This window comes from Paenarthrobacter sp. FR1, from assembly GCF_051106045.1.
Taxonomy (GTDB): domain Bacteria; phylum Actinomycetota; class Actinomycetes; order Actinomycetales; family Micrococcaceae; genus Arthrobacter; species Arthrobacter nitroguajacolicus_A.
This window is the reverse complement of sequence record NZ_JBPFSF010000008.1, coordinates 1-54945: the sequence shown is the minus strand read 5'-3', so window position 1 is coordinate 54945 and position 54945 is coordinate 1. Positions and strand designations below refer to the sequence as shown.

At 63.3% G+C, this 54945-nt stretch carries 58 protein-coding genes (1 of these 58 only partly in view); 17 read left to right on the top strand and 41 right to left on the bottom strand.

The genetic code is table 11. The annotated features are described in order from the left end of the window. The 5 genes in view from ACR30Z_RS15720 to ACR30Z_RS15700 are tightly spaced (at most 29 nt apart) and all read right to left on the bottom strand, a layout consistent with a single transcriptional unit that may run on beyond the window. On the bottom strand, positions 1-186 hold the beginning of the coding sequence (locus tag ACR30Z_RS15720) for a carbohydrate ABC transporter permease (RefSeq protein WP_434373459.1). 681 nt of this gene lie to the left of the window's left edge; the window shows 186 of its 867 coding nt (coding positions 1-186); it begins with the start codon at positions 184-186; the stop codon falls past the left edge of the window. Beyond that, positions 183-1139: a carbohydrate ABC transporter permease gene (locus tag ACR30Z_RS15715; protein ID WP_434373458.1), complete on the bottom strand. Its 957-nt coding sequence runs from the start codon at positions 1137-1139 to the stop codon at positions 183-185. The genes ACR30Z_RS15720 and ACR30Z_RS15715 overlap by 4 nt, the downstream gene beginning before the upstream one ends. Positions 1140-1168: 29 nt before the next feature. Beyond that, complete coding sequence (locus ACR30Z_RS15710; RefSeq protein WP_434373457.1) at positions 1169-2455, bottom strand: sugar ABC transporter substrate-binding protein; 1287 nt, start codon at positions 2453-2455, stop codon at positions 1169-1171. Between the two features lie 5 nt (positions 2456-2460). Further along, entirely contained in the window at positions 2461-3807 is a 1347-nt protein-coding gene (locus ACR30Z_RS15705; RefSeq protein ID WP_434373456.1) for a sulfatase family protein, read from the bottom strand. A 2-nt stretch (positions 3808-3809) separates the two neighbouring features. Then, complete coding sequence (locus tag ACR30Z_RS15700; RefSeq protein WP_434373455.1) at positions 3810-4856, bottom strand: hydroxyacid dehydrogenase; 1047 nt, start codon at positions 4854-4856, stop codon at positions 3810-3812. 134 nt (positions 4857-4990) lie between these two features. Here ACR30Z_RS15700 and ACR30Z_RS15695 point away from each other — a divergent pair, with 134 nt between their 5' ends. Beyond that, positions 4991-6127 (top strand): ROK family protein, encoded by a 1137-nt coding sequence (locus ACR30Z_RS15695; protein ID WP_434373454.1) that lies wholly within the window; start codon positions 4991-4993, stop codon positions 6125-6127. Positions 6128-6190: 63 nt separating this feature from the next. Here ACR30Z_RS15695 and ACR30Z_RS15690 read toward each other — a convergent pair whose 3' ends face one another. Then, complete coding sequence (locus tag ACR30Z_RS15690; RefSeq protein WP_434373453.1) at positions 6191-8254, bottom strand: PQQ-binding-like beta-propeller repeat protein; 2064 nt, start codon at positions 8252-8254, stop codon at positions 6191-6193. Positions 8255-8481: 227 nt separating this feature from the next. Beyond that, positions 8482-9414: an NAD-dependent epimerase/dehydratase family protein gene (locus ACR30Z_RS15685; protein ID WP_434373451.1), complete on the bottom strand. Its 933-nt coding sequence runs from the start codon at positions 9412-9414 to the stop codon at positions 8482-8484. A gap of 143 nt (positions 9415-9557) precedes the next feature. Between ACR30Z_RS15685 and ACR30Z_RS15680 the strand changes: the two genes are divergently transcribed. The 8 genes from ACR30Z_RS15680 to ACR30Z_RS15645 all read left to right on the top strand — a co-directional run bounded on the left by ACR30Z_RS15680 (position 9558) and on the right by ACR30Z_RS15645 (position 17042). Further along, positions 9558-10289 (top strand): TetR/AcrR family transcriptional regulator, encoded by a 732-nt coding sequence (locus ACR30Z_RS15680; RefSeq protein WP_434373450.1) that lies wholly within the window; start codon positions 9558-9560, stop codon positions 10287-10289. 17 nt (positions 10290-10306) lie between these two features. Continuing rightward, positions 10307-11095 carry an oxygenase MpaB family protein gene (locus ACR30Z_RS15675; RefSeq protein WP_434373449.1) on the top strand — a complete coding sequence of 263 codons (789 nt, stop codon included), beginning with the start codon at positions 10307-10309 and terminating at the stop codon, positions 11093-11095. Continuing rightward, positions 11088-11978 carry a DUF817 domain-containing protein gene (locus ACR30Z_RS15670; RefSeq protein WP_434373447.1) on the top strand — a complete coding sequence of 297 codons (891 nt, stop codon included), beginning with the start codon at positions 11088-11090 and terminating at the stop codon, positions 11976-11978. The genes ACR30Z_RS15675 and ACR30Z_RS15670 overlap by 8 nt, the downstream gene beginning before the upstream one ends. 316 nt (positions 11979-12294) lie before the next feature. Next, entirely contained in the window at positions 12295-14160 is a 1866-nt protein-coding gene (dnaK, locus tag ACR30Z_RS15665; protein WP_434373446.1) for a molecular chaperone DnaK, read from the top strand. Positions 14161-14162: 2 nt separating this feature from the next. Then, positions 14163-14822: a nucleotide exchange factor GrpE gene (locus tag ACR30Z_RS15660; RefSeq protein WP_144649263.1), complete on the top strand. Its 660-nt coding sequence runs from the start codon at positions 14163-14165 to the stop codon at positions 14820-14822. A gap of 87 nt (positions 14823-14909) precedes the next feature. Next, positions 14910-15896 (top strand): DnaJ C-terminal domain-containing protein, encoded by a 987-nt coding sequence (locus tag ACR30Z_RS15655; protein WP_434373443.1) that lies wholly within the window; start codon positions 14910-14912, stop codon positions 15894-15896. Positions 15897-15906: 10 nt separating this feature from the next. After that, on the top strand, positions 15907-16335 hold the full coding sequence (locus ACR30Z_RS15650) for a heat shock protein transcriptional repressor HspR (RefSeq protein ID WP_434373441.1): 429 nt from the start codon (positions 15907-15909) through the stop codon (positions 16333-16335). Next, positions 16332-17042: an HAD family hydrolase gene (locus ACR30Z_RS15645; RefSeq protein WP_434373439.1), complete on the top strand. Its 711-nt coding sequence runs from the start codon at positions 16332-16334 to the stop codon at positions 17040-17042. Before ACR30Z_RS15650 ends, ACR30Z_RS15645 begins: the two co-directional genes overlap by 4 nt. 7 nt (positions 17043-17049) lie before the next feature. Here ACR30Z_RS15645 and ACR30Z_RS15640 read toward each other — a convergent pair whose 3' ends face one another. Genes ACR30Z_RS15640 through ACR30Z_RS15580 form a run of 13 tightly spaced genes read right to left on the bottom strand, consistent with a single transcriptional unit; the run spans position 17050 to position 29666 of the window. Further along, positions 17050-17964, bottom strand: a complete 915-nt coding sequence (locus ACR30Z_RS15640; RefSeq protein WP_434373438.1) for a MurR/RpiR family transcriptional regulator — start codon at positions 17962-17964, stop codon at positions 17050-17052. A 15-nt stretch (positions 17965-17979) separates the two neighbouring features. After that, on the bottom strand, positions 17980-18936 hold the full coding sequence (locus ACR30Z_RS15635) for a phosphoglycerate dehydrogenase (RefSeq protein ID WP_434373436.1): 957 nt from the start codon (positions 18934-18936) through the stop codon (positions 17980-17982). A 5-nt stretch (positions 18937-18941) separates the two neighbouring features. Beyond that, the gene (locus tag ACR30Z_RS15630) at positions 18942-19568 is read right to left on the bottom strand and encodes a glucose-6-phosphate isomerase (RefSeq protein WP_434373434.1); all 627 of its coding nucleotides are present in this window, start codon (positions 19566-19568) and stop codon (positions 18942-18944) included. Further along, entirely contained in the window at positions 19565-20524 is a 960-nt protein-coding gene (locus tag ACR30Z_RS15625; protein ID WP_434373432.1) for a shikimate dehydrogenase family protein, read from the bottom strand. Before ACR30Z_RS15625 ends, ACR30Z_RS15630 begins: the two co-directional genes overlap by 4 nt. A gap of 35 nt (positions 20525-20559) precedes the next feature. Continuing rightward, positions 20560-22059, bottom strand: coding sequence for a glycerol kinase GlpK (glpK, locus tag ACR30Z_RS15620; protein WP_434373431.1), 1500 nt, complete (start codon positions 22057-22059; stop codon positions 20560-20562). Positions 22060-22103: 44 nt separating this feature from the next. Then, positions 22104-23153 carry a zinc-dependent dehydrogenase gene (locus tag ACR30Z_RS15615; protein ID WP_434373429.1) on the bottom strand — a complete coding sequence of 350 codons (1050 nt, stop codon included), beginning with the start codon at positions 23151-23153 and terminating at the stop codon, positions 22104-22106. Further along, positions 23150-24217 carry a galactitol-1-phosphate 5-dehydrogenase gene (locus ACR30Z_RS15610; RefSeq protein ID WP_434373427.1) on the bottom strand — a complete coding sequence of 356 codons (1068 nt, stop codon included), beginning with the start codon at positions 24215-24217 and terminating at the stop codon, positions 23150-23152. Before ACR30Z_RS15610 ends, ACR30Z_RS15615 begins: the two co-directional genes overlap by 4 nt. Before the next feature lie 6 nt (positions 24218-24223). Beyond that, positions 24224-25063 (bottom strand): SDR family oxidoreductase, encoded by an 840-nt coding sequence (locus ACR30Z_RS15605; protein WP_434373425.1) that lies wholly within the window; start codon positions 25061-25063, stop codon positions 24224-24226. A gap of 46 nt (positions 25064-25109) precedes the next feature. Continuing rightward, positions 25110-25751 (bottom strand): bifunctional 4-hydroxy-2-oxoglutarate aldolase/2-dehydro-3-deoxy-phosphogluconate aldolase, encoded by a 642-nt coding sequence (gene eda / locus ACR30Z_RS15600; protein WP_434373424.1) that lies wholly within the window; start codon positions 25749-25751, stop codon positions 25110-25112. Position 25752: 1 nt separating this feature from the next. Beyond that, positions 25753-26652, bottom strand: a complete 900-nt coding sequence (locus tag ACR30Z_RS15595) for an MBL fold metallo-hydrolase (protein WP_434373423.1) — start codon at positions 26650-26652, stop codon at positions 25753-25755. After that, positions 26649-27491 (bottom strand): ATP-binding cassette domain-containing protein, encoded by an 843-nt coding sequence (locus tag ACR30Z_RS15590; protein WP_434373422.1) that lies wholly within the window; start codon positions 27489-27491, stop codon positions 26649-26651. The genes ACR30Z_RS15595 and ACR30Z_RS15590 overlap by 4 nt, the downstream gene beginning before the upstream one ends. Then, entirely contained in the window at positions 27488-28567 is a 1080-nt protein-coding gene (locus tag ACR30Z_RS15585) for an ABC transporter permease (RefSeq protein ID WP_377664373.1), read from the bottom strand. The genes ACR30Z_RS15590 and ACR30Z_RS15585 overlap by 4 nt, the downstream gene beginning before the upstream one ends. Positions 28568-28613: 46 nt before the next feature. After that, entirely contained in the window at positions 28614-29666 is a 1053-nt protein-coding gene (locus tag ACR30Z_RS15580) for a substrate-binding domain-containing protein (protein ID WP_434373420.1), read from the bottom strand. A 136-nt stretch (positions 29667-29802) separates the two neighbouring features. Between ACR30Z_RS15580 and glmS the strand changes: the two genes are divergently transcribed. Continuing rightward, positions 29803-31704 carry a glutamine--fructose-6-phosphate transaminase (isomerizing) gene (gene glmS / locus ACR30Z_RS15575; RefSeq protein WP_434373419.1) on the top strand — a complete coding sequence of 634 codons (1902 nt, stop codon included), beginning with the start codon at positions 29803-29805 and terminating at the stop codon, positions 31702-31704. An 8-nt stretch (positions 31705-31712) separates the two neighbouring features. Here the strand turns inward: glmS and ACR30Z_RS15570 are convergent, their stop codons facing one another. The 3 genes from ACR30Z_RS15570 to ACR30Z_RS15560 all read right to left on the bottom strand — a co-directional run bounded on the left by ACR30Z_RS15570 (position 31713) and on the right by ACR30Z_RS15560 (position 33777). Then, the gene (locus tag ACR30Z_RS15570; RefSeq protein WP_434373418.1) at positions 31713-32129 is read right to left on the bottom strand and encodes a hypothetical protein; all 417 of its coding nucleotides are present in this window, start codon (positions 32127-32129) and stop codon (positions 31713-31715) included. 175 nt (positions 32130-32304) lie between these two features. Further along, positions 32305-33123, bottom strand: a complete 819-nt coding sequence (locus ACR30Z_RS15565) for an aspartate dehydrogenase domain-containing protein (RefSeq protein ID WP_434373417.1) — start codon at positions 33121-33123, stop codon at positions 32305-32307. A gap of 75 nt (positions 33124-33198) precedes the next feature. Next, positions 33199-33777, bottom strand: a complete 579-nt coding sequence (locus tag ACR30Z_RS15560) for a MarR family winged helix-turn-helix transcriptional regulator (protein ID WP_244296604.1) — start codon at positions 33775-33777, stop codon at positions 33199-33201. A gap of 219 nt (positions 33778-33996) precedes the next feature. On the opposite strand from ACR30Z_RS15560, the gene ACR30Z_RS15555 reads away from it, so the two are divergent. Then, positions 33997-34521 carry a cupin domain-containing protein gene (locus ACR30Z_RS15555; protein WP_144649267.1) on the top strand — a complete coding sequence of 175 codons (525 nt, stop codon included), beginning with the start codon at positions 33997-33999 and terminating at the stop codon, positions 34519-34521. A 132-nt stretch (positions 34522-34653) separates the two neighbouring features. On the opposite strand, the gene ACR30Z_RS15550 is transcribed toward ACR30Z_RS15555, so the two are convergent. From ACR30Z_RS15550 to ACR30Z_RS15485, 14 genes are read right to left on the bottom strand one after another with little or no spacing between them, the layout of a single operon-like run. Then, positions 34654-35763 carry a Rieske 2Fe-2S domain-containing protein gene (locus ACR30Z_RS15550; RefSeq protein ID WP_434373416.1) on the bottom strand — a complete coding sequence of 370 codons (1110 nt, stop codon included), beginning with the start codon at positions 35761-35763 and terminating at the stop codon, positions 34654-34656. 3 nt (positions 35764-35766) lie between these two features. After that, entirely contained in the window at positions 35767-35988 is a 222-nt protein-coding gene (locus ACR30Z_RS15545; RefSeq protein WP_434373415.1) for a recombinase-like helix-turn-helix domain-containing protein, read from the bottom strand. Continuing rightward, the gene (locus tag ACR30Z_RS15540; protein WP_434373414.1) at positions 35981-36523 is read right to left on the bottom strand and encodes an alpha/beta fold hydrolase; all 543 of its coding nucleotides are present in this window, start codon (positions 36521-36523) and stop codon (positions 35981-35983) included. Before ACR30Z_RS15540 ends, ACR30Z_RS15545 begins: the two co-directional genes overlap by 8 nt. After that, positions 36524-38233 (bottom strand): thiamine pyrophosphate-binding protein, encoded by a 1710-nt coding sequence (locus ACR30Z_RS15535; RefSeq protein ID WP_434373412.1) that lies wholly within the window; start codon positions 38231-38233, stop codon positions 36524-36526. Positions 38234-38264: 31 nt separating this feature from the next. Continuing rightward, positions 38265-39101, bottom strand: a complete 837-nt coding sequence (locus ACR30Z_RS15530) for an SDR family oxidoreductase (protein ID WP_434373411.1) — start codon at positions 39099-39101, stop codon at positions 38265-38267. Positions 39102-39151: 50 nt separating this feature from the next. After that, on the bottom strand, positions 39152-39895 hold the full coding sequence (locus ACR30Z_RS15525) for an SDR family oxidoreductase (RefSeq protein ID WP_434373409.1): 744 nt from the start codon (positions 39893-39895) through the stop codon (positions 39152-39154). Next, the gene (locus ACR30Z_RS15520) at positions 39892-40737 is read right to left on the bottom strand and encodes an alpha/beta fold hydrolase (protein WP_434373407.1); all 846 of its coding nucleotides are present in this window, start codon (positions 40735-40737) and stop codon (positions 39892-39894) included. Before ACR30Z_RS15520 ends, ACR30Z_RS15525 begins: the two co-directional genes overlap by 4 nt. Further along, positions 40721-41707 (bottom strand): VOC family protein, encoded by a 987-nt coding sequence (locus tag ACR30Z_RS15515; RefSeq protein ID WP_144649274.1) that lies wholly within the window; start codon positions 41705-41707, stop codon positions 40721-40723. Before ACR30Z_RS15515 ends, ACR30Z_RS15520 begins: the two co-directional genes overlap by 17 nt. A gap of 40 nt (positions 41708-41747) precedes the next feature. Then, positions 41748-42710, bottom strand: a complete 963-nt coding sequence (locus ACR30Z_RS15510) for a PDR/VanB family oxidoreductase (RefSeq protein ID WP_434373405.1) — start codon at positions 42708-42710, stop codon at positions 41748-41750. Positions 42711-42721: 11 nt separating this feature from the next. Next, complete coding sequence (locus ACR30Z_RS15505; protein WP_434373404.1) at positions 42722-44320, bottom strand: aldehyde dehydrogenase; 1599 nt, start codon at positions 44318-44320, stop codon at positions 42722-42724. Between the two features lie 57 nt (positions 44321-44377). Next, complete coding sequence (locus ACR30Z_RS15500; protein ID WP_144649277.1) at positions 44378-45151, bottom strand: ABC transporter ATP-binding protein; 774 nt, start codon at positions 45149-45151, stop codon at positions 44378-44380. Beyond that, on the bottom strand, positions 45144-46010 hold the full coding sequence (locus ACR30Z_RS15495) for an ABC transporter permease (protein ID WP_434373402.1): 867 nt from the start codon (positions 46008-46010) through the stop codon (positions 45144-45146). Before ACR30Z_RS15495 ends, ACR30Z_RS15500 begins: the two co-directional genes overlap by 8 nt. After that, positions 46007-46798 carry an ABC transporter permease gene (locus tag ACR30Z_RS15490; protein WP_434373400.1) on the bottom strand — a complete coding sequence of 264 codons (792 nt, stop codon included), beginning with the start codon at positions 46796-46798 and terminating at the stop codon, positions 46007-46009. Before ACR30Z_RS15490 ends, ACR30Z_RS15495 begins: the two co-directional genes overlap by 4 nt. After that, entirely contained in the window at positions 46795-47721 is a 927-nt protein-coding gene (locus ACR30Z_RS15485; RefSeq protein ID WP_434373398.1) for an ABC transporter substrate-binding protein, read from the bottom strand. Before ACR30Z_RS15485 ends, ACR30Z_RS15490 begins: the two co-directional genes overlap by 4 nt. Positions 47722-48114: 393 nt before the next feature. Here ACR30Z_RS15485 and ACR30Z_RS15480 point away from each other — a divergent pair, with 393 nt between their 5' ends. After that, a complete protein-coding gene (locus ACR30Z_RS15480) occupies positions 48115-48426 on the top strand; it encodes an MFS transporter (RefSeq protein ID WP_434373396.1) in 312 nt (103 codons plus the stop codon). A gap of 209 nt (positions 48427-48635) precedes the next feature. Here the strand turns inward: ACR30Z_RS15480 and ACR30Z_RS15475 are convergent, their stop codons facing one another. Continuing rightward, positions 48636-48800 carry a hypothetical protein gene (locus ACR30Z_RS15475; RefSeq protein ID WP_434373394.1) on the bottom strand — a complete coding sequence of 55 codons (165 nt, stop codon included), beginning with the start codon at positions 48798-48800 and terminating at the stop codon, positions 48636-48638. Between ACR30Z_RS15475 and ACR30Z_RS15470 the strand changes: the two genes are divergently transcribed. Together ACR30Z_RS15470 and ACR30Z_RS15465 are read left to right on the top strand one after the other, a co-directional pair. Next, positions 48787-49056, top strand: a complete 270-nt coding sequence (locus tag ACR30Z_RS15470; RefSeq protein ID WP_434373393.1) for a hypothetical protein — start codon at positions 48787-48789, stop codon at positions 49054-49056. The two genes, ACR30Z_RS15475 and ACR30Z_RS15470, sit on opposite strands and share 14 nt — an antisense overlap. Before the next feature lie 238 nt (positions 49057-49294). Next, entirely contained in the window at positions 49295-49606 is a 312-nt protein-coding gene (locus tag ACR30Z_RS15465) for a DUF3040 domain-containing protein (RefSeq protein ID WP_434373612.1), read from the top strand. A gap of 60 nt (positions 49607-49666) precedes the next feature. Here the strand turns inward: ACR30Z_RS15465 and ACR30Z_RS15460 are convergent, their stop codons facing one another. The 3 genes from ACR30Z_RS15460 to ACR30Z_RS15450 all read right to left on the bottom strand — a co-directional run bounded on the left by ACR30Z_RS15460 (position 49667) and on the right by ACR30Z_RS15450 (position 51497). Beyond that, complete coding sequence (locus tag ACR30Z_RS15460) at positions 49667-50089, bottom strand: hypothetical protein (RefSeq protein ID WP_434373392.1); 423 nt, start codon at positions 50087-50089, stop codon at positions 49667-49669. A gap of 91 nt (positions 50090-50180) precedes the next feature. Further along, entirely contained in the window at positions 50181-50831 is a 651-nt protein-coding gene (locus tag ACR30Z_RS15455) for a CG0192-related protein (RefSeq protein WP_434373391.1), read from the bottom strand. Positions 50832-50861: 30 nt separating this feature from the next. Further along, positions 50862-51497, bottom strand: coding sequence for a TetR/AcrR family transcriptional regulator (locus ACR30Z_RS15450; protein WP_434373390.1), 636 nt, complete (start codon positions 51495-51497; stop codon positions 50862-50864). A gap of 84 nt (positions 51498-51581) precedes the next feature. Here ACR30Z_RS15450 and ACR30Z_RS15445 point away from each other — a divergent pair, with 84 nt between their 5' ends. The 3 genes from ACR30Z_RS15445 (at position 51582) to ACR30Z_RS15435 (ending at position 54802) form a co-directional block, all read left to right on the top strand. Next, a complete protein-coding gene (locus tag ACR30Z_RS15445) occupies positions 51582-52640 on the top strand; it encodes an agmatine deiminase family protein (protein ID WP_144649285.1) in 1059 nt (352 codons plus the stop codon). Continuing rightward, positions 52640-54358 carry an amidase gene (locus ACR30Z_RS15440; RefSeq protein ID WP_144649286.1) on the top strand — a complete coding sequence of 573 codons (1719 nt, stop codon included), beginning with the start codon at positions 52640-52642 and terminating at the stop codon, positions 54356-54358. Before ACR30Z_RS15445 ends, ACR30Z_RS15440 begins: the two co-directional genes overlap by 1 nt. 102 nt (positions 54359-54460) lie before the next feature. After that, positions 54461-54802 (top strand): hypothetical protein, encoded by a 342-nt coding sequence (locus tag ACR30Z_RS15435; protein WP_144649287.1) that lies wholly within the window; start codon positions 54461-54463, stop codon positions 54800-54802. Positions 54803-54945 lie beyond the last annotated feature (143 nt).

Sequence of the window (54945 nt, the reverse complement as noted above, 5' to 3'; positions counted from 1 at the left end):
CGCGTAGGGCAGCGTCGGTGCGTCCTCGGGGGAGAGAGCCAGCACGGCGACGGCAATCAGAGGTGCCACGGTGAACAGCGAGATCACTGCCAACACCCAGGTCAGGGTGCGCTGGCGGCGCTTCTCGGTGCTGCGCCGGGGACTGGGCCGCCGGCCCACAGTTGGGCTGGAAACGGTGGCAGTCACTCGGAGTCCTTACCTTCGAAGAAGCGCTGCTGGATGAGCGACAGGATGAGCACGATGACGAACAGCACCACGCCAATGGCCGAGGCATAGCCGAAGTCGAAGAACTTGAATCCTTCATCGAACAGGAAGTAGATGAGGCTGTGGCTGGCCCGGGCGGGTCCGCCTCCAGTCATGACGTAGATGGTGTCGAAGACCTGGAATCCGACGATCGTCTCGATGACCAGGACAAAGAACACCACGGGCTTCAGCAGGGGCAACGTGACGTACCAGAACGCTTTCCAAGCGCCGGCTCCGTCAATGCGCGCAGCCTCGTGGACTTCGGCCGGTTGTGCTTTGAGCCCGGCCAGGAAGATCAGCATGGAGTAGCCGAAGCCTTTCCACACGGACACCACGGCCAGGGAGAGCAGGACAAGCAGTTGGGGTCCGGAGGTGAACGGGACGGGGCCCATCCCCAGGCCAACCAGTGCGGCATTCAGCGGTCCATCCGTTGAGAAGATCCACGTCCAGATGATGCCGGCCATGACGAATGAGCTGAGGTACGGGATGAACAGCAGGGCCCGGAAAGTTCCGGTGAACCTGACCAGTTTGTCCAGGAGGACGGCGCCGGCCAGCGATACGGCGATGATGAACGGGACGAAGATCGCCACGTACAGGAACGTCACCTTGAGGCTTTGCCAGAAGTTGGGATCAGCAGCCAAGCGTGTGTAGTTGTCTGCGCCCAGGAATTCGAAGTCGCCGTTGAGGCTGTACTCGGTCAGGCTCATGGCGCCGGCCCCGAAGATGGGGAGGAACTTGAAGAGACCGAAAATGACCAGGGTGGGCAGGACGAAGAGGATGCCGGCCAGTGCCTCGCGGCTACGGGCTTTCTTGGCCCCAAAAGGCTTGAGCGGTGGCGCCGTCAGCTCTGGATGTCGGCCGGCCAGCGTGATTCTGGTGCGGGTGTTTACTGACATGGGGTGACCAATCGGTGGTTGGGCTGGACTCAGGATGCCGAGCGCTGCAGGATGCCGCGGGCTTCTTTGGCAGCACGGTCAAGGGCTTCCTTGGCGCTGACGTCGCCGCGGAGGGCCGCCTGGATGTTCGGCGCGAGGGCGCCCATGACCTGGCGTGCAACGGGGGACGGTTCGCCGGGGTTGGCTGACTTCAAGGCCTCTGCCATCGCGACGGAGTCGGCGTCGGTGCCCAGGGCCGCGGCGTCGCTGCGCGTAGGCAGGTTGCCTGCAGCGGCGTTGAGTGCCTTCTGGGACTCAGCCGAGCTCAGGTAGCTCATCACCTTGTAGGCAGCTTCGCGGTTTTCCTTCTTGTTGATGGAGGTCAGTGCGAGCAATCCGGGGTTGCCATACGTCGCTTGGACTTTGCCCTGCAACGGAGCGCCCAGGGCAACATTTTCGGCTCCCAGGGCAGCGCGCATCTGCTTCAGCTCCGGCAGCGATGTCGTGGCACGCATCGCTGCCTTACCGGTGGCGATCGGTGCGCCTTCAACCTTGGGGCCATCCGTGGCGGCATCCGCGGGAAGACCACCGAGCTTCTTGAGGTCGATCAGCAGTTGCAGCGCCGAAACCCCGGCCTCGGAGTCGAACGCGATGTCCTTGGCGTCATCGGTGAAAACCGTTCCGCCTGCCTGCCACAGCAGAGGATAGAAGGACAGGTTCAACGTCTGTTCAGGGCTGCCTGCGTAGTCCATCACGGCGATGCCCTTCTTTGCCAAAACCGGCGCAGCACCGCGGAGGTCGTCCCAGGACTTGGGCAGTGGCAGCCCGGCGTCCGCGAAGATCTTGGTGTTGTACGCCGTGGTGTTGATGTTCTGGAACAGCGGGACGCCGAACACCTCGTCGTCGAACGTTGCCGCGTCCAAGGTGCCCGGGTAGAAGCTGTCCTTGTCCTGTTCAACAGCCTTGTCCACGGGCAGCAGCCCGCGCACGTTGCGGTACGTGGCGGCCTGATCCGGTGTAATAAGGACGACGTCGGGTCCCGAGCCTGCGGCCAGCGCCGCCGAGATCTGGGCATCCCGCTTATCAAACGTCTGGAGTTCGATCGCCAGGTCGATGCCCGGGTTGGCCTTCTCGAAGCTGGCCTCAGTGTCCTGCCAAAACTTTTTGCTGGCCGTCTCGTCCTTGATGACGGGGTACATCCAGAGCGTTACCTTGCCAGTGGCCGGCCCGCCGTCGGACGTTGGGGAACCGGCGGAACCGCAGGCGGTGAGCGTCAAAGCGGCGGTGACGACGACGGCAGTTGCCAAAGCGGTGCGGTGCATCTTGCGTGTGAACATGGTGGCTACTTTCGGGTGAGGGTGGCTTCTTGGATTGCGCTGAGCGCGAGCTCGTGGCGGCTGGCTGCAACGGGTGCGGTCAGGAGGGGATCCCCGCATTCGCGCATCCAGTCGAAGAGGGTTGCGGAGAGATCCCTGAGGATCTCCGATTGCTCCGGACGGCCGGCGATGTTGTCCAGTTCCTCTGGATCCACCGTGAGGTCGTAGAGTTCCAGTGCCGGACTGGTTCCGATGGTTGGCCCGCCAAGGTCTGCAGGCAGGCTGCGGTGAATCCAGGATTGTGTGGGATCCATGGCGCGGGGTGCGTTGGAGAAGTTGACGATCAGCTTGTGCGTGGATGTCCGCACTGATCGCTTGGGGTCGTAATACGTGTGGTGGCTCAGCTGGCTGAAACAGTGGCTTCGCGGAGCTTCTCCTGCTTCCACGGCCGGCCGCAGGGTGGTCCCGGCGAGGCCGTCCGGAGTTGGGAGTCCTGCCAGGTCCAGCAAGGTGGGCAGGACATCGACGTGACTGACGATGTCCGCCACGCGTCTCCCGGACCACGCCGGATTGCCGGGGTGGCGAAGCATCAGCGCAACGCCCAGTCCGGCGTCGTACAGGGTGCATTTGGCGCGGGGCAGCGCAAGCCCATGGTCGGTGGTGAACAGGACCAGCGTCTGCTCGCGAAGGCCCAGGGAATCCAGTTCGGCGAGGATGCTGCCGACACCTTCGTCCATGTGCTTCACAGCGCCCTGTAGTTCGGCGATTTCCTCGCGGGCGCCGTCGTCGTCCACCAAGTGGGCCGGAACAGAATGCCCCAGGGAGGCGTCCGGGTTCACGCCGTCGGCCAGGAAACCCATTACCCCCGGGCGATCCCTTTCGGAGGGCACCCGGTGCGGCTCCGTGAAGCCGACCTGCAGGTAGAAGGGCCGGTCGCTGCCGGACATGCGACGCAAAGCGTCAGTGGCGCGAGCCACGACGACGTCCCGGGCACCTCCCGTACGGGCGCGGTCGAAACCGAGCCGATCGGCCACGACGTCGTCCGCCAAAACACGCGATTCGTGGTGCACGCCCACCAGCTCGGTTTGGTAGCCGACGGACTTCAGCCTGTGTGCGATGTGGTCCTTCGGTTCTTTGAGATCCCAGCTGAAGGGCTCGTGCGTCAGCCCGAGGACACCGTTGGTCTGGGGATAGGTGCCCGTGAAGAGCGAGGCCCGGGCAGGGCTGCAGTGGGGAGCAGTTGCGAAAGCCTGCTCGAAGAGTGCTGATTCATCGGCCAAGGCGTCCAAGTTGGGGGTGGACACTGTTTCCACGCCATAGCTGCCCAGGAAACGGCCCAGATCGTGGCAATGGATCAGGAGAATGTTCTGCACGGTCAGCCCATCCGTTCGAGGTCGGCGCGGGTGAGGGCGTGTTCCATGGGCTGGCCGCCGATGAAGCGGCGGAGTTCATCAACCACGATCCCGCCGGCCCTGCGCCGCGAGTCGACGGTGGCTCCGCCGAGGTGGGGAGTGAGGAGCACGTTGGGCAGGGAGCGCCAGGGATCGCCTGCAGGCAGGGGTTCTTCGTCGAAGACGTCCAACGCAGCATCAATCCGGCCCGAGTGCACCTCCTTATAGAGGGCTTCCATGTCCACGATGGTGGAACGGGCCGTGTTCACGAACGCGGCCCCGTCCGGGAGCAAGGCGAGTTCGGCAGCACCGATGAGTCCTGCGGTTTCGGGGGTGGCCGGAGCATGGACAGCGACCACATCGCTGTGGGCCATGAGGTCATCCAAAGTGGCGGAGCTGGCCGCGAGGGGATCTCCCGTGGGGATGTACGGATCGAACACGGCTACTTTCGCGCCGAGCGCCCGGCAGGCCTCGATGTAGCGACGGCCCGTCCGTGACGCTCCGACGACGCCGATGCGCGCGCCGGAGATTTCGCGGGCCCTGCTGACGTTGCGGGCGTCCTCCCAGTTGGCGCCTGAGCGAAGGCTGTGATCCAGCTGGTGAACGCGGCGCAGCAGGTTAAGTGTGAAGGTGAGCGAGAGTTCCGCGACCGCCGGTGCCATGGCTGCGCCCGCCTGGGAGATGGGGATGCCGGCGGCCCAGAAGTCTTCACTGACCAGGGCGTGCAGTGATGAGGCGGCGTGGACGACGCACTTAAGGTTCGGAGCCACTGCCAAGTGTTCGGCATCGAGACGGGGGAATCCCCAGGCGGTGATGAACACATCCTTGTCTACGGCAGCGGCGGAGAAGGCACCCAATGACTGGAGTTCGGCAGGGGCGGCTTCGGTGACCTCACCGAGCCCGTCCAGCGCAGCGCGGGTTTCGGGGGAGATGAAGGCCACCCGTTCCGCATCCGGGATGCTCAGCAGGATCTGCAGCCGGGTTGCTGTGGGTGGCGATGATGTCGATGCAACGCCTTTGTTGTTGTTCATGGGACCGAGATTGCCAGTTTCAATATCTTTTGTCAATGACTAAAGTAAGTATCATGGAGAGTGTGAAGGCATCCGGACTGCGGATGCCAGAATGGGGGAGATCCCATGCGACGCGACAACAGGAGCCACCAGCAATGAAGCCACGTGCAGGCAGCAAGGCCCTGATTCGAGAGATCAATGAGGCCTTGGTGCTGGACGTTGTCCGGACACAGGCGCCGGTGTCCCGCGCCAAAATTACGGTCCAAACCGGCTTGAGCGCAGCCAGCGTCACAGGGATTACCGGAAAGCTCATCCAGTCCGGATTGCTGGTTGAAACCGAGATTGCGCCCAGCACGGGTGGCAGGCCCGCACGACTGCTTGAGCTCGGACGCGAAGGTGTTTTCGCGGCGGGGGTAAGGCTGTCCGCTACGGAGGCCCACGCCGTCGTCGTCGATTTGCGCGGTGACGTGGTGGCCACCCACAGCGAGCCGTTGGCGTCCACGGGGCCCGACGAAGCGGCAGCGGCCGTGGCTCGGGCCGTGCGCGCGGCGGCCGGCTCGGTGGAGTCCAGGCTTATTGGGGTGGGTGTTGCCGTTTCCGGCGTGGTTGATCAGGCCAGTGGCTTGGTGCGGCACAGCGGGGCGATGCGCTGGGCAGACATCAAGTTCCAAATGCTCCTTGAAGAAATTTCTGAGCAACCGGTCATCGTTGACAGTTACGTCAATGCCTACGCTCGCGGGCTGCTGTTCGATGACGTTTTCAAAGGCCGGGAGATGCTCATCTTCAGCGTCGGAACCAGCCTGGGTGCCGCCGTCGTGATTGAAGGCCGCATCCAGCGCGGCTTCAACGGTGCGGCGGGGGGCTTCGCCCATTCGCGGGCGATCACCGGACCAGGGCCGGCCAAGCCCTGTCACTGCGGTGCGGACGATTGCTTTGAGACCCGCGGCAGCTTGTGGGGGATGCAGCGTGAGCTGGAGCGGAGCGGCCAGGACCGGGGGATAGACCCCGACGTCGATTCCAGCCTGATTGCCGACGCCGCCATGCACCTGGGCATCGGAATGGCGAACATAGCGAAGGTCATGGGCCCCGAACAAGTAGTGGTTGGCTTTGCGCCGGAGGCGGATCTGGGGACCTTCGCCGAGCAGGCCAAGCGCGCGTTTTTGAATCAGTACAGCCACGCGAATACTCCGTCTCCGTCATTTGATGCAGCCATTGCAGATCCCGTAGCCCTCGCCCGGGGTGCTGCGTGCTCGGTGCTGGCGGGATTGTTTACGGCCAGCCCAACTGGGTAGCAGCAGATGCCGTTTTGAGGGCTCAAAACGGCATCTGCTGCCAATTACATGGGCTTGAAGGGCCTACTTTTCTTTCTTGGGCTTCTTGTCTTGCTTTTCTTTGTCCTTCTTCTCTTTCTTCAGCTTCCCCTCCGGGGACAGGTCATCAATCCGGACCAGGTTGGGGCCTTGAAGCGTATAGAGCAAGCCGTCTTCGTCTGCCGTGATGTGCGGGCCGCTGTACCAGCCACCGTTGATTGCAGCCACCACCACCGTGACCTCGAACGTGGCGGGATCGATGCTGAAGGCCGTGGTGTCGGAGACGCCGTAGACCTTCTCTTCGGTGGCTACCAGGGCGCCGAAGTCCGTGCACACCGCGCTGAGGTCTCCGGTGTGGACCACTTGGCGTGTGGCGAGGTCGATGACGAACAGGCCCGCTGCTTTCCGGGACATGCCAAAGAGGTAGTTGCCATGGATTGCCATAGCTGCGATGCCTTGGGCCTGTCCGGGATCCAGCCGCCACAGCTCCTGGTTGGCCACGGGGTCCCAGGCCACCACAGTGCTCCGGGGGCCGGTTGCGTAGATGTTGTCGCCGCCGAGGTAGGCCACGCCGTCTTTCGTCGCCACAGCGCGAACCATTTGGAGGGCATCGATCGGGTTCACCTTGCTGATCACCTGCGTGGTGGAGGGCTTGTAGGCGGCGAAGCAGCCGCCACCGCCGGTGTCGTTCTGCGCGCCGGCTATGACCAGGCCGTTGACTGCATCCCAGCAGACGTCCAAGGGCCGGTTCTGTCCGGCGGGCAACGCAGCTACCTGGTACGGAAGCTGCCCGGTGGTGGGATCGTAGGCGTAGATGCCCCTGGAGTTGTACTGGCCGGTGTAGAGGATCCCGCCCACGATCAGGGCGTCCTTGGCCTCGCCTGTCGCCCGGAGATAGGACACCTGTTCGGTGGCCAGTTGGTGACGGGCGATGGTTCCGGTGCCGCCCACGTAGACGTCGCCCGCTCCGGCCGCCAAGCCCATGCAAAGCTGCGGTCCGCCCGGCGCCCCGGCCTGCGTGAGGTCATGTTTGACGGCGGTTTTCGCCACGGGGTCCACTTCAATAACGTCGTAAGAGGACACCGTGAGGGCCTTGTTGCCGTAGACATCCAGGCCCCACATGGCACCAACATCTTCCGTGAGGATCTGAGTGATCTTCTTGCTGACCATGTTGTAGGACCACACGCCCGGTTCCTTGACGAAGAAGACGTCGTTGCCCAGCTGCCTGAACATCACTCCGGTCTTGGCGATGATGGTGTATTGGGCGTGGTTGGCAAGGTTGATCAGAACGGATTTTCCTGGCCCCTTGACCCCCACTCCCAGCTGCCCGTTCAGGACGCTGAGGGACGTGACAGAGACGCCCGCGGCTACTTCTGCAGGCAGGATATTGGTGGACGTCTTGGTTGTCCGATCAAACGCGAAGAGGCGTGCCGGGCTGGAGCCGTTGCCGCCGCCCAAGGTGCTGCCGGTGCCGAAGTACACGGTGCTGGCGGTGGCGGCCACTGCCTGGGCAATGGTTGCGCCCGGGTCCGGGATGCCCCAACTTGTCATGGCATTCGTGGTGGGATCGTATTCCCACAGGGAGGGAGCATCGGTGGTTTGCCCGCCGCCGGCGAGGTAGACCTTTCCATCAGGGGCCACGGCCAGTGCGCGGATGTCACGGTCGCCGGTCTCGCCGACGCCGACCGCAGGAACATTGGGTGTGCTGAGGTCCCAGCGGTAGAGGTTCGGCTTTCCATCAATCCCGTCGCGCAGCACGCCTGCGTACACGTAACGCCCGGTGGAGTCAGCAGCCAAGGCCTGGATGCTGTATCCCGAGCCGAGATCTGTCCGGGACGTGATGGTGCCTGTTGGGAGGTGGTATCCGATCACCCGCACCGGGTTCAGATTGCGGGATCCGATGTAGACCGTGTCGCCCACCAGCAGCGAACTCATGAGCGAGAACTGGACTACTGCAGGCCCCAGATCAGTAATCTGCGGGGTACCCGTGCTCTTCTTTTGGGGCGCGGCATGGGCGGCGCCTGAGGACGTTGCTGACAGTGCTACGGCAAGTCCGCCGATGCCCCCGGTCTGCAGCAATTGACGACGATTGATGGCGAATGTGGACATGGAAGATCTCCTCATTGAGTATCCCGTGTGGCATTAATAGTGGGGTGGGTTGGTGCCGTCCGGGACGCTCCGGATACGTCCTGTGCACTTCACTCAGGGTTTCAGCCACGAGCAGGGAAATCCATGATTCGAACATTTTCAGACATCCGAAGGTTTCAGTGAATCGCCCACCCAACTGACTGGCATTAGTGGTTGTTTTCAGCGCTCAGAACAACCACTACTGCCAGTTAGTTGGGTAGCCGGGCAGCGTCCTGCCACCAGGCCACCGCTGCCGCTGCGGCCTCGGGCAGGGGAGTCGGTTCCAGGCCCAGGAGCCGCTGGCTTTCGGTGGAATCCATCACGAACGGGCGCTCGAACTGGTACAGCAATTCGGCAAGCTCGCGCATGTCCATAGAGAATAGGCCCGCCACCCGCAGCACCCATCCGGGCACGGCGCTCACCTTGGGTGCAGTCACGCCGGCGGCCGCCGCGTGCGCTTCGGCTATTTCCCGCTGGGTCACGGCGGCGCCGGTGGGGGCATGCAGCACGCGGTTCCAGAGTTCCGGCTTCTTCGCCGCAGCGATCATGGCGGCTGCGAGGTCCGGTACATAAGTAAAGGAGTGCGGCTGGCGGGTACTCCCTATGACCTGCACCGCCTTGCCTGCCAGGATGGGCGTCACCATGCGCTCGCCGGCATGCGCCATCTTGACTCGCGGCCCAAAGAAGTCGCCCGCCACAACACTTACGGTGTCCGCTGCATGTGCCTGCCGCGCGTTCAACAGCTGGGTTCGGACCCCGCGTTTTCCGCCTGACACTTGGCGCGGTCCAGCCTCCGTCATAACGCGGTCCGGCTCGCTGTACGAGTAGAGGCTTTCAGGAAATACGACGACGGCGCCCGCGGCTGCCGCTGCATCCATCACCACTTGCTCGGCCTGGGGGAGTTCGGCTGCCCAGGCCGCGGCGCGGTACGCCGAACCGTGGATGCAGTGGAACACCGCCTTGGCGCCCTGTACGGCCCGGGAAACCTGGCTGGGATCGGAGGCATCCACCCGCATCCGATCCACCAAATGATGGTCCGGGCCGCTGCCCGAGCGGGTCAGGATGCGGACTTGGTGGCCTTGCTCGGCGAGCTGTTCGGCAATGGTGTAACCCACCGGTCCTGCTCCAGTGACGACGTACATGAGGTCCTTCTTTCGGGAGATAACGCTCTGGATTGAAAGCGAGAGCAGTGCTCTCTCAATTCAGGGTGATCGATTATCCCCTCAAAGTCAAGAGCAATGCTCTCATTTGTTGACAGCGCTCTCTGTTATGGCAAGCTGGGGGCATGACGCCCGCCGAAGCAATCAAGGCCAAGCCCCCAACTCCCCGCGAACGTGCCCGCGCGCAGACCATCGCCGACATCATCCGGCTCGGTCGCGAGCACCTGGCGCTCCATGGCGCAGCAGCCCTTTCCCTGCGTGCAGTAGCGCGGGACCTGGGTGTCGTATCTTCGGCCGTCTACCGGTATGTCGAGAATCGGGATGAGCTTCTCACGCTCCTGCTCATCGACGGGTACAACGAGCTCGGCGACCAAGTGGACACAGCCGTTGACGCCGTACCGGAGGATGATTTCCCCGGACAGTTCAAGGCCCTTGGCGTGGCAGTCCGTGCCTGGGCCCTCCGTGAGCCGGCCAGCTATTCGCTCCTCTTCGGCAGTCCTGTTCCCGGGTATCAGGCTCCGGGCGAGCGCACCACCGTCCCGGGTACCCGTGTGATCTTTCGTCTGGTGGGCATCTTCGATGCCGCCTACCGCGCAGGTGCCCTGGACGCCCACGTGAGTCCCGCCGTCGTGATTCCTCCCGCCCTGGCCGAAGACCTGGCCGCCATCCGCTCGGAGATGAACCTCGCGGCGCCGGACGCTTCGCTCGCACGGGGCGTGCTGGCGTGGACGTCGGTGTTCGGGGCTGTCAGCTTTGAGGTCTTTGGGCAATATGGTCAAGACACTTTTAAAGCCCGCGACCAACTTTTCGAACATCAACTTGGCGTGCTTCAAGGCGTCGTGGGGCTCCAAGGCTAGGGCGCTACAGTATTCAGATGGTTCGTGGACTTGCTGACATCGGTGCTGAGGGCGTCCTGCTCGCCGGTGCGGGGAGGGCGATCCTCCTGCAGATCGCCGATCCCAAAGTGGGTCACGGCGTGGCCGAGCACAGCAACTTCGCGGAGCGCCCCATGGACCGGCTTCGCGCCACCATGACGTACGTGTATGCGGTGGTGTACGGCTCGGAGGAGCAGCTGAAGGCCGTTCGCCGCGCGGTCAACAGGGCGCACGCGCCGGTCCGGCGGAGCCCCGATGCCACCTCCGCGGGCTACAGCGCGTTCGACGCCGAGTCTCAACTATGGGTGGTGGCTACCCTCTACGACACCGCCGTGACTGTTTATGAGCAGGTTCACGGACCGCTCGACGACGAGACTGCCGACCGTATTTACAGCGAGTACGCGCGGATCGGAACGGCTCTGCAGCTTCCGGCGACGATGTGGCCAGTTGATCGGGGCGCGTTCGCGGCGTACTGGGACGCGCATGTCAGCAAACTCCAGCCGGACGCCAAAGCACTGAAGGTAGCGCAGGAACTCCTCTACCCGGCGGCCGGGCCGCAACTCCTCCGTTTGGCCATGCCCTTGGCACGGTTCCTGACTGCGGGTCTGTTGCCGGACCATCTTCGGGAGGGTTTCGGGCTTGACTGGGGGCCGGGGCAGGCGCGCCGGTTCGATCGGACCATGCGGATGGTGGGCAGGGTCTATCCTCGCTTGCCCCAACGGATCCGCCACTGGCCGCGAGACTACTACCTGGGCCAACTCGGGTCTACCAAGGCGGACCATGCGTAACTCCACGTCCGTGGAACAGTCCATCGACGATCTCGCGCACCGCTACCTGGACCGAGCCCCCGGAGGACGCGCCCGGGCGGGACTCACCGAGTTCGTGGTGTTCGGGCTGAAGCAGGCGTGGGCTTGCGTGTTCGGTGCAGCGTTGCTCGCCGTGATCATCGCAGCCCGCCTCTGGTATCCGGACAATGCCGCGTTGGCTCGGAACGACTTCCTGACCATTGCCGCGATCGTCATCCAAGTGCTCATGATCAGCTTCAAGCTGGAGACGCTGCGGGAGTTGCGGGTGATCCTGCTGTTCCATGTGGTGGGAACGGTGATGGAGCTGTTCAAGACGGACGTTGGCTCGTGGGCTTACGAGGCCGAGGGTTTCCTCCGGATCGGCGCGGTTCCCCTGTTCAGTGGGTTCATGTACGCGGCCGTGGGCTCATACATGGTGCGGGTCTTCCGGCTGTTCGATCTCCGCTTCGATCGGTATCCGCGGCGATGGATCACGGCCATTGTTGCGGCGGGGATCTACGTCAACTTCTTCTCGCACCACTACATCCTTGACCTTCGCTGGGTGCTGCTTGCCGCCGTCGTGCTTGTTTACGGGCGGTGCGTGATGCACTTCCGGGTGTTCCGCCGCCGCTTCAAGATGCCGATTCTGGTGTCTTTCCTGCTGGTGGCGCTGTTCATTTGGTTCGCGGAGAACATCGGTACGTGGTCCCGCGCGTGGCTGTATCCGAACCAGTTGGAGGGCTGGCAGGCGGTCTCCATCGACAAGCTCCTGGCATGGTTCCTGCTGATGATCATCTCCGTGGTCCTGGTGGCGTGGGTCTACAAGCCGGAACCGCTCGACGCCGCTGACGCCACCCAAACGGCTGACGCCGCGCATATTCAGTAGTGACACCCGGATATGGGTGCCGCCACTCCGGGTGACTGGCGGAGGGCATTTTGCGTGTCCTGAGGCTTCGTCTGCCAGTTCACCGTAGGCGAAACCACCCCATTTTGCCGCGTGATTCTGCGGGTTTCCGGGCCGTGATTCAGAAAGTTGAGCGTACTAGACTCAACTTTGGATTGACTTAAATCTGAGGCTGAGTACAGTTGAGTGCAGAACGCTCAACTAGCCGATTGTTGAGCAGGCTCCCAGCACGTAAACCGCCCAGCGGACCGTTGCCAGGCGCGATCTCCAACATCGGCCATTGAAAGGAAAACAAGATATGTCACGTGCAGTAGGTATCGACCTCGGAACCACCAACTCCGTGGTCTCTGTTCTCGAAGGTGGCGAGCCCACCGTCATCGCCAACGCAGAAGGCGGCCGCACCACGCCGTCCGTCGTTGCGTTCTCCAAGTCCGGCGAAGTCCTGGTGGGCGAAATCGCCAAGCGCCAGGCCGTCAACAACATCGACCGCACCATCGCTTCCGTCAAGCGCCACATGGGCACCGACTGGAACGTCGCCATCGATGACAAGAAGTACACGCCGCAGGAAATCTCCGCGCGTATCCTCATGAAGCTCAAGAACGACGCCGAGAGCTACTTGGGCGAAGAGGTCACCGACGCTGTGATCACCGTTCCGGCCTACTTCAACGACGCCGAGCGCCAGTCCACCAAGGAAGCCGGTGAAATCGCAGGCCTCAACGTCCTCCGTATTGTCAACGAGCCCACCGCGGCTGCACTGGCTTACGGCTTGGACAAGGGCAAGGAAGACGAACTCATCCTGGTCTTCGACCTCGGTGGCGGAACCTTCGACGTCTCCCTCCTCGAGGTTGGCAAGGACGAAGACAACTTCTCCACCATCCAGGTCCGCGCAACCGCCGGTGACAACCGCCTCGGTGGCGACGACTGGGACAACCGCGTCGTCGAGTGGCTCCTGAGCCAGCTCAAGGTCAAGGGCATCGACCTCTCCAAGGACAAGATCGCCCTCCAGCGTCTCCGTGAAGCTGCAGAGCAGGCCAAGAAGGAACTCTCCTCCTCCACCAGCACCAACATCTCCCTCCAGTACCTGTCCGTCACCCCCGACGGCCCGGTTCACTTGGACGAGCAGCTGACCCGCGCCAAGTTCCAGGACCTCACCAAGGACCTCCTGGACCGCACTAAGAAGCCGTTCCAGGACGTCATCGCAGAAGCCGGCATCAAGGTTTCCGACATCGACCACATCGTCCTCGTCGGTGGCTCCACCCGTATGCCTGCTGTCTCCGAGCTCGTCAAGGAACTCGCTGGCGGCAAGGAGCCCAACAAGGGCGTCAACCCGGACGAAGTTGTGGCCGTTGGTGCCGCACTCCAGGCCGGTGTCCTGAAGGGCGAGCGCAAGGACGTTCTCCTCATCGACGTCACCCCGCTGTCCCTCGGCATCGAAACCAAGGGTGGCGTCATGACGCACCTCATCGAGCGCAACACGGCTATCCCCACCAAGCGTTCCGAGACCTTCACCACCGCTGACGACAACCAGCCGTCCGTGGCCATCCAGGTCTTCCAGGGCGAGCGTGAATTCACCCGCGACAACAAGCCGCTGGGCACGTTCGAACTGACCGGCATCGCTCCGGCACCCCGTGGCGTCCCGCAGGTTGAGGTCACCTTCGACATCGACGCCAACGGCATTGTCCACGTGTCCGCCAAGGACAAGGGCACCGGCAAGGAACAGTCCATGACCATCACCGGTGGCACGGCGCTCTCCAAGGACGACATCGACCGCATGGTCCGTGAAGCCGAAGAGCACGCTGCTGAGGACAAGGCCCGCCGCGAAGCTACGGACACCCGTAACTCCGCAGAGCAGCTCGCCTACTCCGTCGAGAAGCTTATCGCCGACAACGACGACAAGCTGCCCGAGGAAGTCAAGACCGAGGTCAAGGCCGACGTCGACGCCCTCAAGTCCGCGCTGGAAGGCACCGACGACGCCGCTGTGAAGACTGCGTTCGAGAAGCTCCAGGCTTCCCAGACCAAGCTTGGCGAAGCGATCTACTCGCAGGCCGCTGCAGCTGACGCTCCGGGTGCCGGTGCAGAAGGCGCTCCCGCTGGTGACAAGGCTGCCGACGATGAAGACATCGTTGACGCCGAAATCATCGACGAAGACGAAGCGAAGAAGTAGTCATGCCTCACCACGGCAACGAAGCAGAGCACTCAGAAGGCAACGAGCCGCGCAAGCCGGTTATTCGTGACAACCGCAAGGTTGACCCGGAAACCGGGGCGGCCCGTCACCCCGAAGGCGAAGCTGCGGCTCCCACCGAAGGCAATGCCGCTCCCACGGACGGCGACGCCCTCTCCCAGGCTGAGGAAATCCTCAACGGGGTAGAGGTGCCGGCTGAGGAGTCGGTTGCCTCCGGTGCCGCGGCTGAAGCCCAGGCAGCGGAGCTCCGCAACGACCTCCTCCGCCTTCAGGCTGAGTACGTCAACTACCGCAAGCGCGTCGAACGCGACCGCGCCGTAGCAGGAGAGATGGCCGTCATCGGCGTCCTGAACTCGCTGCTCCCGGTGCTGGACGACGTCGACGCCGCACGCCAGCACGGTGACCTCGAAGACGGCCCCTTCGCCGCCATCGCCACCAAGCTGGAAAACGCGCTGAAGACGTACGGACTGGAGCGCATCGCGGACACGGGTGTCGAATTCGACCCCACCATCCACGAAGCACTCATCCAGCAGCCCGGCGAAGACATCGAGGTTGACACGGTCAGCCAGGTGCTGCGCTCCGGATACCGCTCAGGTGAGCGGGTCCTGCGTGCAGCCCAGGTGATCGTGGCTGTCCCGGCTTAGTACCCTTCGAGATGGCAGTTCGTGACAGTGTTTCATTGAAACATTGGGATGAACTGCCATCTCGTTCCCAATCGAAAGGAAACGCTCTTGGCCAGCCAGGACTGGGTTGAAAAGGATTTTTACGCGATCCTTGGTATCGCCAAGGACGCGTCCGACGCGGATATCAAGAAGGCTTACCGCAAGCTAGCCCGGCAGTACCACCCGGATACGAATTCCGGGGATGCTGCTGCGGAGAAGAAGTTCAAGGACATTTCCGAGGCTTACTCGGTGTTGTCGAGTCCTGAGGACCGGCAGCAGTATGACGCCATCCGTGCCATGGGCGGCGCCCGGTTTGCTCCGGGTGCCGGTGCTGGACGCGGCGGTGCTGGAGCCAACGGCGGGTTCGAGGACCTGTTCGGCGGCCTGTTCGGTGGCGGGCCGGGCGCTCGTCAACCTGCGGGCGGCGGAGGTGGCATTCCGCCCGAGTTCGCTGACCTGTTTGGTGGCGGCTTCGGAGGTGCCGGCCAGACCGGGTTCCAGCGGGCACCGCAGAAGGGCTCAGACCGCAATGCGACGACGTCCATCTCCTTCGCCGGCTCCATCAAGGGCACCACGGTGAGCCTGCGTGAAAGCAACGGCAACGTGATCGACGTCAAGATCCCAGCAGGCATCAAGGACGGGCAAAAAGTCCGTCAGCGCGGCAAGGGTAACGTTGGGCCGGCCGGCAATGGCGACCTCATCATCACGGTGAGCGTGAAGCCGCACGACTTCTTCCACCGCGACGGCGACAACATCCGCATCCACGTGCCAGTCACCTTCGCGGAAGCGGCGCTTGGCGCGACGATCGAAGTACCAACCCTCGACGGCGACACCGTCAAGGTTCGCGTCCCGGCCGGAACACCTTCGGGTCGCACCCTCCGGGTCAAGGGCCGAGGCGTGAAGACGTCCAAGGCGACCGGAGACTTGCTGGTGACAATCGACGTCGCGGTTCCTCAGAACCTCAACAAGGAAGCGGAAGAAGCCGTCAAGGCCTTCGCTGCTGCCACCACCGACGCCAACCCGCGTCACGATCTGGCCGCGAAGGCCCGGTTGTAAGGAGGCGGCCATGGGCATCGACGTCAACCAGCCGATCTTTGTCATCTCCGTTGCTGCGGAGCTTGCCGACATGCATCCGCAGACGTTGCGCCAGTACGACCGCCTGGGCATCGTCTCGCCCAGCCGTGCGCCCGGCAAGTCCCGCCGCTACTCCCAGAACGACGTCAACAAGCTGCGGGAGGTCCAGCGCCTCTCGCAGTCCGGCGTCTCGCTGGAGGGCATCAAGCGCATCCTCGACCTTGAAAACCAGGTCGCCGCGCTGCAGTACCGCGTGGCTGAACTGACGGAGGAGCTCACACGCCGCCGTACGCCAGTGGACGCCCGCATCTTTGCTGCGGGAGCCGCGGGCGACGTCGTCAGCCTGTCCCGCGGGCAACGGCCCCGGGCACGATCGCAGGCTGTTGTGGTGTGGCGTCCGCGGGCGGGGGAAGGCCGATGATCCCTGCGCCAACCCGGCTGGAGAAGTCCGCAGGCGTTCCGTCCGCCTTGATGGATGTATTCGGTTCGTGGCGTCCGCAAGCAGTCGTTTTCGACTGCGATGGGCTGTTGATGGACACGGAATCTCTCTGGGTGCAGACGCAGCGCATTGTGTGTGAGGACCTCGGCGTGCATTTCGATGCAGACCTCCAACACCAACTGGTGGGCTTACCTGCCAGCCGCATTGGCCCGTTGATGGCCGAACGCTCCGGGACGGACCCCGACGCGGCCATCACACGACTACTCGATGTGAATGAACGCCTGGTTAGTGAATCCGGTCGGCCGATGCCCGGCGCCCGCGAGCTCGTGACAATCCTTGGGGCAAAGGTTCCCCTCGCTGTTGCGAGCAACTCTGCGCGACGCATCCTGGATGTGGCTTTGGGCCGGGGTGGTTTCGACAGCGGGTTCGCCGCCACGGTGTCCTCGGACGATGTGCCTCGTCCCAAGCCGGCGCCGGATATCTATCTGGCTGCCGCTGCCGCCGTTGGCTCCCGTCCCGAAAATTGTCTGGTCTTCGAAGATTCCGAGGCCGGTGCCTCAGCGGCCGTTGCGGCCGGAATGAAAGTCGTTGCAGTGCCCCAAACGGCAAGCCAACGGCCGCTGGCCCATGCCCTCTGCGATTCGCTGGAATCCGTTGAGTTGCTGGCATGGGTAACGGCTTGGAAGTAAAGAAGGGCTAAGAGTCCGGTGTGCTCCGGCGCGACTGCCGGATACTGCTCTGGTAGGTGTCCTTGAGCGTCTTGACGGTGGCGTCGTAGTGACGCGTGGCGAAGGCGGCGTACAGGATGTCGATGACAAGGAGCTGGCCCCATTTGCTGGTCACGGACTCACCGTAGAGTTCGCCGCCGCTGGGAACCGTGGCCGTGAACAGGGCGATGTCCGCGTGCTCAAGCAGCGGTGATCCTTCCGTTCCGGTGATGGCCAGGGTTGCTGCGCCGCGTTGCTGTGCCAGGTGAAGTGCCTCGATGATGGGCGTGCTTTGGCCGGAGTCGCTGATGCCAATGAGGAGGTCGCCCGGGGCAAGGATGGTAGCCAACATGACCTGGATGGTGGTGTCCCGGTACAGCATGCATTTCTTCCCGGCGCGGGTGAAGCGCATCACCGCTTCTTCGGCGGCGATGCTGGAGGATCCCATGCAGCAGAAAACCAGCGTGTTGGCGGCGTCGATCATGTCTACTGCGCTCTGGATGGTTTCCACGTCCTGGCGCTGGCCCGTACGCCGCAGAGACTGAATGCTGCTGCGCTCTACCTTGCCCACGATGTCCGCAGGAGTGTCTCCTCGGTTGACGCCCTCGTACACGACATCCGAGGCCGCCGTTTGCTCCTGTGTGGCCGCCTTGGAGATGAACGTAGCTTCGGCCAGTCCCAGCAGCAGCGACTTGTAGCCGTCCACGCCGAGTTCGCGCACAAAGCGGGACACCGTTGACTCACCCACTCCAGCGGCCAGAGCCAGTTCGGTGATGGTCATGGCCTGTGCCTGCTCCGGAGATTTCAGCACGGCCTCTGCCACAAGACGGAGCGACGGCGGGAGGTAGGGCAACCGCGCCGAAATTCGGTGCAGCAGTCCGCCGTCGGTAAAGGTCTCCGTCATGTGGCAGTCTCCGGTCTATTGCTGAGTGGCCAGGGCCTGAAGCAGGTTGTCCACGGCCGCCCAGGTGGCTCGGTCAACGCTTTCCCCAGTGTATCCACCGATATGCGGTGTCGCGACGACGTTGGGATGCAGCACCAACGCTGTGGGCCCCGGCGGTTCGGTGGCGAAGACATCCGTGGCTAGGAATGCCACCTGCCCGGAGTCCAGCGCTGCCAACACCGACGCGTCGTCCACCAGGGAGGACCTTGCCGTGTTGACGATTCCGGTGCCCGGCTGCAGCAATCCAATGGTTGCGGGGCGGATGACCGGCTCCTCGGCGGGAGGCATGTGCAGGGAGATGATGTTGCTGGATCCCAGTACTTCCTCCAGTGTTTCCCAGGAGAAATCATCGGACGGACGGAATGATTCGAGCGGGTACGCATCGAAGGCGAGGACCTTCATGCCCAGTCCCAATGCCATGGTGGCAACCCGGCGTCCGATCTGCCCGCAGCCCACGAGCCCCAGCGTGAGGCCGGAAATTTCCCGGCCCGGACGCCGTGCCCACTGGCCTGCCTTGAGCTGGTGGTCGTGCCACGGGATGCCACGCACCGCGGAGAGCATGAGGGCTATGGCGAGTTCGGCAACGCCCTGGGAGTTCGCGCCGGGAGCGGTGAGGACGCTGATGCCTTGCCGTTTGGCGGCGTCGACGTCGATCGAATCGATCCCAACGCCGTTGCGGGAGATTGCCTTCAGCTCAGGGAACTCGGATAGGAACGAGCCGCTGAGGTGTTCCGTCCCGGCGATGTAGCCCACGCAGCCGGGAAGGGCGCTGCGGAGCTGCTGTTCGTTGGGCACCGCACCCGGGGCGGGATACACGACGTCGTATCCCGCCTTTTCCAGTCGGCGCAAGGCGGGGTGACCCCCGTCCGAAATGGAACGGGGGGTCACCGCAATCCGGCGGGTGCCGCCGTCGTGCGTTGTCTTCGGTGACATCGCTGTCAGGCCTGCCAGCGCGGGTTGTCGATGAACTCCGGCCTGCCGTCGCGCTCGACGCAGAGCTTGCGGAAGCCCTTGGTCTCGATGGTGCCGTAATCGTGGCCGGCATGGCCGGGGAAGGCGAAGAAGGTCACCAAGGGTTCGGTGTCGGAGATGTTGATGCTGCGGTGGGCGTAGCGACGGGGAACGTACACGGCCTGTCCCGGGGTAAATTCGGCAGCCTGCCAATCACCTTCCGGGTTTTCCATGAGCATGTAGCCGCGGCCGCTGAGGCAGTAGTAGATTTCGGCCGTGTCCAGGACCTCGTGGAAGTGGCCCTTGGTCATGTAGTACTCGTCGCCCACTTTGCCCGGGTAGGTGATGCTGGTCCCGTAGGCCACATCTCCAGGCGTGGACGGGACGCCCATATCGAAGAATTCGTAGACAATGACGTCGTCGTCGGCCACCTGGGCGGCCGCGGCAGCCTGGTCGACGTACATGTCGGCCATGGCCGAGAGCCGGCGCTGAAGCGGTGCCTTGGTGGCGGACAACCCCGTGGTGACGTCGAAGTCGGTGAGGACGGCCTGGACAGTGGTTTCTGCTGGCGTCGTAGTTTCAGCGGGGTTGGTTTCGGTGGGGGTGGTGCTCATTTGGAGATCTCCTTCTTGGAAACGTTCAATGCGATATCGGACAGGCGGTCGAAGGCCGGTCCGCGGGTAGGAATGTCGATGCCGAAGACGTCGGCGATCACGCGGGTCCAGCCGTGGAGGAAGTAGACCCAGCCGTCTTCGACGCGGACGTTGAGCCCGGTCTGCTGGGCGCGTGCCTGGTCCAGGAAGACCAAGTCGCCGCGGTAGTTGAAGTCCCAGGCGATGGCGTTGGCCGGGAACACCACGTTGTCCGTGAGGGGCGAGCCTGGCCGGTCCTTCCCCAGTCCTGTGGCGTTGATGATGACGGACCCCGGCGCGGCCGCAGCCACCACAGAATCGTTTTCCGCCACGTCAGCCACCTGGACGTAAGTAAGGGGGAGGGTGCTGCCAAGGCCCCTATGCATGGCCTGCATTTCCTCCAGCCGACTGATCCGGCGGTTGGTCACCGTAATCTTCGCGGGGACGGGGAGTCCGGCCGAAGCGCGTTTGTGCAGGTAGTACGTCAGGGCAAGCGAAGAACCTCCGGCACCCAGCAGGACCAGTTCCGCGGCAGAATCCAGCCAGTAGTCGTCAGGGACGATCGCTTCCAACGACAGGCCGCTGGTCACGGCGTCCATGGCGTTTCCCCACAGCTGTCCGTCCTTTTTGCTGATGCTGCTGATTTCGTGCAGCACTTGGGCGTCTTCCCCGAAACCGTCAAAGTCCTCGCGGGCTGCGCTGACGATGTCCAGCTTGTGGGTGGTGACCAAGGAGCCAAGGGACAGCGGATCGGACTTCAGGAACCGGACAACTTCCTGGTATTCGGCGTCCGGTGCCCCGGGCGAAAGATCGATTCCCTTCAGGACTGCGGCGAGTCCCAGTTCCTCGGCCCATGCCGGGAAGACGCGCATGATGGACGACTGGTTAGTGGTGACACCAATGAAGTACATGGTGGGTTCAGTGGCGGGCAGCAACATAGTGGTGCTCTCCTAAGGTGTTGAAAGTGGATGGACTAGTGCTCTTCCCAATCGGAGGCACGGGCAACAGCGCGTTGCCAGCCGGAGTACAACTTCTGCCGCTTCTCTTCAGCCATGTCCGGAACGAATTCCCGGTCCAGGGCGAAAGTTTCACGCAGCTGTTCTTTGGTGCTCCACATCCCGCAGGCCAGTCCTGCAAGAAGGGCGGCACCCCTGGCAGTTGACTCCACCTGCCGGGGCCGGAGGACCCGGACGTTGAGCATGTCGGCTTGGAACTGCATGAGGAAGTTGTTCCGGACCGCCCCGCCATCAACCCGGATCTCCGAGACGGGAATGCCCGCATCGGTCTCCATGCAGTTGATGACGTCCTTGATCTGGAAGGCGATGGACTCGAGGGTGGCCCGGATAATGTGGTTGCGGCTCGATCCCCGGGTGAGGCCCAGGATTGCTCCGCGCGCGTACGGATCCCAATACGGCGCGGCCAGCCCGGTGAAGGCCGGTACCACGTAGACCCCTCCGGAGTCCTCAACGTGCATTGCTGCGTACTCGCTGTCCGCGGAGTCGTAGATGACGCGGAGTTCATCGCGGAGCCACTGGATGGAGGCGGCAGCAACGAAAATGAGTCCTTCGAGGGCGTACTCCACCTTCCCATCCAGGCCCCACGCGATGGTGGTCAGCATCCCGTTGGCCGAGCTCACCGGAGTATCGCCGGTGTGCATGACCAGGCTGGCGCCCGTCCCGTACGTTGCCTTGACCATGCTCCGGTCAAAGCAAGCCTGGCCGAACAACGCAGCCTGCTGGTCACCAACCGCGGACGCCACGGGAATCCGGGCACCGGCGAAGATCCCATCGCAGGTGTGTCCGTAGACTTCGCTGCTGGGCCGGACCTGTGGAAGCAATATCCGCGGTACCCCCAATTCGTCCAGCAGTTTGTCGTCCCAGTCCAGGGTGTTGATGTTGAAGAGCATGGTCCGGGCCGCGTTGGAGTAATCCGTGACATGGGCCTTGCCACCGGTGAGGTTCCAGATCAGCCAGCTGTCCACCGTGCCGAAGGCCAGTTCGCCGGCCTCCGCACGGGCACGAGCCCCAGGAACGTTGTCCAGGATCCAGGCGATCTTGGTACCAGAGAAGTAGGCATCCACCACCAAACCCGTAGTGGAGCGAACATGCTCCTCGAAGCCCTTCTCCTTCAGCTCGTCGCACCGGCCTGCGGTCCGACGGTCCTGCCAGACGATGGCGTTCATGATGGGCTTGCCTGTGCCCCGGTCCCAGATGACGGTGGTTTCACGCTGGTTGGTGACACCGATAGCGCTGATGTCCCGGGGATCGATTCCCGCGGCCTCCGTAGCGCGCCGGGCCACAGCGAGCTGGGTATTCCAGATCTCGATGGGGTCGTGTTCCACCCAACCCGGCTTGGGGTAGATCTGGGTGAACTCCTGGCTGGCTTCACCTACGATCTCAAGATCCTGGCTGTAGAGGATTGATCTGATTCCAGTGGTGCCGGAATCGAGTGCCATGATGTACTTCTTCGTCATCAGATGTCCGTTTCTGCGTGCGCTGTGCCCGGGCGGGCTGCGCTTCACTTCGAGTCGAAAAGGATCATGGCTTTCATGCCGGCGCCCGATCCTGCGTAGTCCATGGCCTTGTCGATGTCATCAAGTGTGAAGGTCTCGGTGACCAGTGGCGAGAGGTTCAACCGGCCCTGTCCAACCAGCCGCAAAGACGCAGCGTAGTCGGAGTTGCTGGACCCGGTAGTCCCCGTCAACGTGAGGCCCTGGTAATGGACCCTGTTAGTGTCCACCGGAACCCGTTGGGCCTTGCCCAGGCCGGCGAAGAAGTTCACCCGCCCATGCATCGCCAGCAGATCCACTGCCTCCGCCTGAACCTCCGGCTTGGAAACGCAGGTCAGCGCCACGTCCACGCCCTTGCCGGAAGTCTCCTCGCCAACCACGGCAGCCAACTCGCGCTCGCCGAGGTTCACCAGGACATCGGCTCCCACCGAACCGGCGAAGTCGAGCCGTGCCTGCCGGTTGTTGGACACGATGACTTTGGCGGCACCATACAACTTGGACAGCATCACATGGCAGGCGCCAATGGGTCCGGCGCCCATGACAAGGACAGTGGACTCCGGCCCGATGGCCAGTTTGCTGATCGCGTTGTAGCAGCAGGACAGGGGCTCCACCAAGGCGGCCTCGGCGTAGTCCACGGTGTCCGGCAGGTGGAACACGTTGCCCCGTTCGATGGCGAAGCGGGGGATGAGCACGTATTCCTGGAATCCGCCGTCCATGGTGATGCCGAACGCCTCGTAGGAAGGGCACATGTTGTTCAGGCCCACCAGGCAGCTTTGGCACCGCCCGCAGCCGACGTTGGGAGTGACGCTGACCCTGTCGCCCACTGCGTAGCCGGCGACTTCAGCCCCGGCGGAAACGATGTCGCCGGCGAACTCGTGGCCGAGCACCCGCGGTGTTCCTTCCGGGAGCTTGAAGTGGCCGTTGGCGGCGATCCGGCGATCCGTGCCGCAAATGGACGCCGCGCGGACCTTGATGACGATGTCACCGGGCCCTCCAACCGGGCGTTCAACCTCGTCCACCGTGATGGTTCCGGCCGAGTGGAGCCTTGCCGCTTTCACTGGGCACGCACCTCCGCCCGGGCTTCCTCTGCAACGGCGAACAGCACCTTGTTGTACCAAATGGAGCGGTCCGTGAGCTGGCGGAAAACCCCGGGAGCGTCCTCCAGCGGGCGAACGTGGCTGATGAGTTCCTCCACTTTCAGGTCTTTGCCCAGATGCGCAATAACCATGTCCCATTCACTGTGGCCCTTGGGCGTCACCTTGGCGTTCCAGGTTCCGTACAAGCGCAGTTCCCGGCGGAGCAGCGAGGACACCTCGGCCTTGGCCAGCTGGAGGTCGCCGCTGAGGTCGCCCAGCAGGACCACCTGGCCTTGGACCGAAGCTGCGTCGATGGCTTGCACCAGCGCCTTGGAGTTGCCGGTGGCTTCCACTGTGATCTGTGGTCCCCATCCGTCCGTGGCGGCCCGGGCGAGCTGGGCGGTATCTCCGGTCTTGGCATCGAGGGTTTCGAAGCCCAGCCCGGACATGATCTCCAGCTTTTGGTCATCGATGTCTGCCACCAGGACCCGCGAACACCCGAGGATGCGCAGCCATTGGGCGGCCAATGCCCCGATGGGCCCTGCCCCGATCACCAAGGCGGTGGCGTGGGTAGGGATGTCCAGCTTGAGCATGGCGTGCAGGGCGACACCCGCAGGCTCCACCATGGCGGCGTGAGTAAGCGGGGTGTGGTTGGGAACCCGGAAGATGCTCTTTTCCGGTACCCACATCCGCTCGGACATGGCGCCGTGCCGGCGGGAGCCAAAGTAGTCGTAACCGGTTCCCAGCGCGTGCTCGCCGATTTCGGACATTGGATCCCCGTGCTGGTGCAGCAGCGGGAACACCGCGGCGCGGTCCCCGGGCTTGAGCCCGGAACCGGCGGGAGCTTCTTCCACGATCGCCGAGAACTCGTGGCCGAGGACCAGCGGATAGTGGTACGCCTTGCCGTGTCCGAAGCGGAGCACGTCAGAACCGCAGACCCCGACGGCGCCGACCCTCACCAGGACCGGATTCTCGCCTACCGGTTCGGGATCCGGAATGTCCCCGTATTCCAGGTCATTGAGTCCATTGAGAATGGCAGCCTTCATGACGGCTTAGACCTCCATGCCGTAGCGGTGTGCCTTGTGGGTGGGGTAGAGGGCGATCTGCGGGATGGTGACATCCGGGGTGCGGGTGGCCACGTACAGGGTGATTTCAGCGACGTTGTCCACCTCGATGCAGCTCGCGTGGATGCCTTCTTCGATTTCCTTCTTGTCCAGCCACCCGTCGATGTAGGCGGGGACGTCGCCGTCGTAAAGGCCTTTGTCGATGATTTCGGTCATGGGGGTCTTGACGTGCGACGGGTTGATGACCGTCACGCCGATCTTCTTGTCCTTGCCTTCGAGCAGGATGTTCTTGCTGAAGCCCATGAGGCCGTGCTTTGAAGCGCGGTAAGGGCTGTGGCCGGGGCCGGAGGCGACACGTGCGGAGGAGGAGCCCATGTTGATGATGCGGCCACCGTTTTCCTGCTTCTCCATGATGCGGAAAGCTTCGCGGCACATCAGGAAGACTGCTGTCAGGTTGGGCGTCATGGTCTTGTTCCACTCGTCCAGGGTGACGTCGACCACCGGCGGGGCGAGGGAGTCGCGTCCTGCGCTGTTGACCAGGAGGTCCACGCTGCCCCAGTTGCTCTTGGCCCAGGCGAACAGGTCGATGACGGACTGCTCATCGGTGACGTCGGCCAGGATGGAGTGCACTTCTCCCCGGCCGTAGCCGCGGATGCTGGCTGTGACCTTGTCCAGGCGCTCCTCGTCGATGTCCACCAGCAGGACCTTGCTTTCGTTGGCTGCGAAGATGCGTGCCACGGCCTCGCCGATGCCGGAGGCTGCGCCGCTGATGATGGCGACCTTGCCGGTCAGGGCCACGCCGTTCTCCGGGACGTATGTTTCACTCATTTGTGGTTCTCCTTGTATTAGGTGGTTTTGATGGGTTCGGTGGCCGTCAAACGGACGCCACAGAGGGGGATGCGAGGCTTACCGCCTGGCTGGCTTTGTTGCGGATCTCATCCCAGCGCTGGCCGGCGATGTCCGCCTTGGTGGCGATCCACGATCCGCCGCAGGCTGCCACGGTTGGCACCTGAAGCCAGGAGGCAACAGTGTGGGCCGTGATTCCGCCGGTCGGCATGAAGGCAACGTCCGGGTAGGGTGCGGCGAATGCCTTCACGAGCGGTAGCCCGCCCACTGCCTCTGCCGGGAAGAGTTTCAGCAGCCGTAGGCCGAACGCCCGGGCCGCCTCGATCTCGGTGGGTGAGGTGACGCCCGGAATGATTGGTACCCCGGCCCGGCGGGCGCGTTCCACTACCGCGGCATTGAGGCCGGGTGAGACCAGGAAGTGCGCACCGGCGTCGACGGCTGCGTCCACATCGGCCTCGGAGAGGACGGTACCGGCACCCACCAGCAGTCCTGGTACTCCCTGGACCATGCGGGCGATCGCCGCCGCAGCCGCCGGAGTCCTGAACGTGACTTCGGCGACCGGCAGTCCGGCCTCCACCAAGGTGCGTCCCAGCGGGACGGCGTTGCCGGGGTCGGCGATTTCGATCACTGGAACAACCCGCAGCTGCCGGAGGGCGTGTTCGAGGTCCATGTCAGTTTCCTTTCAGCTGTGCGGCGGGCTGTCGGGCGGGCTCGATGACATAGCACCGGCCCACGTGGGGGAGGGTCAACTGCAGTTCGCCGGCCACCTCGGCAAGTTCCCGGGCGGCTTCTTCGCGTGGCACGGTATTGAAGTCGAACAGCCCGAAGTGATGGCCAACGACGGCGGGAATCGCCGCCTGCTGGCACAGGGCTGCCGCTTCGCGCGCCGTGAAGTTGCCGGGTACGCCGTTCTTCAGCCTGCGGCTGTCCCGTCCATTGATGGGAAGCAGAGCCAGGTTCACGCCGTAGTTGCGGAGCAGTTCGGCCTGGCCGTCGTACGGCACACAGTCGCCGGAGTGGTAGATCCGGACCCCGGCGATTTCCAGGATGTAGCCCAGGAAGACGGAGTCCCCGTTGGCGTCGAATTCGAGTTCCTCATGCGCGGCGGGAACTGCGGTGACCGTGACGCCGTCGCCAAGTTCTATACGGTCCCCGGCGGTGAGAGCCTGGAGCCGGTCCTCGGGGATGTGCCGGTCCAAGGCCACCTGCCGTCGGGCCCTGGGCGCCACGAACAGGGGACGGTTCTGCTGCTGCAGGGCCTTCACCGTCTCCGGGTCCAGATGGTCCGTGTGGGCGTGGGTGTGCAGGACAGTATCAACTCCCCTTACGGCAGCGGGATCCACCGGCACAGGCTGGAGCCGGGTGTGCGGAAACACCGTCCCCGCGTACTTGCGGGCCAAGCTGTCCGAAAGATACGGGTCAATGAGGATGCGGCGGCCGGCATATTCAAAGGCGAACCCCGCTTGGCCCAACCACCAGAAGCGGAGGTCGCCGTCGGCGTCGGGCGCCTCGGTGAGATGTCCGACGTCGGGACCGTCACCGTCCGCACGGACCGTCCACACTTCGCTCATCGGACAGCCAATCGAGCGGGGACGGCCTCGGGATCGTGTTCGGAAGGCGGTGCCTGGGCGCCGGTCATCAAGGAGACGGCATCGTTCATGGTGATATCGGTTTTCTGGACGCACGCGATCCGGCGGCCGAGCCGCTGGACATGGATCCTGTCCGCAACCTCGAATACGTGAGGCATGTCGTGGCTGATCAGGATCACCGGGATGCCGCGGTCACGGATCCCCGCAATGAGGTCCAGGACCTTGCCGGATTCCTTGACGCCCAAGGCGGCCGTAGGTTCGTCCATGATGATCACCCGGCTGCCAAACGCCGCAGCACGGGCCACGGCCACTCCTTGGCGCTGTCCGCCGGAGAGCGTCTCCACAGCCTGGCCGATGTTCTGGATGGTCAGCAGGCCGAGGTCGCCCATGATCCGGGCCGTTTCCTTGTGCATGGTCTTGTGGTCCAGCATCCGCAGGCCCCAGCCCAGCGGGCCGGGCTTCCGGATCTCGCGGCCCAGGAAAAGGTTCGCAGCGATGTCCCGGGCCGGAGCCAAGGCCAGGTGCTGGTACACCGTTTCGATTCCGGCGGAGCGGGCATCCAACGGAGAGCGGAACTTCTGCGTCACGCCATCCACCTGGATCTCGCCCTCGTCCGGGATCAGGGCACCGGACAGTGCCTTGATCAACGAGGATTTGCCTGCGCCGTTGTCACCGATGACGGCCAGGACTTCACCGGGGTAGAGCGTGAGGTCCGCGCCGGCGAGGGCCGTGACGTGGCCGTAGCGCTTGACGAGGTTCTGCGCCCGAAGGATGGGCTGAATTGTGGGAACCGTATTGGTTGAAGTTGGGTTGGTGGTCATCCTGCGACCTTTCGAGTCCACTGGTCCAGTCCGACTGCGACGATGACCAGAACGCCTGTGGTGAATACCTGCCAGAGGACATCGACGCCGGCCAACGTCAGGCCGTTGCTGAAGACTCCGATGATCAAGGCGCCCAACAGGGTGCCCAGTACATTGCCGCGGCCGCCAAACAAGCTGGTGCCGCCGATGACCACTGCAGTGATGCTGGCCAGGTTCACTCCTTCGCCGGAGAACGGGCTGACGGAGCCTACCCGGCCGATCAGGAGCCATCCGGCAATGGCGCAAATGACGCCGGCTACGACATAGACGCTCAACAGGACACGCGTGGTCCGGATGCCGCTGAGCCTGGCCCCTTCAGCGTTGTCACCCACCGCGTAGATATGCTCGCCCCACGCGGTGCGCTTGAGGATGAAGGCAACGGCGATGAAGCTCAGCAGGACCAGGATGGAGCCGTACGTAACCGGAGCCCCGAGTACCTTGAAGGTTTCGCCCGGCCAAAGGAGCAGGTCCGGCAGGACGTTGGCCTTGATCGTCTGGCTGCCTGACGCCAGGAGGTTCAGGGCGGTGAAGATGCTCAACGTTCCCAAGGTGGAGATGAAGGGCGGGACGCGGAAGCGGGTCACCAGGACGCCGTTGAGGAAACCGCAGGCGGCGCCGGTAGCCAGGGCAATCAGCAGGGCCAGGACGGCAGGTACTCCCGCCTCGGCCGCCAACTTTCCGGAGATGACCGTGGTGAAGACCATCACCGCGGCCACCGAAAGGTCAATGCCGCTGGTCAGGATGATCAACGTCTGTGCGATGCCCACCATGCCGATGATCTGCACCTGTTGGAGGATGAGCGAAACGTTGAGGGGATCGATGAACCGGGGTCCCACCATGGCGGTGAACACCACGCAGGCGAGGATCAGGACTGCTGTCGGCCCGAGGAGGGGGTGGGCGTGCATTTGGCGCTGGACCCGCCCGAGGAAAGGAACGGGAGGCTGATCGTCCAGGCGCTCGCCGACCCTACGTTGGGCGGGGGCGTCGGGGGTCTTGGCCGGCGCAGGGGCGCCGGTGGTCGCGGATACTGACTTCATTGTGTGTACCTTCGCTGTTCAATGAACGGTGGTCTGGGTGCCGGGCCTAGCCCCAGCAGTTGCCCAGGCCCCAGGTAGTGGGTTCAGAGGGGACGCCCGGAGCCGCTTTGTCGGTGATCAGGGTGACGCCGGTATTGGTGAAATCAAGGCCGTCGGTTGTGGTCGGCTTGGTTCCGTCCTTCAAATAGGCGCTGATGGCTTGGAGCGCATCTCCGGCCATCTTGATCGGGAACTGCATGGAGGTGGCACCGATGGTTCCGGCCTTGACGTCGTTGACGCCCGGGCAGCCGCCGTCGATGGAAACTACTGTGACTTGGCCTTCCAAGCCCGCGGCCTTGATGGAGGAGTACGCTCCCGCTGCCGCCGGTTCGTTGATGGTGTAGACGAGATTGATGGTGCGGTCCCGCTGCAGGAGCTTCTCCATGGCCGCGCGCCCGCCGGCCTCGTTGGCGTTGGTGACCTCGTGCCCCACGATCCTGGGGTCCTTCTCGTCACCGATCTTGTTCTTGTCGGCGATGTCCACGCCGAATCCCTGCAGGAATCCTTGGTTGCGCTGCACGTCCACTGCCACTTGGGCGGGGCTGAGGTCAAGCATGGCGATCCGCGCGGGTGTATTGGCGAACTGGGCAGCCGCCCACTGGCCGATCAGCACCCCGGCCTGGAAGTTGTCCGTGGCAAAGGTTGCGTCGGCAGCATCCGCCGGGTTGGTGGGGGAGTCGAGGACCGCTACGAACACGCCGGCGTCCCGTGCCTTCTTGATGGCAGGGAGGATGGCTTCGGAATCGGACGGGGCGATCATGATGCCCTTCGCGCCGCGTGCAACCAGGTTCTCGATTGCTTTGACTTGGGAGTCGTTGTCGCTCTGGCCCTGGCCGGAGAGTGCCTGGAGCTCGAAGCCCAGTTCCGCGGCCTTCTTTTCGGCGCCCTCGCGCATCTTGACGTAATACGGGTTGTCGTCGGTCTTGGTGATGAGCCCAACGAGTGGCTTGGAGTCGGCTGCGGACGGGGAACAAGCAGCCAATCCGGCCGTAAGGCCAGCGGCTGCGAGGAAGGCTGCTGCCTTGATGGTCATTCCACGCCGTTGTGTACGAGCGGTCATTTTCGAGGCCTTTCTGTCGAGAGGAGTCTCTCTGCTGAACTTCGGGGAGGGTGGTGTTGATCACAACGATAGCAGGAATTTTCCACCAATCAATATCTCTTGGAAGAAATTTCCAAAAACGGCTAGGCTGGCAACCATGTGTGGAATCGTTGGATACGTCGGCCCGGCCGACTCACTGGAAACTCACCGCGAACGTGCGCTCGATGTAGTGCTGGGTGGCTTGCGCCGCCTGGAATACAGGGGCTACGACTCAGCGGGCATCGCCGTTCATTCGGCTGGTCGCGTCCATGTCAGGAAGAAGGCGGGCAAGCTGGCCAAACTGGCTGACTCGCTCCTCGCCGAGCCGCTCGCGCAAGGTGAGGTGGCGATTGGCCACACCCGATGGGCCACCCATGGGGCGCCCACGGATGCGAATGCACACCCCCATCTGGCGGACCAGGGAAGGCTGGCCGTGATCCACAATGGCATCATTGAGAATTCCGCTCCGCTGCGCCAATCACTACAGGGCAACGGGCACAAGTTCGCGTCGCAGACAGACACGGAAGTGGCCGCCGCGCTGCTGGCACAGGCCTACCGTGCCGCCGTCGAAAATGGCGGGCCCGAAGTGGCTGGCGAAGCACTCGCTGTCGCAATGCGGCACGCCTGTCGGGAGCTGGAAGGCTCCTTCACCTTGCTGGCCGTGCACGCGGATCACCCCGGCGTAGTGGTAGCCGCGCGGCGAAACTCGCCACTGGTGATTGGGATCGGCGACGGCGAGAATTTCCTTGGTTCGGACGTCTCGGCTTTCGCCGAGTTCACCACGCGTGCCGTTGAACTCGGGCAGGACCAGGTTGTCAGCGTAACCGCCGACCACGTCACTGTGACCGACTTCCTGGGCGCGCCCGCTGAGACGGCGGAGTTCGCCGTGACGTGGGATCCCGAAGCAGCATCCAAGGGCGGGCATGCATCGTTCATGGCCAAGGAGATGATGGAGCAGCCCGAAGCGGTCCGGCGGACTATTCAGGACAGGATCGGCGTGGACGGTTCTGTCCGACTGGACGGGCTTGGCATCGACGACGGGACCCTGGACGGCATCCGGAAGTTGGTCATTGTTGCGTGCGGAACCGCGTCCTACGGCGGGCAGATCGCCAAGTACGCGATTGAACGCTGGTGCCGGATTCCCGTCGAGGTGGATCTTGCCCATGAGTTCCGATACCGCACTCCCATGCTGGATTCCCGAACGCTTGTGGTGGCCATTTCGCAGTCCGGAGAGACCATGGACACCTTGATGGCAGTCCGCTACGCCCGCGAGCAAGGCGCTGTGGTCCTGTCCATCTGCAACACGGTGGGCTCCACCATTCCCCGCGAATCGAACGGCGTCCTCCACACCCTGGCCGGGCCGGAAATTGCGGTTGCTTCCACCAAGGCATTCCTTGCCCAGGTCACGGCCAACCTGCTCCTTGCGCTCTACTTGGCGCAACTGCGCGGTTCCTCGCTCCAAGCGGAAACCCGGGAGGTGGCCCAGGAGCTGCGGCGGATTCCGGACCTCATTCAGCGCACACTGGACGGGGCTGCGCGGATCGACGCGCTGGCCGCCGAGCTGCGGGATACGCAATCCGTGCTCTTCATCGGCCGGCATGTTGGATTCCCTGTTGCCATGGAAGGTGCGCTGAAGCTCAAGGAACTCGCGTACATCCATGCCGAGGGCTTTGCGGCAGGCGAGCTCAAGCATGGTGCTATTGCGCTGATCGACCATGGCCAGCCGGTGATTGTCGTGGTGCCATCACCCCAGCACAGCAGCCTCCTGCATTCCAAGGTCATGTCCACCATCCAGGAGGTCAAGGCCCGCGGCGGACGCGTTATCGCAGTCGCCGAAGAGGGGGATGGTGTCGCGCGGTACTGGGCTGACGACGTCGTCAGTGTTCCGGAGTCGTCGTCACTGGTTGCGCCACTGCTGACAACGGTTCCCCTCCAGTTGTTCGCTGCAGCACTTGCCGGCGAAAAGGGACTCGACGTTGACCAGCCCCGGAACCTGGCCAAGTCCGTAACCGTGGAATAGTCCGGGACCTACACCCGGCTGCGGTCCCAGCTGACCACCACGCGGGCGGCGCCTTCTTCGGTCCGCTCGACGTTGGTGACGATCTGCGATTCCTTGGCGCCCATCTTCCGGATCTGCTGCCGGTATTCCTCCAGGTGCTCTTGCAAGGACTCCTCGGTCCACTCGCCGGGCCGCATCCTGGTGGAAATCTCTACGGGTTCTTCGGGGACCAGGATTTCCTTGGGCTGCTCCAACGGCGATGGCGAAGGTTCCGGCGTCGAGGCCTGCGGAAACAGCATCCTGAAAGCAAAAACTCCACCCGCCACACCAGCGACAAGTCCCGCGGCCACAAGCCACAATGCCCGTCCCGGACGCCGCTTGCCAACGGCAATGGGCTCGGTTCCTGACTTCTGGTGAATCAGCTTCCTGGCGTTTCTTTGTGCCATGTGAGTTCAGCTTTCCAATCGGCGTTCGGTAGTCCGTGCTCGTGGGGCGTGAAAGGCCCGCCAGTCCATCGTAAGCAGGCTTAGCACTCGCCGTCGATGTCGCCATCCAATACTGGCCTGGGGGCAAGCGCTCCTTGGCTTCAGCAGCAGCGGCCTTGGGCAGAAGAGGCGTGCGCTAGACCAGCCCGCCACGCTCTCCAATGGCAGCCTCCAAGGATCGAAGCACTGCGAATGGAACTATCGCGCTGGTCCGGGGATTGTCCGGGCTGGGATTGTTCCGCATTTCGAATCGATACTCTCCGCTGGGACCGTTCGCTTCGATGATGTGGGTGGTCAGCGCCGCGGCCGGGTCCGCGGTGAGCCGCACCTGGACGTTGTCCCAATTCCCTACGGCCTCAGCCACCGCCGCGGCCACATTCAGTGAGCGGGGGAAAAGTCGCGCCGCTTCCTGCGCCGAGCCAAGGAACACTTCCAGGGGCTCTCCCGTGGCGCGGATTCGTTGTGCTTCGGCTTGGTCCATCCATGGTTGGATCAGGGTCTCGGGAAGCTTGGTTGTCGAGACCAGGACGGAATCATAGTCCGCCTCCCGTGCTCCCGCGCCAAGGATGTCCAGCCCGCCTACTGCGCCGGAAGTCATGAATAAGCGCCCAGGGCCGCTTGCGTGCAATCGCTCCGCCAGGGGCTGGTCGGCCAGGGCGCCAATGGATGTCATCAGGAAGTCAACGCCGGCGCTAAGAATCTTCTCGGCATATTCGGACACCGCCGCCTGTCCGGCACATTCCACTATCAAGTCGCAGCGCTCCAAGGCCATCTCCAAGGTCAAGGTGGTTCCAGGGCGTTCGACGGCGGAATGTGCCTTCGTGGGGTCGCTGCGGCCGATGATCCCCACCAGTTCGGCGCCATGGACCTTGCCGGCGGCGATGTCCTCTGCAACGCGGGCGCCAATGGCGCCGTAGCCAATAATTCCAATGCGATGGGATGTTGCTGCTGTCATTCCTGTATCGCTTTCCGGCGTCAGCGCTGACACCTGTTGGGGAGTTCCGGAAGCCAGCTGTCGCTGCTGGTTTGCCTAGCTGGGATCCATGGTGGACGGACGGTCCGATGGTGCCTCGAGGTTGGTCAGTGCGGGATTTCCGGACTCGAATTCGTCGATGGATGCGGATACTTTTCGAAGGAGGGTGCTCAGTTGGTTGACTTCTTTTGAGCTGAGCCCCTCCAGCATTTGGCGCTGAGTGGCAAGGTGTTCCGCGAAGATCGAATCGATCACTTCCTTGCCGTGGGACGTCAGCTGCGCGTAAACCACGCGGCGGTCTGTGCGGGTCCGCACGCGCTCAATGAGGTTCTGTTCCTCCATGCGGTCAAGCCTGAAAGTGATGCCGCCAGTGGTCAGCATGGAGGAACTGGCCAGCTCGCCGGCGGTCTTCCGGTGCGGTTCGCCTGAGCGGCGCAGGTTGGCAAGGACGTCAAACGAGGCAAGCGTAAGGCCGTACTTCTCAAAGACTGAATTTTCGATCACGCGTTGCTTGATAATGATGCGGGCCAGGCGTCCGAAGACTCCGATGGTTCCGGCGTCGAGTTCCGGCCTCTCCCGTGCCCAGTCCTCAAGAATGCTGTCCACTGCGTCGCTGATATCTGCCTGCTTGCCCATACTTGTCCGCTCTCATGTCCGTGTGCCCTTTATCCACATAACTTAGCACTGACCTTCTCAGTCTAAGAAAGGTTGATAGGAAGAATCTTTCAGGGCAGCGCAGGGCCTTGTCACTCGGTTCTAATTATCTTAAGGTTGAGATAACTAAATCTGAGGAGATAGTTGCGCGTGTCATTGAAGACAATGACACCAAGGCAGTAGTAACGAGAGAGGTCCATCATGAGTGAAGCTGTTGAAACCCGGGAAACCACCCCCGAACTTGAAGAGATGATTGATGCATCCATCGCTTCGCGGGAGACCCGCCAGGTCGATTTCGACACCCTCAAGTTCCAGACGAAAATGGGCGACAAATTCCGTCGCGGCCAGGTTCGCTATATCGGTTCGGGTGCCACCGGTGATCACTCCGGAGACACCAACGTGCTCCCGCCCGATCACTTCACCTTTTCCAACATGGTCCTTCCGGCCGGCTGTGTTGGCCCGGAACACACCCACCCGGATGTCGAGGAAGTGTTCTTCGTTCTTGAGGGACGCGTCGAATTCAGCGTCCACGACGTCGAGGACGGCACTAAAAAGGCGAGCCGTACTCTTGGCTACCGCGACCTTATCCGCGTGCCGGCAGGAGTGCCGCGCAGCCTGCGTACTGTGAGCGATGAGGACGCCCTGATTTGCGTCATCATAGGCTCGAAGAAGCCGGAGATTCCGTTCTACCCTCCGACCTCTGAGATGCACGGCGTGACCCGCTGACCATATGACCCACCGGACGCCCGGATCCGCCTAAATGGCTGGATCCGGGCGTTTCCCGTTGGTGCATGCACCCAAGGACGGGTCCCTGGCATGCCAGGGACCCGTCCTCACCCAAGCGCCTCCCGGGGGAAGTTACAGGGCCTCGAGCTTGGCGGCCTGCTCCCGCGCATCAGCCTGATAGATCCTTCTGATCCTGGCTACGCCAAGATCATGCTGGTAAAGGTTCTCTTCCCGATCGGCGTCAGCGGCCAAGGCCTCCAGGACTTCACGATCCTGTTCCAAGACAACCCAGTGCTTTTCCTCGAGTGTGGCCTTGTACATGAATCGCCACACATCCCGCTCCCAGCCGGAAACGCGTCGCGTACGCCAGTGGAAGACCGCCGATGTCTGCTGGTCAATCGGTGTGGACATGCCGACGATGCCGAAGACGCCGCCAGGTCCGGCCGACTCTGCGTATGGAATCTCCAGGTCCACGTAGTCCATGCCTTCGCGGCAGAACTCCACCCAGTCGAAATTGACTCCGCGCTGGTCCGTTTTCTCGAAGAAGAAGCCTCGGTCCGTTTCGCGGATGCGGAAACGTGCGCTCGTGTCGCCGCCGGACATCGAATGGGATTCCCTATGGAGGAAAGCGCCGTGCATCGGGTCCAGGACGTTGTCCATGTAGAAGCGCCATGGTCCCTTCCATTCGGCATAGTTGGAAAACCAAGAGACCTCGGGATCCGCCAATCGGTCGGGGAGCTTGAATTCCGGTACTTCGGAATCTTCGGTGAGGGGCATGAAAGCAAAGACCATGTCAGCGGCCTCCACAACAGCAAGCGAGACGGTGGCGGTCTTGCCCTCAAGAGCGCAACCAGGCATCCCCGGGACGGAAACAACTTTGCCGGACCCATCCACCTGTACACCGTGGTACTTGCAGGCCACACGGTCTCCCAAATGCTGGCCCACGGAAAGTGGAGCACTTCGATGAGGGCATCGGTCCTCGAGCATGCGGACCCGCCCCAAGGCGTCACGGAACAGCAGCCAATCGACGTTCAGGCGTTTCACCTTGACCATGGCTCCCGTGCCCACAAATCTGGAAGGGATAATGGGGTACCAGCGATCCCGCAGGCCCGTCGAAGCCAGTTCGGCGGCGTCCATTTGGTGGCGGACGCCCACTGCGTATTTCTTCTTCCCAAGTGGTCGCGACGCCGGGGTGGGGACGGTGCCCGGATGTTCGGTGGTGGCGGATGTTGTCATTGTCATGTCCTACTCTCCTAGTCGTCGCATCTCGGCAAGAAACCGGGCTTCATCCCAAGGTGCGCCATCCGGGGCGTGGAGGCCCAGGTCGTTGAGGCCGGCGATCACTCCCGTGAGGTGGTGGGTGCCCCGGCTGAAGATTTCGGCCAGGGCCCCTGACAGCTTCTTTTCGTAGGGGCTGACCGGATTGCCCAGCCGCGACTGAGCCGGTTCAAGATACAGTTCAGGCATTTCCATCTTCTTCGGGTCGGGTGAAGGCATGGAGTCCTTCAGCTATGTTGATAAATGATGTGGCCCACTCGTTGAAAGAATGCGGCCGGCTGCGGTGCGCTGGCACCTCGCAGTTGTCGATGATCACGAAGACTCCGTCCTTGATTCCTCCGGCCACGCTTTGCGGCTTGGAAATGTCAGTGTCGAACGTGGGGGCGGCGGCGATGACCAACGTGGGCGCCTGTACGTCCCCCAAGAGCTCCTGATATCCAGGGAGGGCAGGGTCCACCTCCGGATCTCCCAGAATGAGGCTCTTCACCAGGGCGGGCCGCCGTGCACCCAGAGCGATGGCTTCGAACGCGGCCACACCCGTGGCTATGAGATGGACGGGGGTGCTTTGTGCCTCCATGTCGGCGGACGCAGTTGACGCAGCCCATTCCTGGATATCCTCCGAATTATGCAGGCACACCACTGAATGTCGGGTTGCCGAGGGCTCCGAGGACGGCCCTGTTGTTCCAGTTGCCCTGTCCAGCTCGCTGAACTCCAGGATCTCCATCTACGCCTCCCTGCCAGCAGTTGCAGGTATGTGGACCGGCGGAACAAAGGGACCTGGTTGCGGGTTCAGGCTGGTGACATCTATTTCGATGACGGCCGGCCCACGGACTTCGATGGCTTGCTCCAAGGCGGCGTCAAAGCTTCCAGACCCCCGCACGCGCCAAAACGGTAAGTTCAGTGACCGGGACAAAAGCTGGAAATCGGGTGTGCAGAGATCCACGCCCGCGCGTGCAAAGCCGTTCGCCTCCTGCAGGTTACGGAGAACCCCATATCCGCCGTCGTTGAAGACCATGACCACGCACCATGCGTCTGTACCAGCCAGTGTGGCGAGTTCGCCGAGGTGAACGGCCAGGCCGCCGTCGCCAACTATGACTGCCGTGGGAACCTCCGGCCGCGCGCAGGAGGCGCCAATCCCCATGGCCAAGCCTTGGCCTATGCCGCCGCCTACCGGAAAGATGTTGGTTTCCCGAGAGAAGACAGGGAAAAGCCGGTTTCCCCACTGGCTCGAGGGAATGGTGACGTCCCGGGCAATGACCGATTCGCGGGGAAGCCGCCGGCGCAGGCTCTCGGAGATTTCGGCGTAGCCGCCGATGTATTGAGTGAGCTTGTTACGGACAGCTGCCCGCGTTTCACGGACTCTGGCGGTCCAACCTCCGGCTGGGGACACTGCATGCCTCTTCGCAGCGTTTGCCGAAGACGCTTCCACTTGGCTGTTGATGTGTTCAAGGACGGTCCGTGCATCACCCAGCAGCCCAACATCGGCGGGGTAGGCACGTCCGATCGCGTCGGCGTCGACGTCGATTTGGAGGTGGGGCGTGGGCAAGGCGAGGTGATAATGCTTGGTTTCGTTGGAACGGAAGTGCGTTCCAACGCTGATCAGGAGATCCGCGTCCGACAGGAGTGCGGCGACCTCCGGAGTCGAGGCGAAGTTGCCGATCACCAAGGGATGGTCTTCCGGGATGACTCCGCGGCCGGAGTTGCTGGTCAGCAATCCGGCACCCAAGGACTCAACCAAGGTGCGCAACGCCCCGCCCGCCCCTGCCGCTCCACCCCCGGCCCAGATCAGCGGGCGTTCCGCCTTGGCTATGAGCGCGACGGCCTGTGCAATGGCGGCCTGGTCGACCCCCGGGGGCTGATGGGCGGTGACATCGATGGCCCGCTGTTCGTCCGGATGTGCCAGATACTGAAGGTCGATAGGCCACTCGATACTCGACGGGGTGTGGGGGAGGGCCTGCAAATGCGCGACGGCCTCCTCAAGATCCGCCTCGGCATCCTTGCAGTTGAAAATGGTGCGGGCGTAGCCTGACACTGCGTCCAACATCTGCAGTTGTCGGGGAACCTCGTGGATCACCCCGCGGTTCCCGCCAAGGAACTCGCTGTCAATCTGGCCCGTGATGTGCAGGACGCGGCTTCCAGCGGTCAGCGCCTCCACCATCGAACCAGCGGCGTTGCCCGCCCCGGTTCCAGTGCTGGTCAGGGCCACGCCGAACTTTCCCGTCGCACGTGAGTAGGCGTCCGCCGCGTTGACGGCGGCGGCCTCGTGGCGCATGGGGACGAACCGGAGTTCCCTGTCGACGGCCTCCACCAACGGGAGATTGTGGATGCTGATGACGCCGAAGGCGGTGTCGATGCCGTGCCGACGCATCACCCGTACCAGGACATCCCCGCCCGTTGGACCCTTGGGAGCCTCGTTTGATTCTTGCTGTGCCATCGATTCTCTTTCGTTGCTTGAATGGTGTTGGTCAGACGTACCTGTTGACTCCGCCGCCGACTTCGACGGTTGTTCCAGTGGTGTAGCCGCTCAGGGGTGAGAGCAGCGTGACGATGTGAAAGGCGACTTCCTCCGCCGTGCCGAACCGTCCCAAGCCGATCCCCCTGTCCTTAGCGATTTCCGCGCTCCATTCCGCATAACCAAGGTCCGTGACAGCCTTCTCAAATCGCCGTCGCCACTGTCCTGTGTCAATGAGACCGAGCAATACCGAGTTCACCCGGATTCCGTCCGGCGCAAGGTCCTCGGCGATGGAATGCGTCAGGTTGAGCAGGCCTGCCCTTGCCGCTGACGTAGCGGCAAGGCGGAGTTCGGGCTGCCGGGACAGGATCGCGTTCACGTTCACTATGGAGGTGGTGGCCGGTGTGGCATACGACGACGGCGGGTGGCGGGTTTCCGGGGTGGCCGCGGCTTGCGCGAGGGCATTCCGGGCCGATCTGATGATGTTCCATGCGCCAAAGATCTTGAGCTCGAACTCTTCGCGGAACTGGTCGTCGGTGGTGGTGTCCAGCGTGGCCATCAGTGAGCGGCCGGCGTTGCACACCAGTCCGTCCACGCCGCCGAACCGCTGGAGTGTTTGGTCGATGAAACCGTCAGTGGCGCTCCGGTCGGTGACGTCGCACGACGCGAGAAGGATGGAGTCGGGGTCTGCCCAGGAGAACTCCTCGAATGCGTCGGCCAGCCGCTCGGAGTCCCGTGCGCACGCCGCCACGCGTGCTCCTTCACCAAGAAGGTACCGGGCCGTGGCCAGGCCTACGCCTGAGCTGGCACCTGTCACCACCACTGTCCGGTCTTTCAACTGCAGGTCCATGTACGGTTCTCCTTCTATTGGGGTTCAACTTCGTGGGGGGATGGTGTGGATTAGTGGCCCATGACGAAACCGCCATCCACGATGATGTTTTGGCCGGTGACAAAAGCTGCGGCATCGGAGATGAGGAACTCCACGACTCCCGCGACATCAGCAGGGGTCGGCTCACGCTGCAGTACGCGGTGGTCTTCGTACAGCTGGAACCTGGACGCTGGGACGGCTTCCGTGGCCTCCACCCGGGTCAGGCCGGGCGCTACGGCGTTAACCCTGATGCCAGCGGGGCCGGCGTCACGAGCCATGGTGCGGGTCATGGACAGGACTGCGCCCTTTGATCCCACGTAGTGCACCAGTCGGGGAGAGCCGTACAAAGCGGCATCCGAGGCGATATTCACGATGGAACCACTGCCTTTTACCGCCAACTGTGGGTAGAAGTGCTTGCTCATGAGCCAGGTCCCAAAAGCGTTCACGTTCATGACACGTTGGAAGAAGGCATCGTCGAGTTCCCAGAACGCGTCCCCACCCACGCCGTCGGCGAGTGCGGCGTTATTGACCAGAGCGTCAGCGCCCCCGAGTTTCTCCACGGCCCTGGCCAGATCAGACACGGAGGAGCTGTCTGCGATGTCGGTGATCTTGGCTGTTGCCTTGAGGCCCTGCGAACGCAGGGTATCCAGCGCTGATTCGGCCAACTCAGGATTCTTCTCGGCCAGCACGACGTGGTCACCGTTCGAGGCAAGCCGTTCTGCGATGCTGAACCCAAGGCCGCGGCCCGAGCCGCTGACCACCACGAGCCGGCTCATGCCCGGTCCGCCCAGAAACCAAGCATTGCCTCAGCCATAGGTCCAGGTTGTTCCTGCAGCGCGGCGTGCCCCGCGTCCTCGAGGATCTCGAAGGCGGCGCCGGGGATGAGTTTCGCCACGAACCGGGACTCTTCAACTCCGGTGACGAAGTCATCCCGGCCCACAACCACCAGGGACGGAACTTTCAACGCAGTCAGCATCACGGCGTTGTTGGTCCGGGCCATCATGCGTGCGGCCGCGGAGTAGCCCGGCAGGCGGACGGCGGCCATGCCACTGCGAACCGCCTCGGCGACGGTTATCGGCGTCACCGGCGAGACAAGCCTGCGGAAACGCCGGGCGGCAAACGCCACGGAACCCACTTCGCCCAATTCACTGATCCGCTTGAGCATCCGGTCGGCGGATTCCCTTGTGAGGCAGGATCCGCGGGTGCTGCTTGCCAGTACAAGTGAGCTCACCAATTCCGGATACCGAGCCGCGAGCTGGGTGCCGATGACCCCGCCCCACGAGGTGCCGAAGACGTGCACAGGACCGGTTTCAAGCTCATTGAGCAACGCGGCAGCCACATCAACGTGGTCCTCGTGGATGGAGGCATCTGTGGACTTGCCGTATCCCGGGGCATCCCAGGAAATCGTCCGGTAGCCGTGGGCGGTCAGTAGTTCCGCCAGCGGGGCACACGAGTCAGCGTTGCCGCCGATTCCGTGCATCATCAACACCGGTGTCCCGGATCCGCGCAGGTCAACCGAAACACCCTTGGAGGACATCCAACGGACGGCAGGTTCCGTTTCCGGAAGGGATGCTTGCGGGAGCATCGCAGTCTCGGAGGCGTTAGCGGGCTTCAGCATGGACGGCCTCCGCGTTCAAGAAGTAGCCCTCGGACCTCGGCTGCACCAGCTCCCGGTAGCCGGGGTCCGCCACGCCGGCCATGGCGCTTCGGACGGACGCCGTGGGCGGTCCAGCCGTTCCCCACTGATCGGACAACTCCGGAGTGCGCTTCCATGTGCGGCAGAGCCAGCTGTCCTCGTCCACTTGGGCAACCTCGGATGTGTATTCGCACACAAGGTTGTTGGGGTCTGTGAAGTAGGAAAACGTGTTGTCGCCCGGCCCGTGCCGGCCCGGACCCCATTGCGGCGCGATGCCGTGAGATTTGAGGCTGCCGATGCCTCGCATGAAGTGATCAATGCTCTGCATCTCGTATGCCACGTGGTTGACGGAAGTCCAGGGTGCTTGGTTGAACGCAATGACGTGGTGCTCGGCGTTGCAACGGAGGAAGGCCATCTGGTGCTCCGACCAGTCGGAGATGCGCATGCCGAGTACCTGGGTGTAGAAGTCAGTGGCACGATCGATGTCTACGGTGTTGAGCACCACATGGGCGATCTTCCGGGGTAAGGCGCGCCGGCCGGCCGGCTCCTGGGACACCACGGCATGGACATTGGCGGAGAGTTCCACCAATCGCCCCTCTGGGTCCACCAGCTGTAATCCGTAACCACCGGCAGCATCATCCAACGGCCCGGGCTCGCGGAAGAGCGGAATTCCCAAGGCCGCGAGTTTCACGGCGGCCCTGTCCACGTCCTGCGGCGTGGAGAGGGCGAACGAGACTGAACCCAGTCCGTTCCGTTCTGCTTGCTCCAGGCGAAGGATGTGGTGGTCTGCTCCTGTTCCCCGCAGCCAAAACTTGTTGCCGTCTTCCTCGACGGTGGAGAGGCCCCAGACTTCATGGTAGAAGTCCTTGGCGGCCCCAGTGTGGGGGACTTTGAGGGAAACCGATCGGAGGGATCGGAGTTTGCATACGGGTTCAGCGGCGAAAAATACCATGGCAACCTTCCAGCTTTGGGTGGGATGGGACGAACGTGGATCAGAGATTCAGGACCAGTTCCCGCGACCTGCAGCGGGAGACGCAGACGAACATGGACTTGTTTTCTGCCTGTTCGGCAGGGCTGAGGAGGAAGTCCCGGTGGTCCACGTCTCCTTCCACCACACCCACTTCGCAGGTACCGCAAATGCCCTCGGTGCAGGAACTTGGAACGTTGATTCCGGCTTGGTTCAGGGCGTCCAGTACCGAAATGTCGGGCCCCACCGCTATCCGTTGACCGTTGCTGAGGCAGACCACCTCAAAACTGGTGGTCTCCTCAGCCGGCGGTGCCGCCGGCACCGGAGCCTTGAACCTCTCGAGCCGCAGTTGGGCGGGATCTGACATTGCGGCTTCCACTGCTTTCATCAGCGGCTCGGGACCGCAAACATAGACCAGGGAGTCTTCACCAAGGGACCCTATGGCGCCGGCAATATCGGGAAAATTGCCGTTGGCTTCGTCATCGGCATGGATCGTCACGCGCTCCTGGGGCATCGCTGAGATCTCGCCAAGAAATGCCATGGTGGCCTTGGACCGGCCCGTGTACAGGAGCGACCAATCGGCCCCGTCTTTTTCGAGTTGCCTGGCCATGGCGATGATGGGCGTGATCCCTACGCCGCCGGCCACCAGCACGTAGCTGCCGGCTTCCTCCAGGGAGAAGTTGGTTCGCGGACCTTCCACGTCCAACAAGGAACCGACGGGTAGGTCATCGTGGACAAACTTGCTTCCTCCCCGGGAATCGGGAGTGCGAAGCACAGCCACCGTCCAGGACGCCGAGCTCCCGGGATCAGAGCACAGGGAGTACTCGCGGGTGAGCCCGTTGGGCAGCCGGAGACTCAAGTGCGCGCCGGGAACCCACCCCGGAAGGGGAGCGCCCGAAGGATCAGTCAAGGTCAGGCTGGTGACGCCATCGGCCTCCCAGCTCTTCTGGTGGACGCGCAGGGTGCGGACTGTGGGACTGCTGGTCACGGGAATGCCTTTCATGGTTGCTCGACGACGGTCTGGCGGCCTGCCCACCCCAAGGGGTTGCCCGACAGGTCCAGATAGATACTCTTTTGCCGCATGTAGGATCGGATGCCCTCACGGCCCTTTTCGATGCCCAGACCGCTTTCCTTGGTGCCGCTGAAAGGCGTGGAGATGCTGAACTGCTTATAGGTGTTCACCCACACCGTTCCGGCTTGGATCGCTTTGGCTGTGCGCCATGCGCGTCGATAGTCACTGGTCCAGATTCCGCAGGCAAGGCCGAACACGGTGTCGTTGGCCTCCCTGACAAGGCTCGACTCGTCGTCGAACGGCAGGACGACAGCAACAGGCCCAAAGATCTCTTCCTGGCAAATAGCGGCGGAATTCTGGACTCCGCTGAGGATGGTGGGGAGGTAGTACGCTCCCGCCTCCAAGTCCGGATCCTCGGGAGGCCCGCCGCCGCACAGCACCGTCGCCCCATCTCGGCGGGCGGTGTCCACCATGGCTGCCACGCTGTCCCTGTGCGCGTGGGTGATCATGGGGCCCACTTGGGTTGCGGGGTCAGTTCCCGGCCCCACTCTGAGGTTCCGGGCCCCCTCTACCAGCCTCCCCACGACTTCTTCGAAGATCGAACGCTGAATGAAGACCCTGGAACCCGCAATGCAGCTCTGGCCGGACGACGAGAAGATGCCGTACAGGATGCCTGCCACCGCTTGGTCAAGATCAGCGTCGGGGAACACGATGGTGGGGGACTTGCCTCCAAGTTCCAGGGTGATGGGCATGATCTTCTCCGCGGCAACACGGCCAAGGGTCCGTCCCGTGGAAGTACCTCCCGTAAATGAAATCTTGCCCACCTGAGGGTGGCGGGCCAAAGTTTCTCCCACCGTCCTTCCCGGACCGGGCAGCACGGAGAGCAGTCCAGGCGGCAGGCCGGCGTCGTCACAAATTCGAGCCAGCAGCAACGAGACCCAAGGGGCCCACACCGGGGGTTTGATGACCACAGCGTTACCGGCGGCGAGTGCTGGTGCGACCTTTTGGGCGTCACTGGCAATGGGCGAGTTCCACGGGGTGATGGCACCCACTACCCCTACGGGTTCGTACGTGGAAACACTGAGGTAATTGCCGCGTGAGGGAGTCAGCGCCTCCTCCAAGGTTTCCAATGCAGCTGCCGTATAGCGGAAAGTTCCTGCTGCGCTCAATGCCAAGGCGCGGGTTTCCGAGAGAGTCTTTCCGGTGTCCAGAGTCTGCAGTTCAGCGATCTTGTCAGCGTTGGCGACGATTGCGTCGCTGATCCGGTACAGGACGGATGCGCGTTCGTGGGGGAACCGGCGGGCCCAGCCGCTGCGGTGGACAGCCTCGATGCCTGCCTGAACCGCCTGGTGGACGTCCTCGACAACGGCGCCGTGCAAGGTGGCGAAGCACAATCCCGTCGCGGGGTCGATGGACTCGATCACGTGCCCGGTTCCCCGCCGCCAGATGCCTCCGACATAGATTTCATCAGGAGTCTCCGGATCCGGGTGATTGCTTGATGCCGCCTTGGGGAGGACGTCGTACGCCAACGCCTGGCTGGGACCGGCTGGCCCGTTCAGGGGTTCGGTGAGGCTCTCAGGGTTCATGGTCGAATTCCGTCCGTTAAAAATGCTGGGCAATGGGTAGTCACGTCGTCGCGCCGTTCAGTGGCTGCGCAGAAGGGAGGTGACATGGGCGCGGAGCTCCACAAAACGAGGGTCCTGTTTGGTGCTGATCTGGTTCCTTGGCCTGGGCAGGTCCACTTCCACTGTTTCGGCCACAACGCTCGGGGGAGCTGAAAGAGCGATGACGTGGTCCGCCAGGTAGATGCTTTCGTCGATGTCGTGGGTGACCACCAAAACCGTGACCCCCAATGTGGCGTGGATATCCAGAAGAAGGTCTTCCAGGTCGGCCCGCGTTTGGGCATCCACCGAGGCATAGGGCTCATCCATCAGCAGGAGCTTGGGATGGGAAGCGAGGGCCCGGGCTATGGCCGCCCGCTGTTGCATGCCTCCGGACATCTGCCAGGGGTAGAGTTTTTCCTTGCCCTTCAGGCCGACAGCATCGATCGCTTCCTGAACCCTCTGCCGCCGCTCGTCTGCGGAGATGTGCCGCAACGGAAACCCGATGTTCCTGTCCACGCGCATCCAAGGGAACAAGGACCGTGAATAGTCCTGAAACACCATGGCGAGCCCCTCGGGTACGCCTCTAACGGGCGCGCCGTTGAATGTGACCGATCCCTGGGTGGGAAAGTCCAAGCCGCTGATGATGCGCAGCAGCGTGGACTTTCCGCAGCCCGATGGGCCCACAATGACACTGACCTTGCCTTGCGGAATGCTGGCGGTGATGCTCTTAACCGCAAGGTTCTTTCCGTAGGACTTGGACACGGACTGCAACTCAAGTTCAATCGCTTGTTCGGTGCTTGTTGCACTAGTCATGTTGTTGTGTCGCTCCTCGGTGCCAGGCGAGGACCCGGCGTTCGGCAATGTGGAATAGGAAGTTGAGAGTCACGCCCAGGAAACCCAGGACGATCAGGATGGCCCAGAAATTGGTGTAGTCGAACGTTCGCTGGGTGGTCACCAGCAGATAGCCCAGCCCGTTCTTGGACTTCTGCAACTCTGAAATGATCATGATGATCAGGGACAGCGACAGGGACGTCCGGAGTCCAGCGAAGATCTTGGGCGACGCCCCTGGCAGGATGACGTGGAACAGGACATCGAACGGGCGGATCTTGAAAACCGTCGCGGCTTGCAGCCGCTGGTGGCCGATCGAGTTCACTCCGTCGATCGTGTTGAACAGGATTGGCCAGACGACACCGAACGCGATCAGGAAGATCTTTGGGGCGTCGCCGGTGCCGAACAGCAAGAAGAAGACTCCCAGCAATGCCGGGCTGGGGAGCGAACGGCCAAGATGGATGAGTGGCTGGAAGAGCGCGGCCGCCACAGGCAGGGAACCAAGTGCGATGCCTGCCGCCACCCCCGCAGCGGTAGCAAGGCCCAGACCTGCCATTGCCCGGCCGAGGCTCGGCAACAGATGCTCGTACGTTGCTTTGCCCAAGAAGAAAGTGGAGGGATCGGTGCTGAGGAAGTCTTGTCCGATGCGAAGCACCGCCTTCAACGGATTCGCAATGAACAGTCCGGTAGTGGGGCTGGCGGACAATGCCCACCAAACTCCCACGAGGATTGCCGGTACCAGCAATCGCAGGAGCAACCTTTTGCCGTTGAAACCCTTCTTTGGCGCCCGGGGCACGGTGCCGGCCGCAGCTTCTTTGCCCCGAGCCTTATAGAGCGTGCTCACTGTGCCAAGCCTTTCTTCCAGTTGAATGCTGTGCGATCCAGCAGGGCAAAGGCGGCGTTGATCAGGACGCCGAGGACTCCTGCGATGATGGTGGCGGCGTAGACGCCGTCCAGGTTCCCGGCGTTGGTGCTGGCAAGCAAAATGTATCCACCGATTCCCTGTCCGCTGCCGATCAACAGCTCTGCGCTGACGGTCACGATCAAACCGATCGACGCCGCCACCCGCACTCCGGTGAACGCGAACGGCAGCGCGCTGACCAACCTGATTTGCATCAGCAAACCGAGCGGACGGACACCCAGCGTCCGGGCTGTAGCCACCGCCGTTGGGTCGGTACCCCGAACTCCGTACAGCGTGTTGAGGAGGATGGGCCAAATACTGGACAAAGCCACCGTGATGGCGATGGGTGCCACACCGGCGCCAAGCAGCAACACGAGAATGGGGCCGACTGCGATTGAAGGAAGGGTCCGGAAGGTTTCCACAGGGTATTCGAACGCCACGAAGACGGCTGGGAAAGCGCCCATGAGGCCGCCCACCAGGATGCCGGCGATGGCCGCGACGCCAAGTCCCAGAAGCCATTCGCCGATGGTGGTGAACACCTGATTCAGGAAAACGGTGTTTCCCAGAAGCTCTGCTGCCTGAGCCATGACCCTGGTGGGAACCGGCAGTCCGGGCTTGGATACTGCCCCGCTCCGGATCAGCAGTTCCCACATCGCCAGCACGCCCAGGGTTCCTGCGACGCCCAGGACAATGGTCTTGTTCTGGCTCAGGGGGTCGCGCAGGAGCCTCACGGCTTTCCCGGGGCGGAGTAGGTGGACTTGCCGGCGTCGAATTGCTGGATGATGCCTTGCTTAATCAGGATGTCAGCCACGGACTGGACCTTCTCCACGCTCATTCCCGCTTCGAAGCGGGGAAGGGCCATGGTGTTGGCCACCTCCGCCGGAACTTTGGATACGCTCGGGAGCCAAGTCCGGAACTCGGCCTCCTTGCCCGAAATGTCGTTGCCGGCAGCGTAGACGGCACTGACGAATGCCTCGGTTGTATCCGGGTTGTCTTTGACGAAGTTGTTGTTCGCTATGAAGGTGGAGATGGGGAGCCCGGCGTTGGGTCCGCTGGAGAGGTCGACGATGCGTCGAAGGCCGGCTTTTTCAGCGGCCGAAGCAAAAGGTTCAGGCAAATAGCCGGCCTCTATGGAGCCGGCCTGAACTCCGGCGATCATCTCGTTGAAGGGAACTTCAACCCACGAAGGCTCTACCGTGACACCTTCTGCGGCCACGAGGTTCCGGAAAGTCACATCCCCGATGGTGTTGGTGGTGTTGATCCCGATCGTCTTGCCGTTGAGGTCTTGGATGGCCTTGACGGGCGAGTCCGCTTTGACAAACACGCCCAGCGAATTCGGTCCGAGACTGCTGGTCAGGGCCACTGTTGTGACGGGTGCGCCGCCCTGCACTGCAATAGCTGAGGAAACCGTGTTGGAAAAGCTGAAGTCCAACTGACCGGACACGGCCTGCTGGATACCGATGGGCCCACCCTGAATGGGTGTCAGCGTGACGTCCAGGCCGGCTTTGTCAAAGTATCCGTGGTCTTCGGCCCAGTAGACGGCGGCATAGTCTGCCAGCGGAAGCACGCCGACGTTCAAGCTGGTTTTTTCCAGTTTCCCGTCGATGGTGCCATTGCCCTGGCCGGCTGGTTGGCCGCAAGCAGTGAGGGTCATGCCCAGGGCGCTTACAAGTGCAAGCGATGCAAGGAGAGTCTTCCGCATCCGTGTAATTCCTGTCGCGTCGAGGTTGGCCAAGCACAACCTGAACCTATTGAAAGTGACTTGGCTTGAATTTAGTCAGTATCAATTGTCTTAGTACTAAGATCTTTTGACTTGAATGATTCTTGCGGATTATGTGACGGAGGTCAACAGTTTTCTTTGCTGAGTGGGCGAGCCGGTTCCAGCGGTCGAAAGCAGGCGCCGGACCTCTTAAGTGCGCTGAGGGCCCGTTTCGTGTCGCCGATAAGGGGACGTTTTGTCTGTGACGCTGATGGTTGAGGGAGGTACTGCCGGACCCTGTAACAAGGGGCTCTCCCACGTGCGTCTGAACAGGTGTGTCCTTGACAGGTGACCTCAACCCGCGTTCCCCCGACCCGGGCGACTCCCGCTCCCAGCAACGCAAGCCGGACTGCTCTCGCTGTCTCCACACTCGGCTTCTTCGTTATTACCCTCGACGCCCTGATCGTGAACGTTGCACTGGCCACGATCGGCGACCAGCTGGGCGGCGGCACGGCAGGGCAGCAATGGATCGTGGATGGTTACACGCTCATGTTCGCGTCCCTGCTGCTCTTCGCCGGCAACCTGTCCGATCGGATCGGTGCAAAGCGTGCCTTCACCTTCGGAGTGGTGTCGTTCGTCCTGGCCTCGGCGGCCTGCTGACCACCATCGACTGGCGGCTGGTCTTCCTGATCAATGTTCCGGTGGGTGCAGTTGCCGTGGCCTTGCTGATGAAAGTTCCCGTTTCGCCGGTCAGGCCCGCTACGTTCGACTGGCTGGGTCAAATCGCCGCGCTCGCGGGTGTGGGGGCGCTCATCTTTGGGCTGATCGAGGGTGGAGTGCTTGGGTTCGGGGCGGCGCAGGTGTTGGCGTCACTGGCCGTTGCTGTCCTGGCCCTCGCGGTTTTCCTTCTGGCGCAGGCCCGGGGACGCAGCCCGATGATGCCCTTGGACCTCTTCCAGTCTCCAGGTCTTCGGATTGCCCTTTCGGTGGGGGTTCAGCTTCATGGTTGGCTGGTACGGCATGGTTTTTGTCATCAGCCTTTTCCTCCAGCAACATTTGGGGCTGTCTCCTCTGGTGGCAGGTTTGGTGGCGATGCTTTTGGCCGCTCCCGCAGGCTCCCTGGTGATGGTCAGCCTTTTGCTGATTCCCATCGGCGTGGCCGTCTTCGGTGCCTCGTTGGCCGGTCCAGCGGGATTCGTGCCCGGCCTCCAGGCCAGCCTGCTGATCGCGGCACTACTGCTCTTGTCGACGGCGGTTGCGAGCGTTTTCATCCGCCGGATCCAGAACTAGCCCACTCATCCAAGGAGACCTCATGGCACCCACCGAGACCGCACGCCGGACCCTCAACGCGCTCCGGATACTCAACGACACCGTTCCGGCCAGCCAGGCGTTGTAGGAGTATCACCGTAAGAACCAGTAGCAAGAAGGCTGGAACGGGAAGATAATGAAGGCATAGCACGGCAAACAACGCCCGTGCTGGTGGCCTGGGCGTCGCCGCTACGTTCGCGGCCCTGCTCGTGTGGTGAGGATGATTCCGGTGTCGCTGTCGGATGAAGAACGCAGGAGCTTGGAAGAGCTGGAGCGGGATCTCGCTGCAACGGATCCCGACCTCGCCTTTGAGCTGAAGTCCGGCCGCCCCCGAGGTGCTCTGGCACGTACCGTTCTTGGCACTCTGGCCGTTCTGGCCGGCTTCGTCATGGTCATCGTCGGGATTATTACCCAGCTGGTGGTCCTGGGCGTGGTGGGGTTCCTGATGGCCAGTGCGGGGGCCTACTGGCTCTTCGCCGGAACCTCGCTCAGGAGAAGGGTTCAGCGGCACGACGACGGACCGGCGCCTTAGGGGCGCCGGTACCTTGGCCAAGCCCGGGCTTAAAGGCCCGGGACTCTAAGGGTCCAGGCTTTAGGGAACCGGAGGAACCGGCGGCTGGACCGGTGCTTCCGGCTGTTTGACCGGCTCAGGTTCGCCCGGGGGCACCATCATCCGCCACGCCAGCACGGCACCTGCCCCCACCGCGGCAGCGGCCAGGGCGATCAACAAACCGCCGCGGCGCGGGCTGCGCTGGCTTGTCCTTCGCCGGAGGGCCTTGGTTGTCCTCTTGACTGCTTGCGCAGCAGTGCGCTGAGCCTTCTTCGCGGTCCGCTTGTTGCCGGTCAGCGTGAGCATGACTCCGTGCACCACGGTTGGGACATCGGCATGGTTGATCCGGGACAAAGCCCACTTCACCACGGCGTCCGTTTGCGACGATTTGCCCTCTGCCGCGTGCGTTACCCATTCGCGGGCAAGGTCTTGCGCGGCCGGAATGATGTTCTGAGGTTTGTTCATAGTGCACCCCTAACGGAGTAGATGGCTTCGCTTGCCAGCCTACGCCCGGAGTCCCTGCAGCCAACAGATACCCGGGCGTTGCTGACTGTGGTCAGTCCCGGATTACCGCGGCGAGCTCCACCGGGCTTTCCAGTCCGGCCCATGTGCCGTTGAGGGTCAGCTCGCCGTGAAGTTCCGGGGCGGCTGCCGTGTTGGACGACGAATCTGCAGCTACATCCACCACCCGTGCCACCTTCAACCGAAGCTCACCGGCATCAATGATCGTCACGCCACTACCCGAGACCGGCGCCGAGGCACTCAAGGCGGGGACGCCGACGTCGAGCGTTCCGCTGCCCTTCACGGTGACGGTGCTGGGGCGGGGCTCGGGCTCGCCGTCGACGAACTGCTCGGCCTCTTTCTGGCCGGTAAGGATGGCAGCGGTCAGGGCCTTGACGTAGATGGGGTCGGCGCAGGCGTCGTAAACGAAGCGCTTGCCCAGGACGGAGTGATCCATGGTGCCGATGAGCCACTCCTCGGCACCGGCCAGTTCGAAGCCACGGTAGCTCAGCGGAACCTGGTAAATGCGCTCGCCGGCGGCGACGATGTGGGTTTCGAGTCCTACCTCTCCGGCCGGATCATCAAAGCGGTAGGCGCCGATGAGCTCCGGTGCGCCTTCCTGGATGAACCAGGGCTGCTTCGGGAGGTAGTCAGCGATGAGTTCGAGCTTGGACGGGGACAGGGTTGCCTTGTGGATGATCGCCATTGCTCCAGCCTAGGGCAGGGTGCGGTGCCCTTACGCGCTTGGCTTGGGCGTGAGGGAACCCCTCGCCGCGCCGACCATGCCCTCCACTGCGCGGGCAAGGTGGGTGCCGCGATCATTGACGCCGTCCCAACGGACCAAGGCCTGCGCGTTGAGGCCGTCCACCATGCCGAGGATCTGCCAGGCGACGGCAGCGGCATCGGAAACGTTGAACGCACCGGTCGCGTTGCCGTCCTCCACGACTCCCTGAAAGACCTTCTGCCACGCATCCATTTGCTCGCGGACGGAGGCGGCGAGGGTCTCATTGCGGCGCCCCAAGGTCCAGGCTTCCACCCAGATTGCCGTGACGTCGAGCCGGCTGTTGTCCAGGAGGGTGTCCACCAGCAGGCCGAGCCGTTCCGACGGTCCTGGGCGCTGGCTCAGCAGGCCTGCGACTTCCTGGGTTTCCGCGGCCACGATGGTTGCGAATGTGCTGGAGACGAGTGCATCCATATTGGGCTGATAGTGCGCCACCAGGCCTGAAGCGACGCCCACGCGGGCGGCAACATTGCGCAGCGTCAGTGCCGTGAGCCCGGCCTCGAGAGCGAGTTCGCGGGCGGCTTCGGTGATTTCTGCGGCGCGTTCTGCCGGTGACTTCCGGAGTGCGCGCTTCTGTGGAGTGCTTGACATCAAGGACCAGTCTAGATTACCTTTTCAGCATTGTTGATCGTGTGATCAACAAGAGGATTTGCACTAAAGACGAAGGAGTCACCCATGGCTTGGAGAATGCCGGCCGAAACCGCACCGCATGAGCGCACCTGGATGGCGTTTCCCCGCACCGGCCTGACCCTCGGCGACGACGCCGCCTCGGCCGAAGAGGCCTACGCGGCCTGGACCGCCGTCGCCCAAGCGGTGGCCGAATTTGAACCGGTGACCATGGTGGTGGACCCCAGCGAGCGCGAGCGCGCAGCCCACATGCTGGGCAGCGGCATCGAACAGCTCGAGGCGCCATTGGATGAATTCTGGATGCGCGACGTCGGACCCACCTTCGTGCTGGACGACGACCGTCCCGGCGTGCTTGGCGCTGTGGACTGGATCTTCAACGGCTGGGGTGCCCCGGCGTGGTCCGAATGGCAGAAGAGCGCCGGAATGGCACGCTTCGTCGCCGCGAACTCCGGCGCGGAACTGGTCAGCTCGCTGCTGGTCAACGAGGGCGGCGCCATCCACGTGGACGGCGAAGGAACTGTGCTGATCACCGAAACCGTGCAGCTGGATCCGGGCCGGAACCCCTACGCCAACAAGGCAGCGGTTGAAGCCGAACTGGCCCGCACCATCGGATCCACCAAGGTCATTTGGGTACCTCGCGGACTGACCCGCGACTACGAGGACTTGGGCACGCGGGGCCACATCGACATGGTGGCCACCCTGCCCACTCCCGGCCGTATCCTGCTGCATTCCCAGACGAACCCCGAGCACCCGGACTATGACGTCAGCCGCACCCTCCAGGCCTTCCTGGAAACGCAGACGGACGCGGCGGGCAAGCCGTTCGAGATTGTGCCGCTGCCCGCACCGGAAACGCTGCGCGACGACGACGGCTTCGTGGACTGGAGCTACGTCAACCACCTAGTGGTCAATGGCGGAGTGATCGCCTGCGGCTACGGCGAAGAACGTGCCGACTCGCTCGCCGCTGAGATTCTTGCCGAGGCCTATCCTGGCCGCCGCGTCGTCACTGTTGACGCCCGGCCAATCCTGGCCCGCGGGGGCGGGATCCACTGCATCACCCAGCAGCAGCCGCGTCTTAGCGGAACACAGGTCGCTGGAGGTGCAGCGTAATGGCTCCATTCGACGTCGTTGAGGCCTCTATCCTGCAACTGCGCCAGGCGCTGGAAACAGGGAAGGCTACCAGCGAGGAGCTCACCCAGGCGTACCTCGACCGGATCGAGGCCTACGACCACAACGGCATCAAGCTCAACGCATTGGTGGTCATGAATCCCGATGCGTTGGCCGATGCCCGGGCCTCGGACGAACGCCGGGCGCAGGGCGCGGTGCTCGGACCGCTGGACGGCATTCCATACACAGCCAAGGACAGCTACCTGGCCAAGGGCCTCACCGCCGCAGCCGGTTCGCCGGCCTTTGAACATTTGGTGGCACAGCGCGACGCATTCACCATCGAACGACTCCGCGATGCCGGGGCCGTGCTGATCGGCCTGACCAACATGCCACCGATGGCGAATGGTGGCATGCAACGCGGGGTCTACGGACGCGCCGAAAGCCCCTACAACGCAGACTTCCTGACGGCCGCATTCGGTTCCGGTTCCTCCAACGGCTCCGGCACCGCGACGGCTGCCAGTTTCGGGGCCTTCGGCCTTGGTGAGGAGACCTGGTCAAGTGGCCGCGCACCGGCGTCGAACAATGCTCTGTGCGCGTACACGCCTTCGCGCGGCGTCATCTCGGTGCGCGGCAACTGGCCACTGGTGCCCACCATGGACGTCGTGGTTCCGCACACTCGAACCATGGCCGACATGCTGGAATTGCTGGACGTGATCGTGGCCGACGACGCCGAGTCCCGCGGTGACTTCTGGCGTGCGCAGCCCTGGGTTCAGATCCCGAAGTCCTCCGAGGTCCGGCCGGAGTCATACCTGGCGCTTGCCGTGGAAGACGCCGACGGCGGGCGGCTGGCATTGCGGGGCAAACGCTTCGGAGTGCCGCGCATGTACATCAACGCGGATCCGGACGCCGGTTCCAGTGAGCAGCCCGGCATCGGTGGCCCTACCGGGCAGCGTATCGAGACGCGGGCTTCCGTGATGGAACTGTGGGAAGCCGCGAAGCGCGACCTTGAAGCTGCCGGGGCCGAGGTTGTGCTGGTGGACTTCCCCGTGGTTTCCAACTATGAAGGCGACCGACCGGGCACACCTACCATCGCCACCCGCGGCCTGGTCAGTTCCGCATACCTCAAGCGTGAGATCGAGGACCTCTCGGCCTGGGCGTGGGACGACTTCCTGCGCGCCAACGGTGATCCCGCCCTCAGCAGGCTCGCCGATGTGGACGGCGCGGCGATCTTCCCGCACCCGAAAGGCGCCCTGGCGGACCGTTACACCGGCTTCGACGACCACATCTCCGGTTATCCCCGGCAGGTCCGCGACTACGGCGTCTCCCGCTTCACCGAGATCCCTGAGTTGGAAGGCGGAGTGCGCGGGCTGGAAGAGACCCGGCGCGTTGACTTGGAGGACTGGATGGACGGGCTCGGACTGGACGCGGTCCTGTTCCCGGCAGCCGCCGACGTCGGACCTGCCGACATGGACGTCAACCCGGCCTCCGCGGACCTCGGCTGGCGTAACGGCGTGTGGGTAGCCAACGGCAACCTCGTCCCCAGGCATCTTGGCATCCCCACTGTCACCGTGCCGATGGGAACGATGGCAGACATTGGCATGCCCGTGGGGCTCACCTTCGCCGGTCGGGCCTACGATGACGCTGCACTCCTGACGCTGGCCGCAGCCTTCGAAGCCACGGGTTCACGGCGGACGGTGCCACCCCGGACTCCGGCGCTCTAGCGGCTTAGGCGGTGGCTTCGGCAGCGGGGCAAGCCGGGCCTAATGCGGGACCGGGGCCCTGCACTGATTACAATCAGAGGGACGTCGACCACTGAGGGAATCATGAAGAAACTCACCACTGTCCTGATCGCTGCCGGGCTGCTTGTCTCGGCTTCCGCTTGTTCTGCTCAGCAGCAGCTGACCACCAAGGAAACCTGCGACCGCGTGGGCGTCGCCGCCGCCGGCATTCCCCAGAGCCCAAGCCAGACCGCCACCATCCGTGCGGCCAACGCCATCCGGCCCATCGAGCCAGTGGCCTCCACAGAGATGAAGCCGGTTGTCACCGCCATCTTGGAATTCCTGGACGAGCAGGCCAAGGAAACCCCGGATGAAGCCAAGCTGGGCGAGCTCAATGCAGCCTTCCAGGAAGCCGGCGCCAAGTACGGCGAGCTCTGCCGCGGCTAATGACGCCCGCGGCCTAGTTGTAGTGTCCCGGCAGGTTGGTGACACGGGATTGATGTGACGCAATAAGAGGACCTCCGGGTGTTGTGTGGTGCTTGTCGAGAGCAGTTACACAATCCAGGAGGTCCTCGTGTCCCACTCTAACG

Coding starts and splice junctions, on each gene's coding strand:
- ACR30Z_RS15470 (WP_434373393.1), top strand. CDS start 48,787: ATGGTTTTTGTCATCAGCCTTTTCCTCCAGCAACATTTGGGGCTGTCT.
- ACR30Z_RS15610 (WP_434373427.1), bottom strand. CDS start 24,217: ATGAAGGCTGCCATTCTCAATGGACTCAATGACCTGGAATACGGGGAC.
- ACR30Z_RS15445 (WP_144649285.1), top strand. CDS start 51,582: ATGGCTTGGAGAATGCCGGCCGAAACCGCACCGCATGAGCGCACCTGG.
- ACR30Z_RS15545 (WP_434373415.1), bottom strand. CDS start 35,988: ATGCCTGAACTGTATCTTGAACCGGCTCAGTCGCGGCTGGGCAATCCG.
- ACR30Z_RS15675 (WP_434373449.1), top strand. CDS start 10,307: ATGGTTCGTGGACTTGCTGACATCGGTGCTGAGGGCGTCCTGCTCGCC.
- glmS (WP_434373419.1), top strand. CDS start 29,803: ATGTGTGGAATCGTTGGATACGTCGGCCCGGCCGACTCACTGGAAACT.
- ACR30Z_RS15715 (WP_434373458.1), bottom strand. CDS start 1,139: ATGTCAGTAAACACCCGCACCAGAATCACGCTGGCCGGCCGACATCCA.
- ACR30Z_RS15625 (WP_434373432.1), bottom strand. CDS start 20,524: ATGTTGCTGCCCGCCACTGAACCCACCATGTACTTCATTGGTGTCACC.
- ACR30Z_RS15565 (WP_434373417.1), bottom strand. CDS start 33,123: ATGACAGCAGCAACATCCCATCGCATTGGAATTATTGGCTACGGCGCC.
- ACR30Z_RS15455 (WP_434373391.1), bottom strand. CDS start 50,831: ATGGCGATCATCCACAAGGCAACCCTGTCCCCGTCCAAGCTCGAACTC.
- ACR30Z_RS15635 (WP_434373436.1), bottom strand. CDS start 18,936: ATGTCACCGAAGACAACGCACGACGGCGGCACCCGCCGGATTGCGGTG.
- ACR30Z_RS15440 (WP_144649286.1), top strand. CDS start 52,640: ATGGCTCCATTCGACGTCGTTGAGGCCTCTATCCTGCAACTGCGCCAG.
- ACR30Z_RS15530 (WP_434373411.1), bottom strand. CDS start 39,101: ATGGACCTGCAGTTGAAAGACCGGACAGTGGTGGTGACAGGTGCCAGC.
- ACR30Z_RS15595 (WP_434373423.1), bottom strand. CDS start 26,652: ATGAGCGAAGTGTGGACGGTCCGTGCGGACGGTGACGGTCCCGACGTC.
- ACR30Z_RS15660 (WP_144649263.1), top strand. CDS start 14,163: ATGCCTCACCACGGCAACGAAGCAGAGCACTCAGAAGGCAACGAGCCG.
- ACR30Z_RS15690 (WP_434373453.1), bottom strand. CDS start 8,254: ATGTCCACATTCGCCATCAATCGTCGTCAATTGCTGCAGACCGGGGGC.
- glpK (WP_434373431.1), bottom strand. CDS start 22,059: ATGACGAAGAAGTACATCATGGCACTCGATTCCGGCACCACTGGAATC.
- ACR30Z_RS15555 (WP_144649267.1), top strand. CDS start 33,997: ATGAGTGAAGCTGTTGAAACCCGGGAAACCACCCCCGAACTTGAAGAG.
- ACR30Z_RS15580 (WP_434373420.1), bottom strand. CDS start 29,666: ATGACCGCTCGTACACAACGGCGTGGAATGACCATCAAGGCAGCAGCC.
- ACR30Z_RS15435 (WP_144649287.1), top strand. CDS start 54,461: ATGAAGAAACTCACCACTGTCCTGATCGCTGCCGGGCTGCTTGTCTCG.
- ACR30Z_RS15460 (WP_434373392.1), bottom strand. CDS start 50,089: ATGAACAAACCTCAGAACATCATTCCGGCCGCGCAAGACCTTGCCCGC.
- ACR30Z_RS15550 (WP_434373416.1), bottom strand. CDS start 35,763: ATGACAATGACAACATCCGCCACCACCGAACATCCGGGCACCGTCCCC.
- ACR30Z_RS15515 (WP_144649274.1), bottom strand. CDS start 41,707: ATGGTATTTTTCGCCGCTGAACCCGTATGCAAACTCCGATCCCTCCGA.
- ACR30Z_RS15570 (WP_434373418.1), bottom strand. CDS start 32,129: ATGGCACAAAGAAACGCCAGGAAGCTGATTCACCAGAAGTCAGGAACC.
- ACR30Z_RS15650 (WP_434373441.1), top strand. CDS start 15,907: ATGGGCATCGACGTCAACCAGCCGATCTTTGTCATCTCCGTTGCTGCG.
- ACR30Z_RS15525 (WP_434373409.1), bottom strand. CDS start 39,895: ATGAGCCGGCTCGTGGTGGTCAGCGGCTCGGGCCGCGGCCTTGGGTTC.
- ACR30Z_RS15535 (WP_434373412.1), bottom strand. CDS start 38,233: ATGGCACAGCAAGAATCAAACGAGGCTCCCAAGGGTCCAACGGGCGGG.
- ACR30Z_RS15520 (WP_434373407.1), bottom strand. CDS start 40,737: ATGCTGAAGCCCGCTAACGCCTCCGAGACTGCGATGCTCCCGCAAGCA.
- ACR30Z_RS15695 (WP_434373454.1), top strand. CDS start 4,991: ATGAAGCCACGTGCAGGCAGCAAGGCCCTGATTCGAGAGATCAATGAG.
- ACR30Z_RS15640 (WP_434373438.1), bottom strand. CDS start 17,964: ATGACGGAGACCTTTACCGACGGCGGACTGCTGCACCGAATTTCGGCG.
- ACR30Z_RS15475 (WP_434373394.1), bottom strand. CDS start 48,800: ATGACAAAAACCATGCCGTACCAGCCAACCATGAAGCTGAACCCCCAC.
- ACR30Z_RS15540 (WP_434373414.1), bottom strand. CDS start 36,523: ATGGAGATCCTGGAGTTCAGCGAGCTGGACAGGGCAACTGGAACAACA.
- ACR30Z_RS15560 (WP_244296604.1), bottom strand. CDS start 33,777: ATGGGCAAGCAGGCAGATATCAGCGACGCAGTGGACAGCATTCTTGAG.
- ACR30Z_RS15590 (WP_434373422.1), bottom strand. CDS start 27,491: ATGACCACCAACCCAACTTCAACCAATACGGTTCCCACAATTCAGCCC.
- ACR30Z_RS15630 (WP_434373434.1), bottom strand. CDS start 19,568: ATGAGCACCACCCCCACCGAAACCAACCCCGCTGAAACTACGACGCCA.
- ACR30Z_RS15685 (WP_434373451.1), bottom strand. CDS start 9,414: ATGTACGTCGTCACTGGAGCAGGACCGGTGGGTTACACCATTGCCGAA.
- ACR30Z_RS15585 (WP_377664373.1), bottom strand. CDS start 28,567: ATGAAGTCAGTATCCGCGACCACCGGCGCCCCTGCGCCGGCCAAGACC.
- ACR30Z_RS15700 (WP_434373455.1), bottom strand. CDS start 4,856: ATGAACAACAACAAAGGCGTTGCATCGACATCATCGCCACCCACAGCA.
- ACR30Z_RS15505 (WP_434373404.1), bottom strand. CDS start 44,320: ATGAACCCTGAGAGCCTCACCGAACCCCTGAACGGGCCAGCCGGTCCC.
- ACR30Z_RS15645 (WP_434373439.1), top strand. CDS start 16,332: ATGATCCCTGCGCCAACCCGGCTGGAGAAGTCCGCAGGCGTTCCGTCC.
- dnaK (WP_434373446.1), top strand. CDS start 12,295: ATGTCACGTGCAGTAGGTATCGACCTCGGAACCACCAACTCCGTGGTC.
- ACR30Z_RS15680 (WP_434373450.1), top strand. CDS start 9,558: ATGACGCCCGCCGAAGCAATCAAGGCCAAGCCCCCAACTCCCCGCGAA.
- ACR30Z_RS15710 (WP_434373457.1), bottom strand. CDS start 2,455: ATGTTCACACGCAAGATGCACCGCACCGCTTTGGCAACTGCCGTCGTC.
- ACR30Z_RS15605 (WP_434373425.1), bottom strand. CDS start 25,063: ATGAGTGAAACATACGTCCCGGAGAACGGCGTGGCCCTGACCGGCAAG.
- ACR30Z_RS15670 (WP_434373447.1), top strand. CDS start 11,088: ATGCGTAACTCCACGTCCGTGGAACAGTCCATCGACGATCTCGCGCAC.
- ACR30Z_RS15450 (WP_434373390.1), bottom strand. CDS start 51,497: ATGTCAAGCACTCCACAGAAGCGCGCACTCCGGAAGTCACCGGCAGAA.
- ACR30Z_RS15485 (WP_434373398.1), bottom strand. CDS start 47,721: ATGACCCTCACTGCTTGCGGCCAACCAGCCGGCCAGGGCAATGGCACC.
- eda (WP_434373424.1), bottom strand. CDS start 25,751: ATGGACCTCGAACACGCCCTCCGGCAGCTGCGGGTTGTTCCAGTGATC.
- ACR30Z_RS15500 (WP_144649277.1), bottom strand. CDS start 45,151: ATGACTAGTGCAACAAGCACCGAACAAGCGATTGAACTTGAGTTGCAG.
- ACR30Z_RS15465 (WP_434373612.1), top strand. CDS start 49,295: ATGATTCCGGTGTCGCTGTCGGATGAAGAACGCAGGAGCTTGGAAGAG.